Origin of the sequence: Nostoc sp. DedQUE07 (genome assembly GCF_034530975.2) — a bacterium.
In the GTDB taxonomy this organism is placed as follows: domain Bacteria; phylum Cyanobacteriota; class Cyanobacteriia; order Cyanobacteriales; family Nostocaceae; genus Nostoc.
Genome location: NZ_JAVRCC020000031.1, coordinates 1 through 57,671 on the forward strand (window position 1 = coordinate 1; position 57,671 = coordinate 57,671).

At 40.9% G+C, this 57,671-nt stretch carries 25 protein-coding genes and 1 pseudogene (1 of these 26 running past the window's edge); 7 read left to right on the forward strand and 19 right to left on the reverse strand.

From position 1 onward, the window contains the following. The 7 genes and pseudogenes from RMZ95_RS21880 to RMZ95_RS21910 form a co-directional block, all read right to left on the reverse strand. Positions 1 to 4,082, reverse strand: a 4,082-nt coding sequence (locus tag RMZ95_RS21880; RefSeq protein ID WP_409883418.1) for an ATP-binding protein, incomplete at its 3' end; no start/stop codon positions are given. Between the two features lie 76 nt (positions 4,083 to 4,158). Continuing rightward, positions 4,159 to 10,098: an AAA family ATPase gene (locus RMZ95_RS21885; protein WP_322685197.1), complete on the reverse strand. Its 5,940-nt coding sequence runs from the start codon at positions 10,096 to 10,098 to the stop codon at positions 4,159 to 4,161. A gap of 158 nt (positions 10,099 to 10,256) precedes the next feature. Next, positions 10,257 to 16,223, reverse strand: a complete 5,967-nt coding sequence (locus RMZ95_RS21890; RefSeq protein ID WP_322685196.1) for an AAA family ATPase — start codon at positions 16,221 to 16,223, stop codon at positions 10,257 to 10,259. A 73-nt stretch (positions 16,224 to 16,296) separates the two neighbouring features. Next, positions 16,297 to 22,128 carry an AAA family ATPase gene (locus RMZ95_RS21895; protein ID WP_322685195.1) on the reverse strand — a complete coding sequence of 1,944 codons (5,832 nt, stop codon included), beginning with the start codon at positions 22,126 to 22,128 and terminating at the stop codon, positions 16,297 to 16,299. A 75-nt stretch (positions 22,129 to 22,203) separates the two neighbouring features. Then, positions 22,204 to 27,984 carry an AAA family ATPase gene (locus RMZ95_RS21900; protein WP_322685194.1) on the reverse strand — a complete coding sequence of 1,927 codons (5,781 nt, stop codon included), beginning with the start codon at positions 27,982 to 27,984 and terminating at the stop codon, positions 22,204 to 22,206. A gap of 341 nt (positions 27,985 to 28,325) precedes the next feature. Beyond that, complete coding sequence (locus RMZ95_RS21905; protein ID WP_409883421.1) at positions 28,326 to 28,655, reverse strand: PAS domain S-box protein; 330 nt, start codon at positions 28,653 to 28,655, stop codon at positions 28,326 to 28,328. Positions 28,656 to 28,854: 199 nt separating this feature from the next. Then, a pseudogene (locus RMZ95_RS21910) lies at positions 28,855 to 29,148 on the reverse strand (extracellular solute-binding protein); the annotation flags it as partial. A gap of 355 nt (positions 29,149 to 29,503) precedes the next feature. On the opposite strand from RMZ95_RS21910, the gene RMZ95_RS21915 reads away from it, so the two are divergent. From RMZ95_RS21915 to RMZ95_RS21925, 3 genes are read left to right on the forward strand one after another with little or no spacing between them, the layout of a single operon-like run. Next, the gene (locus RMZ95_RS21915; protein WP_322685193.1) at positions 29,504 to 30,589 is read left to right on the forward strand and encodes a spermidine/putrescine ABC transporter substrate-binding protein; all 1,086 of its coding nucleotides are present in this window, start codon (positions 29,504 to 29,506) and stop codon (positions 30,587 to 30,589) included. Between the two features lie 60 nt (positions 30,590 to 30,649). Continuing rightward, positions 30,650 to 31,543 carry an ABC transporter permease gene (locus RMZ95_RS21920; protein WP_322685255.1) on the forward strand — a complete coding sequence of 298 codons (894 nt, stop codon included), beginning with the start codon at positions 30,650 to 30,652 and terminating at the stop codon, positions 31,541 to 31,543. A 54-nt stretch (positions 31,544 to 31,597) separates the two neighbouring features. Then, positions 31,598 to 32,326, forward strand: a complete 729-nt coding sequence (locus tag RMZ95_RS21925) for a Uma2 family endonuclease (RefSeq protein ID WP_322672610.1) — start codon at positions 31,598 to 31,600, stop codon at positions 32,324 to 32,326. Positions 32,327 to 32,343: 17 nt separating this feature from the next. Here RMZ95_RS21925 and RMZ95_RS21930 read toward each other — a convergent pair whose 3' ends face one another. The 8 genes from RMZ95_RS21930 to RMZ95_RS21965 form a co-directional block, all read right to left on the reverse strand. Continuing rightward, positions 32,344 to 35,964, reverse strand: a complete 3,621-nt coding sequence (locus RMZ95_RS21930; RefSeq protein ID WP_322685192.1) for a response regulator — start codon at positions 35,962 to 35,964, stop codon at positions 32,344 to 32,346. A 3-nt stretch (positions 35,965 to 35,967) separates the two neighbouring features. Beyond that, positions 35,968 to 36,348: a four helix bundle protein gene (locus RMZ95_RS21935; RefSeq protein ID WP_322685191.1), complete on the reverse strand. Its 381-nt coding sequence runs from the start codon at positions 36,346 to 36,348 to the stop codon at positions 35,968 to 35,970. 31 nt (positions 36,349 to 36,379) lie between these two features. After that, positions 36,380 to 39,688: a GAF domain-containing protein gene (locus tag RMZ95_RS21940; RefSeq protein WP_322685190.1), complete on the reverse strand. Its 3,309-nt coding sequence runs from the start codon at positions 39,686 to 39,688 to the stop codon at positions 36,380 to 36,382. Positions 39,689 to 39,803: 115 nt separating this feature from the next. Next, positions 39,804 to 40,277 carry a chemotaxis protein CheW gene (locus tag RMZ95_RS21945; protein WP_322685189.1) on the reverse strand — a complete coding sequence of 158 codons (474 nt, stop codon included), beginning with the start codon at positions 40,275 to 40,277 and terminating at the stop codon, positions 39,804 to 39,806. A 124-nt stretch (positions 40,278 to 40,401) separates the two neighbouring features. After that, on the reverse strand, positions 40,402 to 40,764 hold the full coding sequence (locus tag RMZ95_RS21950) for a response regulator transcription factor (RefSeq protein WP_322664528.1): 363 nt from the start codon (positions 40,762 to 40,764) through the stop codon (positions 40,402 to 40,404). A 494-nt stretch (positions 40,765 to 41,258) separates the two neighbouring features. Then, entirely contained in the window at positions 41,259 to 42,458 is a 1,200-nt protein-coding gene (locus RMZ95_RS21955; protein WP_322672605.1) for a response regulator, read from the reverse strand. Between the two features lie 615 nt (positions 42,459 to 43,073). Beyond that, positions 43,074 to 44,000 (reverse strand): N-acetylmuramic acid 6-phosphate etherase, encoded by a 927-nt coding sequence (murQ, locus tag RMZ95_RS21960; RefSeq protein WP_322685188.1) that lies wholly within the window; start codon positions 43,998 to 44,000, stop codon positions 43,074 to 43,076. 156 nt (positions 44,001 to 44,156) lie between these two features. Continuing rightward, positions 44,157 to 44,603, reverse strand: a complete 447-nt coding sequence (locus RMZ95_RS21965; RefSeq protein WP_322672603.1) for a DUF3110 domain-containing protein — start codon at positions 44,601 to 44,603, stop codon at positions 44,157 to 44,159. Between the two features lie 260 nt (positions 44,604 to 44,863). Here RMZ95_RS21965 and RMZ95_RS21970 point away from each other — a divergent pair, with 260 nt between their 5' ends. Then, a complete protein-coding gene (locus tag RMZ95_RS21970) occupies positions 44,864 to 50,914 on the forward strand; it encodes a translocation/assembly module TamB domain-containing protein (protein WP_322685187.1) in 6,051 nt (2,016 codons plus the stop codon). 14 nt (positions 50,915 to 50,928) lie between these two features. Here RMZ95_RS21970 and RMZ95_RS21975 read toward each other — a convergent pair whose 3' ends face one another. Both RMZ95_RS21975 and RMZ95_RS21980 read right to left on the reverse strand, forming a co-directional pair. Then, a complete protein-coding gene (locus tag RMZ95_RS21975) occupies positions 50,929 to 51,756 on the reverse strand; it encodes an Rpn family recombination-promoting nuclease/putative transposase (protein WP_322685186.1) in 828 nt (275 codons plus the stop codon). Positions 51,757 to 51,821: 65 nt separating this feature from the next. Beyond that, positions 51,822 to 52,748 carry a sugar ABC transporter permease gene (locus RMZ95_RS21980; RefSeq protein WP_322685185.1) on the reverse strand — a complete coding sequence of 309 codons (927 nt, stop codon included), beginning with the start codon at positions 52,746 to 52,748 and terminating at the stop codon, positions 51,822 to 51,824. Positions 52,749 to 52,919: 171 nt separating this feature from the next. Between RMZ95_RS21980 and RMZ95_RS21985 the strand changes: the two genes are divergently transcribed. The 3 genes from RMZ95_RS21985 (at position 52,920) to rtcA (ending at position 56,317) form a co-directional block, all read left to right on the forward strand. Beyond that, positions 52,920 to 53,582, forward strand: coding sequence for a GIY-YIG nuclease family protein (locus RMZ95_RS21985; protein ID WP_322685184.1), 663 nt, complete (start codon positions 52,920 to 52,922; stop codon positions 53,580 to 53,582). A gap of 187 nt (positions 53,583 to 53,769) precedes the next feature. Beyond that, on the forward strand, positions 53,770 to 55,116 hold the full coding sequence (locus RMZ95_RS21990; protein ID WP_322685183.1) for an FAD-binding oxidoreductase: 1,347 nt from the start codon (positions 53,770 to 53,772) through the stop codon (positions 55,114 to 55,116). A gap of 145 nt (positions 55,117 to 55,261) precedes the next feature. Further along, a complete protein-coding gene (gene rtcA, locus RMZ95_RS21995) occupies positions 55,262 to 56,317 on the forward strand; it encodes an RNA 3'-terminal phosphate cyclase (RefSeq protein WP_322672597.1) in 1,056 nt (351 codons plus the stop codon). Here the strand turns inward: rtcA and RMZ95_RS22000 are convergent. Together RMZ95_RS22000 and RMZ95_RS22005 are read right to left on the reverse strand one after the other, a co-directional pair. Then, on the reverse strand, positions 56,314 to 57,111 hold the full coding sequence (locus tag RMZ95_RS22000) for a Rho termination factor (protein WP_322672596.1): 798 nt from the start codon (positions 57,109 to 57,111) through the stop codon (positions 56,314 to 56,316). The two genes, rtcA and RMZ95_RS22000, sit on opposite strands and share 4 nt — an antisense overlap. After that, positions 57,108 to 57,671, reverse strand: the 3' portion of a protein-coding gene (locus RMZ95_RS22005; RefSeq protein ID WP_322685182.1) for an AAA family ATPase. It continues 795 nt past the right edge of the window; 564 of the gene's 1,359 nt are visible here — the last part of the coding sequence; its start codon lies beyond the right edge, outside the window; it ends in the stop codon at positions 57,108 to 57,110. The genes RMZ95_RS22000 and RMZ95_RS22005 overlap by 4 nt, the downstream gene beginning before the upstream one ends.

Consider the following 57,671-nt stretch of genomic DNA (forward strand, 5'->3'; position numbering starts at 1 on the left):
GAGGCTTTGAGAATCGCTTTTAAATCTAGGATATCTGAGACACTACTGCTAGAACTCGTAGAAGTGGAGGTGACAGTCCCCAAAGCGAAGATAGTTTCGTTAGTTGAGAGCGCCGAACGGGTTTGCTGTAATATGGGGCTAAGTAATTGCCGATAGCGTTTTTCCAAGTCGGCGACTTTGGCTTTCGCTCCCCAGCGAGCATAGGCGTAGTAAGCGTTTGTGATGTATTCTTGGGCAATGCGCTGTTTGCCCCAGTCGAGGTAAAATTTGGCGGCTAGTTCGTTGGCAAGTGCTTCTTCTTGGATATAACCGTGTTCTTTAGCAACAGCAATGGCGCGATCGTACTGCTCGATCGCCTCAGCTTTTTCAGCTAACACTCGATGCTTTTCTGCTTCGACCAAATGCCACTTGTGCAAGTAGTTCATCGGTGCATGGTGCGATCGCTTCTGCAACTTTGCCTGATTCTCTGCTACCCGTTGCAAGCAATCGGCCAAATCAGAATCCTCACTACAATCTCCGGTTAAAGCAGCAAGAGAGTCATAGAAGTAAAAGATTGGCACCGTAACAAGACCTGCCCCTGCTGTTAAATACTGTCTGCCCTCAGTCGCAATCTCTAACAGGGATTGTGCCGTTTCACCAAACAAGTAGCCAAGAATCAGTTTGTGCAGATAGAAGAAATGAAGCCCCATTAGATCGTTCGCTGCCAACAACTGGGGTAGCAACTGCGCCTCGTCGCACAGATCGCCCACAGAAAGCTGGGGATTCTGAGCGTTGCCCAACAGGTTAAAAACCGCCTGTCCGAGCATTTGAAAGTAGTTAAACGTCTGAACCTGTTTGAGATTCTTTGGCATCTGACTGTAGGCGTTGATGTCTTGCTCCAGCGTTCCGAGTTCCTGACTGCTGAAGTAGGCATTTTTGCAGCTATGAAGTGCGGCATAACCTGCAAATTCCAAATCTCCGGTGTCTAATCCAATTTGGTAGCCTTCCCGTAGAACTTGCACTGACGTTTGCAGATGAGTAGTTCCATGCAGAACCAGCGCCCCTGCTATAACGCGGGTTCTACATTCAACTTCCTTAGCATTGAGTTTTTCGATGACCGCTAACCCTAGCTTGCCAGCTCGATCTGCCGCTTCTATGTCTTCTAAAATGCCATTCAAGAGCAGACCATAGTGGGCATAAAAGAAGGCAGAGAATGGCGCATTGCCGTATTGAATCGAGGCATTCACCTGCGACAGAATTAGTAATGGATATAAGGATGGATTTGTAATATAAATAACTGATGCAGCGCTGGCGGCAATTTTTATCGCTGCTAGAGGTTCACCTGCCGTCATGGGAGGCAGGTATAATAACTCCTCGATCGCTCTATCGGCCAACAAGTTGACTGTATTCTGAAATCCCTGCTGGATATCCTCTTGCGTGGGGAAATCGGGCAATTGAATACCTAATTGACTTAACACTTGTTTCGCCAGGTCGCTCGCTTCTAACAGTTGATGCTGCAATGTATGATTTTGAATTTGAATTTCGTAGATTTTCACCCGATCGAGCAGCGTCTTCGCTTGCTGCAACACGATGTAAGACCAACGTTCCATTTGCTCAAAATCTCTCGAAAGAAAGGCATTTTCCGCCGCTAATTCGTGCAGCATTAGTGCCAATTCATACTGACTTTGCCAGCAATCAGGGGTTAACAGCGTGATTCCCGTAGTTGCATAGGTTATAGCAGATTCATAGGCGGTTGCAGACCGGGCTTTTTTTGCGGCGAGTCCGTTTAACTGGGCAATTTTCTCTCGTTCTGCGGGTTCAACGACCAATTTCAATCCCCTGTTCAGGTGATTGACGATATCAAATAATTTGTTGTTCTGTTCTATGTCCGATGTATAGTCGAGCAGCAGTTGACCTATTTTCAGATGGATCGAAGCTTTCCGATCGTCAGGAATCAGGGAATAGGCGGCTTGCTGGACGCGATCGTGTAAAAATTTGTAAGCAACTGTCAATTGTTCTCGCTCATCGAGCGCTGGTTGTACTTCGTCTACGAATGACAAATGACTAATGACTAATGACTCTTGTTGGTAAAACTTATAAACTTCACTAATTGGTAAAATTAACCCTTCTTGCAAGCCTTTCCATAACGCTGCCGCTACGTCTGTTTGGGTTTGTTCTGCAACAATTGCTAGAGTATTCAAATCAAACTGCGCCCCGATGCAAGCTGCCAATTTGAGAATTGTTTGGGTTTTTAGTGGCATTTTCTTTAGTTGCACTGCCACAAACTCTACGACATTATCAGTGAGCGAGAGCGATCGCACCTGAGTAATGTCGCACTGCCAATAGTTACCGTCAAAGTTAAAGGTAATTAATCCATCTTCATACAATGCTTTGAGAAATTGTGTGGTGAAGAAGGGATTACCTTTTGTTTTGCTCATCACCAGTTCGGTCAACGGTAACGCCAAATTTAGAGAACAACTAAGCGTATCTGCAACTAACTGGTTTATCGATGCCCGATTCAGGGGAGCTAGAGTAATAGTATTGATGGTTGCCTTTGCTTTTTCCAGCTCTTGCAGCGTCAACATCAATGGATGAGCTTGTGAAACTTCGTTATCCCGGTATGCGCCGATCGTCAAGAGATACTGATTATCAGCTTTACTCATCAACAGGTGCATCAACTTCAGCGATGCCGAATCTGCCCACTGCAAGTCATCAATAAATATGACTAGAGGATGTTCTTTTGTGGCGAACACTTGAATAAATTTTTCAAACAGTAAGTTGAAGCGATTTTGAGCAGCACTGCCAGAAAGGTCGGGTACAGAAGGTTGTTTGCCAATAATGCGCTCTAGTTCGGGAATCACCTCAATAATTATTTGTCCATTTTCTCCAAGTGCTGCTAATATTTGCTTTCTCCATCGCTCTAGCTGGAGATCGCTTTCGGTTAATAATTGCCCCATTAAATCTCGAAATGCTTGGACAAAAGCAAAGAAGGGAATATTCCGTTGAAATTGGTCGAATTTTCCTTTGATGAAATAACCGCGTTGCTTGACAATAGGTTTGTGAACTTCGTTGACGACCGCTGTTTTTCCAATGCCGGAAAACCCAGCGACTAGCATCATTTCTGTTGCACCAAGGCTAACTCTTTCAAAGGCTTGTAATAGAGTTTCAACTTCGGTTTCTCGTCCATAGAGTTTATCGGGGATGAGAAAGCGATCGCACACATCCTGCTGCGCTATTTCAAAGCCTTCAACCCTACCAGAAATTTGTAGTTGATGTAAACATTTTTCTAAATCAAATTTCAACCCCAATGCACTTTGATATCTATCTTCGGCGTTTTTCGCCATCAACTTCATGACGATATCTGAAAGCACCTGTGGAATTTCTTTTTTTGTTTTGCTCGTCAATTTCTCTGGAAGTTTTGCAATATGAGAATGTACCAACTCCATAGGTTCGTTGGAGGCAAAAGGTAACTCTCCTGTGAGGAATTCATAAAAAGTTACACCGAGTGAGTAGAAGTCTGTGCGATAGTCAATCCCTCGATTCATTCTGCCTGTTTGTTCGGGAGAAATATAAGCAAGTGTTCCTTCTAACACGTTGGGATTGACGAGGGTTTGGGTTTCTCTTGGTAAAAGTGATGCAATACTAAAGTCAATTAATTTAATTTGTTTGGTTTCGGGATTAATTAATATATTGCTGGGTTTAATATCTTTATGGATGATGCGCTCTTTGTAAAGTAAATTTAAGGTGTCGCACAGAGCGATCGCAATTTCTAAAAACTCCTGTAGAGATTGTAGATTCCCTGTGAATTTCCATTCTTTGAGAGAAATCCCGCCAAAATCTTCCATCACCAGTGCATAGCCATTTTGATAAGGTTCTAGGCTATAAGTTTGAACTATTAAAGGTGAATTAAGATTTTTGGCAATGGTATACTGATTGCGAAACGATAAGAGTTCGCTGAAATTGGGATAGGGATTTTTCAGTAGTTTAATGACTATCGCTAAGGAATCAGTTTCTCGATATCCTCGATAAACGAGTGTTCTCGAACCATTGTAAAGTTCTTCAATTAAGCGGTATCCAGGAATTCTCACAAAAGTGCTGACCATAACTGCTGAAAAAGTGATGATTTACAGAGATAGTATTCCCAGATATCTCAAGCTATTTAGGAACCAGAATAAAAATTTACACCGGAATTTCAATGAGAAATTCTGTACCTTCACCGATAACAGAGTTGCAATACAATTTGCCGCCGTGGGTTGATTCCACAATTTGACGGGCGATCGCTAATCCTAAACCCGTTCCTTTTCCCACAGATTTGGTTGTAAACAAATGGTCAAATATCTTTTGTTTGACTGTTTCATTCATGCCATTAGCATTATCAGCAATCGTTATTGTAACTCGATCGTCTTGCAATGAGGTTTTAATTGTAATCTTGTTAGGTTTTTTTTGGATTTCTGCAAAACTTTGCCCATTATTCGACTCATCTAAGGCATCAATGGCATTAGCTAGGATATTCATAAACACCTGGTTTAATTGTCCAGGAAAACATTCAACTTCAGGCAAATTGCCATAATCGGTTATTACTTCAATTGCTGGACGTTGATCGTTGGCTTTGAGACGATGTTTGAGAATTAAAATTGTACTTTCAATCCCTTGATGAATTTTAAATGCCACTTTGTAATCTTTATCAGCGCGGGAGAAAGTTCTTAAACTAGTACTGATATTTTTCAGGCGATCGCACGCCATCACCATTGAATCTATTACTTTTGGTAAATCTTCTAAACTATAATCTAAGTCAATTTCTTCTGCATGGTCAATAATTTCAGCACCCGGATTAGGTAAACTTTCTTGATAAAGTTTCAAGTGTTGCACAACATCGGCAATAGTGGGTTTAGTTTGTTTGAGACTTGCAGCAATAAAGCCCAAAGGATTATTCATTTCATGGGCTACACCAGCAACTAAATTACCCAGTGCAGACATTTTCTCATTTTGAACAATTTGTAATTGCGCTTGTTGTAAATCTTCTAAGGCTGTTCCCAGTGCTTGAGATTTTTCTGTAACTGCTGATTCAGCTTGTTTGCGATCGCTAATATTAATCGTTGTCCCAACTACGCGATAAACTTTGCCCGTCTCATCTTTTAAAGGGCTGAGTGTGGTTAAAAACCAAATTTTCTGGTCATTAAATGTTAAACATTCTTCATAGGTGATCGGTGTTCCAATTTGGAAACAATGCAGATATTTTTGCTCGATTGCTGCAACTTCATTAGGAGCCATTAATTCTTGCGGAGTTTTACCCAGCACTTGGGAAGCAGGTATACCAACCGCTAATTCGCACGATTTACTCCATCCTGTATACTCAAACCTACCATTATCACGGATATCAGTCACAAAAATAAGACAGCCAACACCTTCATAAATACTATTGAGGAACTTTTCTCGCTCTTGGAGATGATTATATAACTGGGCATTCTCCAAAGAAATTGCAGCTTGAGTGCAGAGGAAATTTACAATGGAAAGGCGATCGCTAGTAAATACGCCTTGAGTCAGTTGATTTTCTAGGTAAAGAATCCCTACTAAACGCCCTTGATTAAGAATCGGGGTACATAATACACTCTGGGGTTGGGTTCGCTGCATATATTCCCCAATCAACCCAATGGTATCTGTTTTGCAATTGTCTATAACAACTGTTTGTTGAGTATTTTTGACGTAATTGATAATTTTTGCAGGAATCTCTTGACAATTAGCGAGTGATTGTGGTTCCAGAATGGTTTGTATTTGGTCATGATTGATAAAGGTAATTGCCCTAACTTGCCAATTATCACCAGATACTTTCTTCAATAAGGGTTCTCCCCGCACGGCAGTGTCCTCATCTTGGGGAAGAATTAGTACAACTTTCTTCGCGCCAGAGTTTTCTAGGATAATCTGGGTCAAGCTGGCAATGAGTCGATCTAATTCCAGAGAACCGGAGATAGCTTGAGCGGCTTTAAGAACAGAGGTAAAATCTAATGTCTGGGAAATACCAGTACTGCCAGTGGTAGAAGTGCGAGTAGATGAGGAAGTGCCGCGAAAGCTAATAGTTTCTAAGGTATTGAAGTTGATTCGTTGCTGTTGCAGAATCGATTGGAGTAGTTGGGGATAGCGTTTTTCTAAGTCTTCTATTTTGGCTTTTGCACCCCAACGAGCGTAGCAGTAGTATGCTTCTTGCATATATGCTTGGGCAACTCTTTCTTTACCCCAATCGAGATAAAATTTTGCTGCTAGTTCGTTGCCAAGTGCTTCTTCGTTAATGTATTCGTTTTCTTTGGCGAGGGAGATGGCGCGATCGTAATGTTCAAGTGCTTCTGCTTTATTGCCCAACACTCGTTGTTTTTCAGCCTCAACTAAATGCCATTTATGTAGATGATTCATGGGAGCATTTTGCGCCCATTGCTGCAAAGTGGTTTGATGGGTTTCTACCAAAGCGAGAAATTCGGCTTGCTTTGGCTCTGGCTGTGCCAGCAAGAGCGCTAAATGCGTCAGGGCTGCATAGAAATGAAAAATGGGAATAAAAATCATGCCTGATACTGCCATCAAATACTGTTTGGCTTGGGCGTTATAGTCTAGGGCAGCCGTGTAGTTACCAAAAAAGTAGGCAAGTATCAGTTTGTAAATATAAGCAATAGCGATCGCCGAGAGATCCTTGTCTTGATGGTGCTTAGGAAGCATTGCTGTTTCATTGTAGGCAGTGCCAATTAAGCAATCCGACAGAATACGGGCTTCCCTCAAGTTCTCCACAGTCTGCTGCATCATATCCAAATAAGTCAGGGCAGAATGTTGTTTTACCTGCACTAAGACAGCCCTGTAACCTGCTATTTCGGGTTCCCAAATGTCCAGTTCTACCCCAGCAAAAAGTTTGGCAATGAAGTAATTGAGCGAGTTATAGCCAGCGTTGAGAAAATCACCAGTTTCCATACCAGTCGCATAGCCATCTTTCATCGTCAGCATCGTTGCCCTGAGAGATTCCTGATGATGTTGAATCCAGGCCGCAAACAGAAGTAGAATCTTACACTTGAATTCCCCGACATTAAATCGGTCAAGCAAATTCATTGCTAATCGCCCAAAGCTATAGCCTGTTTTCACTTCTGACAAAAAGGCACACAACACCATACCGTGAATCATATACCCCACCGTTGATGCAGGTGCATTCCCAAACTGGAGTGATAAACTCACCATCGTTGCGCTCAGTATGGGCAGTAATCCGGGCATTGCCTGTAGAATCGGTGAAAATAATATTCCTAAGAGTTGCATAGCTGCCTGAGTTTGGCGGTCGCTCATGATAGGTAGATCGACTAATTCTTCAATCCCTCTGCCGCTTTGAAGGCTGGCTACAGTCTGTAGTACTTTGCCAATTTTGGCTTCGTCAGGTGCAGTGGGGAGTTCAATCCCCAATTGAAAGAGTGCATCTCTGCCAACTGCGATCGCTTCTAATATTCTGGTCTGGGCAGTCTGGGCAGCAATTTGAATTTCGTAAATTTTAACTTTGTCTAAAATCGTCTGGGCTGATTTCAACACCTGTACTGCGATCTGTTCCATGCCATCAAAGTCAGCATTCAAGTAGGCGGCTTCGGTGGCGGCAACGTAGAGACTCAGGGTCAATTCATATTGTTCTTGCCAGCAATTCGCTGTAAGTAGCTCAATTCCAGTTTGTAAATAGGCTCTAGCAGCAGCGTAAGCGGTAGAATTTTTGGCTTTATCTCCTGCTGCGAAGTTAAGCCGAGCCAAGGCTTCTCGTTCGCTTAATTGAGTGATTAACTCTTGCCCTAAATTCAAATGTCCAACAATATCAAACAGTTTTTCTTCTTGTTCTATTTGAGAGGAATTTTGGAGAAGTAATTGACCAATTTTGAGATGAGTTGCTTGTTTTTGACGATCGGGAATTAGAGAATAGGCAGCTTGTTGTACTCTGTCATGTAAAAATCTATAATAAGCTGTCCTTTGTCCTTTATCCTTTGTCATTCGTTCGCTCTTTTCTAATGACGACTGACCACTCGCCCTGAGCAAAGCCGTACCCCTACGGGGAAGCAAGCTACGCGTAGCGTCTCGTAGAGAAGGGACGACCAATGACGAATCTTGATAAAACTTATAAACATCACTAATCGGTAAAATCAACCCTTCTTGTAAAGCTTTCCATAAACTAGCAGCCGTTTCAATTTCTGATTCTTGCGAAACAATTGCCAAAGTTGCTAAATCAAATTGGTTGCCAATACAAGCAGCTAACTGCAACACTTTTTGAGTTGATTTAGGCAGTCTTTGTAATTGAAATATCATGAAATTCACAACATCATCTGTAACTGCTTGCTGATTGATTTGGGTAATATCACATTGCCAATATCCTGATTCAAAGTTAAATTCAATTAACCCATCTTGGTGTAGTGCCTTGAGAAACTGGATGGCAAAAAACGGATTACCTTGAGTTTTCTGAAATACCAATTGAGAAACAAGTAATGCCGAATCTTTTGTACATTTCAGTGTATCAACAACTAATTGATTTACTTGCGATTGACTCAGAGGCGCTAAAGTAATCGTATTAATTGTGGCTGCTGTTTTTTGGATATCATTCAAAGTCAACATTAATGGATGTGCTGAATTGATTTCGTTATCACGATAAGCACCAATTAAGAAAAGATGTTTGGTATCAGCCATTAATAACTGTATTAACATCAACGATGCTGAATCTGCCCATTGTAAATCATCTAAAAACATCACCAATGGATGTTTTTCACTGGTAAAGACTTGGGTAAATTTCTGAAATAATAAATTAAACCGATTCTGGGCGGCAGTTCCTGATAATTCTGTAGCAGGTGGTTGCTGACCAATAATTCTTTCTAATTCCGGGATAACTTCAATAATTACCTGTCCATTATCACCCACAGCCGCTAAAATATTGGTTTTAAATTGCTGAATTTGAGCATCGCTTTCGGTTAATAATTGCCCGATTAAATCGCGGAAGGCTTGCACAAAAGCACTAAAGGGAATATTTCGTTGAAATTGGTCATATTTCCCTTTGATAAAATAACCGCGTTTTTTGACAATTGGTTTATGAACTTCGTTAACTACAACGGTTTTCCCAATACCCGAAAAACCAGCCACCAGCATCATTTCTGTCGCACCTGTACTAACGCGCTCAAATGCTTGCAGGAGAGTTTCTACTTCTGTTTCTCGTCCATAAAGTTTATCAGGGATAATAAAGCGATCGCACAGATCCCGTTGAGCAATTGGAAAACTTTTAATTTCACCAGTTTCTTGGAGTTGAGATAAACAAGTTTCTAAATCAAATTTCAGTCCTAATGCACTCTGATAGCGATCTTCAGCATTTTTTGCCATTAATTTCATGACAATATCTGACAACACTTGCGGAATCTCTTCATTTTTAACTTCCTGAAAAGATGGTGGAAGTTTTGCTAGATGACAATGTACCAACTCCATCGGATCGTTTGAATGGAACGGTAACTCACCCGTAAGTAGTTCATAAAAAGTGACACCTAAAGAATAGAAATCAGTCCGATAGTCAATCCCCCGATTCATTCTTCCTGTTTGTTCGGGAGAAATATAACCAAGTGTCCCTTCCAAGACATTGGGATTCATCAGTGTTTGAGTTTCCCGTGGTAGTAGGGATGCAATACTAAAGTCAATTAATTTAACTTGTTTGGTGTCTGGATTAATTAAAACATTGGCGGGTTTGATATCTTTATGAATAATCCGGCCGCGATACAATATATCTAAGGTGTTGCACAGTGCGATCGCTATTTCTAAAAACTCCATCAAAGATTCTAAGTTTCTCCCCACTCCCCAATCCTTGAGAGAAATCCCCCCAAAATCTTCCATTACCAACGCATAACCATTTTGATACGGTTCTAGGCTATAAGTTTGAACGATCAGAGGTGAGTTGAGATTTTTTGCTATGGTGTACTGATTGCGAAACGACAAAAGTTCGCCGAAACTCGGATAAGGATTTTTCAGCAGTTTGATCGTTACGGGTAATGAGTCAGTCTCTCGATACCCTCGATAAACGATGGTTCTAGAACCATTGTAGAGTTCTTCGCTAACCTTATAGCCGGGAATATTGACTCTCGTACTAACCATACTGCTAAATCTTTAAGACTCCAGATATAGTGTTCCCAGATATCAAGCGAACCCGTCGCTCCCCGACTTGAAATTTTCAGGATTTAGACTCAAAGAAAATCGGCGCTAATCCCATCCATTCTTTACGAAACGCGGCGCGAACAAGGAGTATCCGAGATTCATACCGGAATTTCAATCGTAAATTCTGTACCCTGACTCAGAACCGAATTAAAACTTAATTTGCCACCGTGGGTTTCTTCAACGATTTGACGAGCGATCGCAAGTCCCAATCCTGTACCTTTACCAACAGCTTTCGTCGTAAATAAATGGTCAAATATTTTTTGTTTAACTGATTCGTTCATCCCTTTGCCATTATCAGTAATGGAAACTTTAATTAGATTATTTTCGACTGAGGTTGTAATTGTAATGCAGTTAGGATTGGCTTTAATTTCTTCAAAGCTGAGTCCATGATTAGATTCATCTAATGCATCAATAGCATTAGCGAAAATATTCATAAATACCTGATTTAATTGACCGGGGAAACATTCTACTTGAGGTAAATTACCGTAGTTTGCAACAACTTGAATCGCCGGACGTTGTTCATTGGCCTTGAGACGATGTTTGAGAATTAAAATTGTGCTATCAATGCCTTCGTGGATATTGAAAGGTACTTTGTAATCTTGATCGGCACGAGAGAAAGTTCTCAAACTGGTGCTGATGTTCTTTAGCCTGTCACACGCCATAGACATAGAATCAATCATCTTGGGTAAGTCTTCTAAGCTATAATCCAAATCGATTTCTTCGGCGTGGTCTTCGATTTCATCGCTTTTGTTGGGTAAACTTTCTTGATATAGTCTGAGATGTTCAACAATATCAGCGATAGTAGGTTTCGCTTGTTTGAGACTAGCAGCAATAAAACCAAGGGGATTATTCATTTCATGAGCTACACCAGCAACTAAGTTTCCGAGTGCAGACATTTTCTCAGTTTGCACCATTTGTAATTGTGCTTGTTGCAGGTTTTGTAAAGCAGTTTCTAGCTCTTGTGCTTTTTGTTGAAGTTGGACTTCAGCAACTTTGCGATCGCGTAGCGCAACTTGTTGTTCTGTAATATCATCTGCTAGGGAAGCAACTCCGATTGACTCGCCATCTGCATTTACAAGCGGATTATTATACCAAGCACAAATGATAATTTTACCATCTTTTGTCACATTTTCATTGATACTGTAATTGCCGCCCTCCTGCGATATAATTTCGACGCTTACTTGCTCCATTTCTGCTTGAATTATTTCAGGAATGATGAATTTGAAGTCACAACCCAAAGCTTCTTGTTTGCTGTAGCCAAAGATTCTTTCTGCGCCTGGGTTCCAGTCAGTAACCTGAAAATTGGTATCCCACTCGATGACTGCTAATGGAGTTTGCTGAACCAATAGCTGGAGTTTTTGCTGGGATGCTTGCAAGACAGACTGGGCGGCGCTTAACTCCTCAAGCGATCGCTCTAGCTGTTGGGAATACTCTAGCGATCGCTCATAAAGTCGGGCATTTTCCAAAGAAATTGCCGCCTGAGTACACAGCAAGTTGAGCAGTTCGACGCGATCTTTTGTGAACGCCCCTGTTGCTAAATTATTTTCTAGATATAAAATGCCCATCAATTTACCTTGATGCAAAATCGGGCTACACAAGATACTTTTCGGCTGCTGACGTATGATATAGGGGTCGTTGGCTAAGGTTGGATCGGCGATCGCATCAACTATCACAGCAGTCTGTCTATCGTGCTTCACTTTGTAAATCAGCTTCAGGGGAATGTCTTGACTGTCCTCAACGGGAAGGCGTTGTAACACTACTGGCTGCATCCCCACGGTAATTGACCCTTTAATTAGCAGACGTTCGCCTTTGGTATCGCCTAGCGAATCGTTTCGCAACAGCATAAACACGCATTTATCAGCCCCAGCATTTTCAATGACGATTTCAAGCAACGATGAAAGCAGTTTTTCAAATTCGATTTCGCCGGAAAGAGTGTGAGAGGCTTTGAGAATAGCAGCTAAATCTAAAGCAACAGAAACACTACTACTGTGGGAAGTGCCGGAATTCGTGGGTGTAACACTTGCTAACGAGAAGATTGTTTCGCTAGTGGAGAAGGGAGTATGGGTGTGCTGGAAGATAGGGGCTAGCAGTTGCGGATAGCGTCTTTCCAGATCGGCAACCTTGGCTTTTGCCCCCCAACGTGCGTAAGAGTAATATGCTTCTTGCATATATGCTTGGGCGAGTTTTTCTTTCCCCCAGTTGAGGTAAAATTTGCCAGCAAGTTCATTCGCTAGTGCTTCTTCTTGGATATATGTGTTTTCTTTGGCAGAGGCGATCGCGCGATCGTAGTAATCCATTGCTTCATACATCCGCCCCAATACCCGATACTGCTCTGCTTCAACCAAATAAAATTTGTGTAAATGGTTTGTGGGTGCATGGTTTGCCCATTGTTTGAGCTTCTTCTGGTTGTCAACAACTTGCTGGGGGAGGCATTCTTTACCTTGAGTGTTGGGTAACATCGCCAGATGAGTCAATGAATCATAAAAGTCAAACACCGGCACCATAAAACAGCCGGATACTCCACTTAAATATTGTTTGGCATCAGCCGCCACTTTGATAGCTTGTTCCCATTCATTAAACAAGTAACAAAGAATTAATTTATTGATATACAGTGTTCCCATTGCGTAAAGATCGTTTGCCTTTTGATGCAAGGGCAACATGATTTGTTCGTCATAGATTACACCTTGAATTTCCCAAGGACACTTGCTCTCGGCGAGTAAATTTAAGACGGATTGGTAAAAGACTCTCAGATAATTATGAGCAACTTCCTGTTTGAGTTGAGCCAATGCCTGATTGTAAACCTTCATCTCTGGTTCTAGGATTGATAAATCTTTTCCGAGAAAAAAGGAAAGCGAACAGTAATTGTAGGCACAGTAGGCAGCATATTCTAAAGTACCCATCTCCAGACCGCTATGGTATCCGTCGAGCAAAGGAGCAAGTGAATTTTGAATATGATGTTTCCAAGGTTTCACGAAGGGATAAACCATGTTAATCGTGCTGGCTTTAAATTCTTTGCTTTGGAAGCGTGATAGTAGTCCCATTGCCAGTTCGCCAATGCGATCGCCTAAGTCTATTTCTCCAATAACACACAAAATTACTCCATACCAAGCATAAGCCTGTGCTGATACCGCAGCATTACCGTATTCTACTGATAACCTAATCTGCTTACACACGATTAATGGCAGTAATTCTGGAACCGCTTGATAGACTGCTGCTGTCACCGCCGCTAAAATTCGGATCGCTGCCAGGGCTTGGAAGTCTGTCATTTCTGGCAGTTCCAAGAAATCTTCTAAATGTTTTCCTTTTAATACATCTTGAGTCTGTTGCAAACTTTCAGTAATATCTGCGTCAGTCGGCTGTGGAAACAATACTCCAAATAATTCCAAAATCGAAAGAGCGGTTTTAATAGCTTTGGGCTGTTGACTCTGGGCTACCTCGGCCAAAATTCTCACTTCATAGACCTTCACTTTGTCTAGTAATTGACGGGCATTTTGCACTACTTCGTCAACTATCTGCTCCATTTGCCTAAAATCACCGCTCAGACAGGCTACTTCTGCGGCTAAATCATGCAAAGCTAACGTTAGTTCATAGCATTGCTGCCAACAACTTGTTGGGAGAAGTTGTATCCCTTTAGTGGCGTATTCAATTGCTGCGACGTAAGCGGTTGCAGATTTAGCTCTTTGGGCAGCAACTAGATTTAGCTTTGCTAATTCCTCACGTTCAGTTTCTACAACAATTAAATCGGCTCCTTTATTTAATTGATTGACAATTTCAAAGATTTTTTCCTCTTTTTCTGTCTCGCTCATTACACTTAAAAGCAATTGTCCAATTTTTAAGTGTGTCAGTTGTTTTTGGTCATCGGGAATCAGAGAATAAGCGGCTTGTTGGACGCGATCGTGTAAAAATCTATAATAAGCTGTCCTTTGTCCTATGTCCTTTGTCATTCGTTCGCTGTTTTCTAATGACCACTGACCACTCGCCCTGAGCGGAGCCGTACCCCTACGGGGAAGCAAGCTACGCGTAGCGTCTCGTAGAGAAGGGATGACCAATGACGAATCTTGATAAAATTTATAAACATCACCATTAGGTAAAATCAACCCTTCTTGTAATGCTTTCCACAAAGCCGCAGCCGTTTCGATTTGAGATTGTTTAGAAACAATTGCCAAACTTGCTAAATCAAACTGATTCCCAATACAAGCAGCTAGCTGTAACATCTGTTGAGTTGATAGCGCTAGTTTTCGTAATTGAAAACCCATAAAGGCAACAACATCATCTGTAACGGCTTGAGTCATCACTTGGGTAATGTCACATTGCCAACAGCCTAATTCAATATCAAATTGAATCAGATTTTCTTGATGCAATGCTTTGAGAAACTGGATTGCAAAAAACGGATTTCCTTGAGTTTTCTGATAGATTAATTGAGAAAGAGTCCATGCTGAAGTTTCTGCACATTTAAGTGTGTCACCAACTAACTGATTCACTTTGAGTTGACTCAGTGGTGCTAAAGTAATTGTATTAATCGTCGCTTTGTTTTTTTTGATTTCACTCAAAGCCAACATTAATGAATGTCCTAGATTGACTTCATTATCGCGGTATGCACCAATTAACAAAAGATGTTTTGTATCAGCCATTAATAGCTGCATTAACTTCAATGATGCCGAATCTGCCCATTGCAAGTCATCTAAAAACATCACTAATGGATGTTCGACACTGGTAAAAACTTGGGTAAATTGTTGAAATAATAAATTAAATCTATTTTGTGCCGCCGTTCCTGATAATTCTATGGCGGGTGGTTGTTCGCCAATAATTCTTGATAATTCGGGAATGACTTCAATAATTACCTGTCCATTTTCCCCAACAGCATCTAAAATCTTGCTTTTCCATTCCTGAATCTGCGCATCACTTTCGGTTAACAATTGCCCCATTAAATCCCGGAATGCTTGTACAAATGCACTGAAGGGAATATTCCGTTGAAATTGGTCATATTTGCCTTTGATAAAATAACCGCGTTGGCGAACAATCGGTTTATGAACTTCGTTGACAACCGCAGTTTTTCCAATTCCCGAAAAACCTGCTACCAGCATCATTTCTGTTGTACCAAGACTGACTCTCTCAAAGGCTTGTAATAAGGTTGATATTTCGGTTTCTCGTCCATAAAGTTTATCAGGAATGATGAAGCGATCGCACACATCACGCTGTGCAATTTCAAAACCTTCAATTTTACCATAAACTTGTAGCTGAGACAAACATTTTTCTAAATCAAACTTCAGTCCCAAGGCACTTTGATATCGATCTTCGGCATTTTTTGCCATCAATTTCATTACAATATCGCAAATAACTTGGGGAATATCTTCTCTATTTTTTAAAATTTGTGGAAGTTTAGCAATATGACAATGCACCAATTCCATTGGCTCGTTTGATGCAAAAGGTAAATTTCCTGTAAGTAACTCGTAAAATGTCACACCCAAAGAATAAAAATCAGTTCGGTAGTCAATCCCCCGATTCATTCTTCCTGTTTGTTCTGGGGAAATATAAGCGAGTGTTCCTTCTAAGATATTGGGATTGACTAGCGTTTGGGTTTCTCGTGGTAGTAAAGATGCAATACTAAAGTCGATTAATTTAACTTGTTTGGTTTCGGGATTAATCAGAATATTGCTAGGTTTAATGTCTTTGTGAATAATCCGTTCGTGGTAGAGTATATCTAAGGTATTGCATAGTGCGATCGCAATTTCTAAAAACTCCTGTAGAGATTTTCCCCTTCCCTTGATTCCCCATTCCTTGAGGGAAATCCCCCCAAAGTCTTCCATCACTAGCGCATAGCCATTTTGATAGGGTTCTAGGCTATAAGTTTGGACTATTAGCGGTGAGTTGAGATTTTTAGCTATGGTGTACTGATTCCGAAACGACAAGAGTTCGCCAAAACTCGGATGAGGATTTTTCAGTAGTTTAATAACTACAGGTAATGAGTCAGTCTCTCGATATCCTCGATAAACAATGGTTCTAGAACCATTGTAGAGTTCTTCGCTAACCTTGTATCCAGGAATATTGACAAGAGTGCTAACCATACTGCTAAATCTTTAAGACTTCCAGATTTAGTATTCCCAGATGTTTGAAGTTGTTTACTAAACGAGCCAAAAATTACACTGGAAATTCAATCACAAATTCTGTACCTTCACCAAGAACAGAGTTGCAACTCAATTTACCGCCGTGGGTTGATTCAACGATTTGTCGAGCGATCGCCAACCCCAACCCCGTACCTTTTCCCACAGCTTTTGTAGTAAATAAATGCTCAAAAATCTTTTGTTTAACTGATTCGCTTATTCCTTTGCCATTATCAGCAATGGTAATTTTTACAACACTATTTGCCAGTGAAGTATTAATTGTAATGCAATTAATATTTGTTTGAATTTCCTGAAAACTGCGTCCAATATTCGACTCATCTATTGCATCAATAGCATTAGCAAGAATATTCATAAATACCTGATTTAATTGTCCAGGAAAACATTCAATTGGCGGTAAATTACCGTAGTTAGTTATCACCTCAATAGCTGGACGTTGTTGGTTAGCTTTGAGGCGATGTTTGAGAATCAGAAGGGTGCTATCAATACCTTCGTGAATATTAAATAGCACTTTATAATCTTGATCGGCACGAGAAAAAGTACAGAGTGAAGTGCTGATTTTTTTCAGCCTGTTGCACGCCATCGTCATAGATTCAATTACCTTAGATACGTCTTCTAAGCTATATTCCAAATCAATTTGCTCGGCATGGTCAATAATTTCCTCACTGCTATTTGGGAAAGTTGTTTGATAGAGTTTCAGGTGTTCGGTAAGATCGGCAATGATGGGTTGAGTTTGTTGCAGACTAGCAGCAATAAAGCCCAAAGGATTATTCATTTCGTGAGCAACACCAGCAACTAAATTACCCAAAGCAGACATTTTCTCACTTTGGATCGTTTGTAATTGGGCGTTTTGCAAATCGGTTAGCGCCTGTTGTAATAAGAGCGATTTTTCCTCTAAAGCAAGTTCTGCTTTTCGGCGTTCGCTAATATCCAACAAGAACCCATCCCAAACTATAGTACCATCGGCTTTTTGTTCTATTCGGGCTTGGGAGTGAATCCATTTAATCATCCCAGATAGTGTAATAATTCGCCCTGACCAGTCAAAAGCAGTTAAGGTCTGCATTGAGTCAATAACAGACTGCTGGTAACTTGCGACATCATCTGGATGCATTCTCTCCAAGAGCAACTGCACATTAGCGATCGCTTGTTCGGCTGTAATTTCGTATAGTTCATAACATTCTCTACTCATATAGGTGAGAGACATTGCACCATCAGCAAATATCTGATACTGATAAACAACGCCAGGAACATTATCTACAAGTTTCTCAAAGCGAGAGTTACTCGCACTCAATTCGGCAAGCGATCGCTCTAACTGTTGGGCATATTCTAAGGAACGTTGGTAGAGTCGAGCATTTTCTAAGGAAATGGCAGCTTGAGCGCAGATTAAATTCAGCAGTTCGACGCGATCGCTGGTGAACGCTCCCATTGCTAAATTATTTTCTAGATATAAAATGCCCATCAACTTGCCTTGACGCAAAATCGGACTGCACAAGATACTCTTGGGCTGTTGACGAACAATATACGGATCGTTGGCTAAGGTGGGATCTGCTGTCGCATCCACCAGGACAACAGTCTGCCTGTTGTGCTTGACTTTGTAAATCAGCTTCAGGGGAATATCTTGGCTCTCTTCAATGGGAATGCGCTGCAATACAATTGGTTGTGACCCCTCAACAATTAACCCTTTGACCAACAAGCGATCGTCTCGCAACAACATCAACACGCATTTATCCGCCCCTGCATCTTCGATGACGATTCTAAGCAACGATGAAAGCAGTTTTTCAAGTTCGATTTGCTCTGAGAGAGTTTGGGAAGCTTTGAGAACAGCTGCTAAATCTAGGGAATCTGAACTGCTGCTAGAAGTGGCCGAACTGGTGTATGTAACGCTCCCCAAAGCGAAGATGGTTTCGTTAATGGAAAGGGGAGAACGGGTTTGCTGTAATATCGCAGCAAGTAGTTGAGGATAGCGTTTTTCTAAATCAGCAACCTTGGCTTTGGCTCCCCAACGAACATAGCCATAGTAGGCTTGAATCATATACTCCTGAGCAATCCGCTCCTTATCCCATTCCAGGTAAAACTTTGCTGCTAGTTCGTTGGCGAGTGCTTCAATTTGGCTAAAGTGATTTTCTTTGGCTGCGGTAATGGCGCGATCGTAACAGGCGATCGCATCTGCGTAGTTACCAGAAACTCTCGCCATTTCAGCCCCAAGCAACAGCGATTGATGCAAAAAGTTCTCTGGACAAGTCTCGGCCCAGGTTTCTAGCAGCTGCCGATGCTGCTGCATCACATTCCAGTAGTGCTGTTGATTCTCTGGTGTTGCTTGGAGATAAAGTGCAGCTAAACTAAGTGGGTAATAGAAGTGGAATAAAACGATCGGAAACAGACCAAGATTAGAAGCCAGGGTTTTTTCAGCAATTGCAGCAACTTCCAGGGCATCGGCATAGCGACCGTACAAGTACAATAGCTGGAGTTTCAAGAAGCAATACCAATTGATCCCAGCTTCAAAATTATTCTTTTGCCAAGCATCAAGACAGACAATCTGGCGATCGCCGCGATCGACTAGCAGATCGGGTTCTTCTAATAAACCTTGCAGGTGCAAAAGAAATTGCTGTTGGAGATTAAATGTCAGCGTCATGTTCGCATTATTTACTTGTTGCACATAGCTCAAGTATTTCTCGGTTTCGGCATACACCTCTGATAAGCAATCGCCCTTCAGCAGCATTGTCCAAATCAGACATATTACTGCCCAAATGCCAAACCCAATGTCACCTGTTTCATAACTAATCTGAACAGATTGTTGGTAAACTGCGATGTTTTCCACCAGTGGTCTGTTGTAGGGATTGATTGTATGACCAAAAACGTTATTGGTTTTAGGAATGAACTTGGTGCTATTGAATTGGCGATCGAGCTTTTGCCCTAAAGTAGCGAACTCATAAGCACTTCGATAGTCTCCCTGAATTGTGAGCATCATCCCATACAAACAATAAGCGCAACCCGAACTTTCGGCATTGCCATAGGTGAATGAAGTCTGAACCATTAACAGGATGCTGAGAATTGTCAGCGCTTGATTGCCACCAACATAAGCAGCTCCCCATAAATCGGGGAGGATTGACATACATACTTTCTTCGCCGGATCGGTCATCGCAGGCAGATCGAATAAATCTGCGGGTTGCACAGTTGCCAGTTTGGAATGAATTTCCTGGAGTGTAGTTGCAATTAGCGCTTGCTGACCTGCATCGGTTGCCGGAATGCTCATACCCATAACACTCAAGCCACTCAGTGCAGCTTCATAAGCGGCGAGTAAATTCTCTCCCTGATTGGATCTCAGAGCTAGTTGCAGCCCATAAATGTCTGCTAGCTCGAATTTATTCTCGACGTACTGTAATGCCTGATGGAAGAGTCGTTCTGCCTCGTCAAAGCGTCCTGTGATGTATTCGCATTCTGCACATTCCCGATAAAGCTTAAACGTGAGGTCGTAGGCAGTTTGCCAACTATCTTCGGGAAGCATTTCCATACCGATCGCACAGTATTTAATGGCTGCTTTATAAGCTGTGGAAACTTTTGCTTTTTTGCCAGCAATCAGATTCAACTGCGCTAACTCATAGCGATCGGCGATCCGATTTATCAGAGCAATTCCATTGTTCAACTGATTAACAATATCAAAAACATTCAGTTCTATGGCTTCAGGTGCAGTATTTTGCAACAGCAATTGCCCAATTTTGAGATGAGTCGCTTGCTTTTGGTCGTCAGGAATCAGAGAATAAGCAGCTTGTTGGACGCGATCGTGCAGGAACCGATAGGTCGGATTAACTGTCTCCCCTTGGGACTTTTGGGCATCCTGAAAAAACTTGTAAATCTGACTTGTGGGTAAAATCAAGCCTTCCTGCAAAGCTTTCCACAATGCTGTGGCTGCATCGGTTGGCGATCGTTCTGAAACGATCGCCAATGTTTCCAGATCGAACTGTGCCCCCACACAAGCAGCCAGCTTCAGTATCTCTTGAGTGGTTTGTGGCAACTTTTGTAATTGCTGCGCCATGAATTCAACCACATCATCAGTAAGCGAGAGCAATTTCACCGACACCATATCGCATTGCCAGTGTCCAACTTGCAGGTTATATGTAATGTAGTTCTCCTGATGTAAAGCTCTGAGAAATTGGGTAGCAAAGAAGGGATTGCCTTTGGTTTTTTGATAAACTAACTCTGCTAGGGGTTGTGCTAGAACTGTGGAACAACTGAGGGTGTCGGCAACCAAACAATCGATCTGAGATTGACTTAACGGGGTGAGGGTAAGGGTACTGATAGTTGCCTCAGCTTTCTTCATCTCCTCCAGTGTCAGCATTAGCGGATGGCTGGGAAAGACTTCGTTATCTCGGTATGCCCCGATTGTTAGCAGGGAATCCACTTCGCTTTGACTCATTAACACTTGCATTAAACTCAGTGAAGCTGAATCTGCCCACTGCAAATCATCGAGGAACATCACTAACGGATGTTCTAGTGTAGCGAACGCAGCAATGAATTTTACAAATACCAAGTTGAAGCGGTTCTGGGCGGCACTACCATTGAGTTCTGGGGCTGCTGGTTGTTTGCCGATAATCTGCTCTAGTTCGGGAATGACTTCAATTAGGACTTGCCCATTTTCACCTAAAGCACAGAGTATTTTCTCTTTCCACTGCGCTAGTTGCTCATCAGTTTCGCTTAACAATTGTTCCATTAAATATCGGAATGCCTGTACAAAGGCACTCAACGGGATATTACGGTTAAACTGGTCAAATTTGCCTTTGATAAAGTAGCCGCGTTGTCTGACAATTGGTTTATGCACTTCGTTGACGATAGCAGTTTTGCCAATCCCCGAAAACCCAGCAACCAGCATCATTTCTGTTGTGCCAAGGCTGACTTGCTCAAATGCTTGCAGGAGAGTTTGAACCTCCATGTCTCTGCCGTAGAGTTTATCGGGAATGATGAAGCGATCGCACACATCCCTACTCGCTATTTCAAAGCTCTCAATCTTACCCGAAACTTGTAACTGAGTTAAACAATTTTCTAAATCAAACTTTAATCCCAACGCACTCTGATATCGATTTTCGGCGTTTTTCGCCATTAATTTATTGACAATCTCCGAGAGTACAAATGGGATTTGTCGGTTAATGTCATATACTAGCAGTGGAAGTTTTGCAATATGACAATGCACCAACTCCATCGGATCGTTTGATGCAAAAGGTAATTCTCCTGTAAGTAATTCGTAGAAAGTTACGCCGAGTGAATAGAAGTCTGTGCGATAGTCAATCCCCCGATTCATTCTGCCTGTTTGTTCGGGGGAAATATAAGCAAGTGTCCCTTCTAATACATTAGGATTGATTACTGTCTGCGTTTCTTGTGGTAGTAAAGATGCAATACTAAAGTCAATTAATTTAACTTGTTTGGTTGCGGGATTAATTAATATATTGCTGGGTTTAATGTCTTTGTGGATGATGCGCTCGCGGTAGAGTAAATCTAAGGTGTCGCAGAGTGCGATCGCAATTTCTAGAAACTCCTGTAGAGATTGTAGATTCCCTGTGAGTTCCCATTCTTTGAGAGAAATCCCGCCAAAATCTTCCATTACCAGCGCATAGCCATTCTCATAGGCTTGAAGGCTATAGCTTTGGACGATTAGCGGTGAGTTGAGATTTTTAGCAATGGTGTATTGATTGCGAAACGACAAGAGTTCGCCAAAACTCGGATAGGGATTTTTCAGCAGTTTGATCGTTACTGGTAAAGAGTCACTCTCTCGATACCCTCGATAAACCAGCGTTCTCGAACCATTGTAGAGTTCTTCAGTTATGTGATATCCGGGAATCCTAACAAGAGTGCTGACCATAACTGCTCAAAGAGTGAGATTTACAGATATAGTGTTCCCAGATAGATTAAGTGTTTGATAAACAACAGCAAAGATTTACATTGCAATTTCAATGAGAAATTCTGTACCATGACCCAGAACAGAATTGCAACTCAATTTGCCACCGTGGGTTGATTCGACGATTTGTCGGGCGATCGCCAACCCTAACCCCGTACCTTTCCCCACAGATTTCGTAGTAAATAAATGGTCAAAAATCTTTTGTTTGATTTCTTCACTCATCCCCTTACCGTTATCTGCAATGGCAATTTTCACGAGCTTCTCTACTATTGAAGTGGTAATTGTAATTCGGTTGGAATTGGCTTTGATTTCCTCAAAATTACGTTCGTGATTCGATTCTTCTAATGCATCAATAGCATTCGCTAAGATATTCATAAATACCTGATTCAATTGCCCAGGAAAGCATTCAACTTGAGGTAAATTACCGTAGTTAGTGACAACTTCAATCGTCGGACGTTCAGGGTTGGCTTTCAGACGATGTTTGAGAATGAGAATGGTACTATCAATACCTTCGTGAATATTAAACGGTACTTTGTAGTCTTTGTCAGCACGAGAGAAAGTGCGGAGTGAAGTGCTGATGTTTTTCAGCCTGTCACATGCCATAGTCATGGAATCAAGCATTTTGGGCAAGTCTGATAAGCTATATTCCAAATCAATTTCTGACTCATGGTCGAGAATTTCTTCGCTCTTGTTTGGTAAAGTTTCTTGATAGAGTTTTAAGTGTTCGATAATATCAGTAAACGTTGGTTTAGCTTGTTTGAGACTGGCAGCAATAAAACCGAGAGGATTATTCATTTCATGGGCGACACCAGCAACTAAGTTACCCAACGCAGACATTTTCTCACTTTGAACAATTTGTAATTGAGCTTGTTGCAATGCCAGTTCTGCTTGCTTGCGATCGCTAATATCCAAAAACAATCCATCCCAAACTAGCGTTCCATCCACACGCCGTTCAATTCTAGATTCGCCGTGAATCCACTTGACGATTCCTGATGGAGTGACGATTCGTCCCTCCCAGCGCCAGTGAGATACAGTTTGAACGGTGTCAGTACTTGATTCCTGGTAAGAAGCCACATCATCAGGATGTACCATTTTGTCAAAAAACTTCGCATCGGCAGCAGCTTGCTCTGGCGTAATTTCGTACAAATTGTAACAGTCAGCACTGATGTAGTTTAACGATAGGATTCCATCAGCACTCATCTGGTATTGAAAAACCACCCCAGGCACGTTGTCTACTAAGTTGTGGAAGCGAGACTGGGCGGCACTCAATTCGGCAAATGACTGTTTTAGCTGTTGGGCATATTCTAAGGAACGTTCGTAAAGTTGGGCATTTTCCAAGGAAATTGCAGCTTGAGCGCATAGTAAATTGAGTAGTTCGATGCGTTCGCTGGTGAATGCCCCCGTTGCTAAGTTATTTTCTAGATATAAAATGCCTCTCAACTTGCCTTGATGCAAAATCGGGCTACACAAAATACTCTTGGGCTGCTGACGGATGATATAGGGGTCGTTGGCTAAGGTGGAATCTGCTGTCGCATCCAGCAGGACAATAGTCTGACTGTTGTGCAAGACTTTGTAAATTAGCTTGTGGGGAATATCCTGACTCTCCTCCACAGGAATTTTCTGCAACACTACTGGTTCTGTTCCCAAAGTCATTGACCCTTTAATCAACAGGCGACTGTCTCGCAACAGCATTAACACGCATTTATCAGCCCCGGCATTTTCGATGACGATTCTCAGTAACGATGCAAGCAGTTTCTCCAGTTCGATTTCACTAGAGATAGTGTGAGAGGCTTTGAGAATCGCTTTTAAATCTAGGATATCTGAGACACTACTGCTAGAACTCGTAGAAGTGGAGGTGACAGTTCCCAAAGCGAAGATGGTTTCGTTAATTGAAAAGGCCGAACGAGTTTGCTGTAATATGGGGGCAAGTAGTTGCGGATAGCGTTTTTCTAAATCGGCAACTTTGGCTTTTGCACCCCATTTGGCGTAACAATAGTAAGCTTCTTGCATATAGCCGACGGCAACTTTTGCTTTACCCCAACCCAGGTAAAATTTAGCTGCCAGTTCGTTAGCTAAGGCTTCTTCTTGGAGGTAGCCGTTGGCTTTAGCAAAAGAAATAGCGCGATCGTAATAATCCCCTGCTTCATAATTCTTGCCTAATACCCGATATTTTTCTGCCTCTACCAAATCCACCTTATGCTGGTAATTCATGGGTGCATGATGCGCCCATTGCTGTAAGTGGGTTTGGTTTTCTGTTACACTCTGCAATGCTGCTGATGTTGCATCTAACTGTGGATTCAATTGTGCCAAAGTCAGCAGCGAATCGTAAAGATAAAATACTGGTTCGCTGACTAATCCCGCACCAGCCATAAAATAGCGCCTGACTTCAATAGCATGATTTTTCGCTGGCTCAATTTCTCCAAACAAGAAACAAAGCATTAGTTTATACAAATGGAAAATATACAATCCATATCCATCATTGGTAGACTGTAGCTGCTGGAGAAATTCTGTTTCTTCAAGGGCTTTTCCAGACAAAAAGGTGGTATGTTCTGCAACTCCTAGCAGATTTAAAATCGGTTGCCAATAAATCCGACAATAATTTGCGGTTGTCAATTGATTTATTTGCATCAAACTATGGCAGTAGGCGCAAATATCCTGCTCTAAGGTAGCCAGAGGTTGACTGCACCAAAAAGAATTGAGACAAAAAGTGTGCCCATTATATCCAGCAAGTACCAGGTTTCCAAATTCTAAGGCACTGGTATAACCCTCTTGCAAGAGGGGTAGTGTTTCTTTAATGTGAGATTTGCGGTGTACAACAAATATCCCCAAGATCATCAAAACATCTGTTTTACTTGCTTTGGCATCGAGTTTTGAAATAATCTGGAGTCCTAGGGAACCAAATTGCGATCCTGTATCTACGGCTTGTAAGAAATTGCAGAGAATACTGCCATAGGTCGCATAGCCTAAAGCAGAAGTCGATGTGTTACCGTACTGAATTGAGAGTTTAACGGACAAACTATTCAGCAATGGGTACAGCGCAGAGCCAGAGAGGTAAGCTGCTGGGATTATGATATTGACAATCTTCAGAGTAGCGAGTTTTTCTGCATCCCTCATCTGTGGCAAGTTAACCAAATCGGCAATTTGCCTATCTCCAATCAGTTCCTCAATCTCTTGGATTTCCTGTTGAAGATTTGATGGTGTCGGTGTTTCAGGAAAGGTTACACCAAGCTGTTGTAAGACTGGTTGGGCGATCGCGATCGCACAAGTCAATTTACTTTGGGAAATATGAGATTGAATTCTAATGCAGTAGACATTAACCTTTTCTAGTAAGGAATCTGCCTGTTGAATGACAGTATCAATGAACTGTTCCATCGCCTCAAAGTTACCATTTAGCATTGCCACTTCCGCCGCTAATTCATGCAAGGCAAGGGTCATTTCATACTGCTGCTGCCAAGTATTTCCTCCCAACAAAGACAATCCCACTGTGACATATTCACGCGCTGCTTGATAGGCGGTTGAATTTTTGGCTTTGCGAGATGCAATCAAATTAAGTTGTGCTAGTTCCGAGCGTTGAGTTTGTTCGCTAATTAAAGCCGTGCCGTAATTTAATTGATTGACGATTTCAAAAATGCGGTCAACTCTAGCTTGTGCGGAAATCTGTTGCAGCAGCAGTTGTCCGATTTGGTAATGAGTCGTCTGTTTTTGGTCATCAGGAATCAGGGAATAGGCTGCTTGCTGTACTCGGTCATGTAAGAATTTGTATGTAACAATCAGTTGATTTTCTGATGTATCAGCAAGGGTTTTTTGCCCGACATAAAATTTATAAACATCACCAATTGGTAAAATCAACCCTTCTTGCAAAGCTTTCCACAAAGCCGCAGCCGTGTCAATTTCCGATTGCTGCGAAACAATTGCCAAAGTTGCTAAATCAAAAGAGTTACCAATACAAGCTGCTAACTGTAAGACATCTTGAGTCGAGTGTGGGAATTTTTGCAGTTGCAAACTCATAAAAGTTACAACGTCATCTGTAACGGCTTGAGCCGTCACTTCTGATATATTGCATTGCCAACAGCTTAACTCAAAGTCAAATTGGATTAATCCATCTTGATACAATGCTTTGAGAAACTGTGTAGCAAAAAATGGATTTCCTTTAGTTTTTTGATAAATCAATACAGAAAGATGCCATGCTAGATTTTCTGAACATTTGAGTGTATCAGCAACTAACTGATTGACTGTGGCTTGATTTAATGGTGTTAAAATAATTGTATTAATTGTTGCTTGTAATTTAGCAATTTCATTCAAACTCAATACTAATGGATGTGCTGGATTGACTTCGTTATCGCGGTACGCACCAATAATGAAAAGATGACCTGTATCAGCCATTAATAACTGCATTAAATTCAGCGATGCTGAATCTGCCCATTGCAAATCATCTAAAAATATTACTAAGGGATGTGATGCACTGGTAAAGACTTGAGTAAATTTTTGAAAGAGTAAGTTAAAACGATTTTGGGCTGCTGTTCCTGATAGTTCTGCTGCTGGTGGTTGTTCGCCAATAATTCTTGATAGTTCGGGAATTACTTCAATAATGACTTGCCCATTTTCGCCAACCGCCTCTAAAATCTTATTTTTCCATTGCCCTAGTTGGACATCACTTTCGGTTAATAATTGCTCTATTAAATCGCGGAATGCTTGCACAAAGGCACTGAAGGGTATATTGCGGTTGAACTGGTCGTATTTGCCTTTGATAAAGTAGCCGCGTTGGCGCACAATTGGTTTATGCACTTCGTTGACAACTGCGGTTTTGCCAATGCCGGAAAATCCAGCAACTAGCATCATTTCTGTTGCACCAAGGCTGACTCGCTCAAATGCTTGCAGTAGGTTTTCTACTTCGGTTTCTCGTCCGTAGAGTTTATCGGGGATAATGAAGCGATCGCACACATCATGCTGTGCAATTTCAAAACTTTCAATCTTACCCAAAACTTGTAACTGAGTTAAACAATTTTCTAAATCAAATTTCAGTCCCAATACATTCTGATATCTATCTTCGGCATTCTTCGCCATCAATTTACTGACAATTTTTGATAGTACAGATGAAATTTCGGAATTAACTTCGTGTACTAATGGTGCGATTTTTGCAATATGAGAATGTACCAACTCCATCGGATCGTTGGAGGCAAAAGGTAACTCCCCAGTCAGTAGTTCGTAGAAAGTTACGCCAAGTGAATAAAAATCTGTGCGATAGTCAATCCCTCGATTCATTCTACCTGTTTGTTCGGGGGAAATATAAGCAAGTGTCCCTTCTAACACATTGGGATTAACTAGAGTTTGGGTTTCTCTTGGTAAAAGTGATGCAATACTAAAGTCAATTAATTTAACTTGTTTGGTTTCGGGATTAATTAAGATATTGCTGGGTTTAATATCTTTATGAATAATGCGCTCGTGGTAGAGTAAATTTAAGGTGTCGCAGAGTGCGATCGCAATTTCTAGAAACTCCTGTAGAGATTGTAGATTCCCTGTGAATTTCCATTCTTTGAGAGAAATCCCGCCAAAATCTTCCATCACCAATGCATAGCCATTTTGGTACGGTTCTAGGCTATAAGTTTGAACTATTAGAGGTGAATTCAGATTTTTAGCAATGGTGTACTGAGTGCGAAACGACAAGAGTTCGCCAAAACTCGGATAGGGATTTTTCAGTAGTTTAATGACTATCGCTAAGGAGTCAGTTTCTCGATACCCTCGATAAACTAGGGTTCTGGAACCATTGTAGAGTTCTTCTGTTAAGCGGTATCCAGGAATCTTTACAAAAGTGCTGACCATAACTGCTCAAGGAGTGACGATTTACAGATACAGTGTTCCCAGATATCTCAAGTTATTTAAGAACCAGAATAAAAATTTACACCGGAATTTCAATGACAAATTCTGTTCCTTCACCGAGAACAGAGTTGCAACTCAATTTGCCACCGTGGGTTGATTCAACGATTTGTCGGGCGATCGCTATCAGCACGAGAGAAGGTTCGTAAAGAGGTACTAATATCCCGAATTCGCTTCACACCTTCTCGCATAGAACCTACTAACTTAGGTAAGTCTTCGCGGATGTAATCGAGGTCAATTGCTTCGATTTCGTCTTGAATTATTCCACTGGGATTAGAATATTCCTGTTAATACAAATTAATTAAGCTAAATATGTCTTTAATATAATCTAAGGCAGGTTGAATATTGCCGCCCAAGAAGCCAACAGGGTTATTGATTTCATGTGCCACCCCCGCTACAAGGTTTCCCAGCGCCGACATTTTTTCACTTTGCACCAATTGCACTTGGGCGCCTTGAAGTTCTGCTAGTGCTTCTTCTAGATTTTGTTTTTGTTGTTTGAGTTCTTCTTGTGCTTGGTGACGTTCGGTAATGTCTTCTGTCACTGATAAAATGCCGAAGATATTTCCCTTGGCATCGCGTAAAGGCATCTTGCTCGTATCCATCCAAGTTTGCTTCATTAGGCAAGCCAAAGTCCATCGTTTTTTTATAGATATCCAGCGCCTTAGCAAACGCTGGATTGCGAACCAAAGGTTTCATGGTTTCCAGGTCAAAAAATCCTCCTTGGGTTGTTCCCTGAGATTGCAGCCAGGAACTAGTAATTGAGGTAAACAGCAAGTAACCGGCAAAGCGAGGGCCTTTTGCCATACAAGAGCCGTAGTCTGGTGTACCATCATTATTTAAGTCTTTGCCATGAAACTGTTTGGCGATCGCCAGATAATCGTCCCAAGTTGTCGGAGGCTCTAATCCAGCGGTTTTAAGGAGATCGCTGCGATAGTAAACCATGTGAAAATCACCATCCAACGGTATCGCGTAAATCCGCTGTTTATACCTTGCACTCACATCTCGAAAAATAGGAGCAATATCCTGCCATTGCAAGGCTGAGTCAGACTGAACACGATTAGTTAAATCTTCTAGATCGTAGACATTTGGATGATTCCTCCTTACAGTTATGAATCCAAAACTCCTGTCACAGTTTTAACTGGTAAGGTAAGGACAAACCCTGCTATTTTTGCTAGTACAGAAGTGTAGTTCAGCTTGCCACACCGAGTTTCCTTGATAATTTGGCGTTAGCGAAGCTCACCGTTCGCGTAGCGTCTCGTAGAGAAGGTATCGCTCGCTTTGTTAATTTTTATAACTCAAGCTTGATTAAAAACCATACCTAAAACTAGCTAATAGCAGTAACTTATTAACAGTTGCACAGGTAGATACACTTAAGTTAATCTTTAAACTACCTATGGGCACTCCAATTAAAGCCATATTTAGAATCAATCGACAACAATACAAAAGATGATTAATTATTAACTTAATGACTAACAGACGTCAATTTTTGAAAGGGGTGGCAGCACTTTCTAGCTTATCTTTAGGTGGTTGTGGCTGGAGGCTGGCTGAAGTACGTGCTAATTCTAATACCAATAGTCAGCCCGACCAACTTTATATCTTTACCTGGACGCAATATACTGACAATCAATTACTAAAAACTTTTAGCGCCCAAACTGGCATAAAAGTGCTGGCAGATGTCTATGATTCCAATGATGTCATGCTGGCTAAATTGCAAGCTGGAGGCGGTGGCACTTACAGCATCATCAATCCATCTGATTATATGGTGCAGAAGATGGTAGACAAAGGTTTGCTAACAGAAATAAATCACGATCGCTTAATCGGTCTAGAGAATTTATTTCCTCGCTTTCAAAATCCTAGTTACGATCCCAATAACCGCTACAGTATCCCTTTTAACTGGGGGACAACAGGTTTACTTTACAATTCCGAAAAAATAAAAGATGCACCACAAGACTGGGATTACCTTTGGCAAAATCAAGAGCAACTTAATCAGCGGATGACCTTGCTCAATGATGTTCGAGAAGTGATGGGTGCAACGTTACGAATGCTCGGTTATTCTTATAACTCAAAAAATGAACAAGAAATCAAACAAGCTTATGAAAAATTGAAAGTTCTAAAACCTGCGATCGCCCGTTTTGACACCGACGCTTGGCAAAATCAAATTCTGGCCGGAGATTTGCTATTGGCAATGTGTTATTCGGCAGATGCAGTGAAAATCTCTCAAGAAAACCCTAAACTCAAATATGTGATTCCTCGTAGTGGTTCTTCATTATGGACAGACACTATTGTAATTCCCAAAACAGCCCCCAACCAAGCTGGAGCCTATGCTTGGATTAACATGATTTTGCAACCAGAAATCGCAGCCCAAATCACTCAACGCCTGAATATTTCTACGCCGAATAGCGCCGGATTTGAGCAATTACCAAAAACAATCCAAAACAACACTAATTTGTTTCCGCCAGAGTCACTGTTAAAAAATTGTGAACGTGTTACACCTGTAGGAGAATTTGAAGAGGTTTACGATCGTTATTGGACTCAATTAACTAGCAGTTAAAAGAGTTAGGAGTTAAGAGTACAGACGCGATTAATCGCGTCTGTACAGGAGTTAGGAGTGATTAATTTGGAAAAAAATGATATTTCTCAAATAGAAAAATTGCAGCATCCCGTTAGAAATTGGTTGCAACCCTTGGTATTGCTTGCACCATCTGGGATTTGGTTATTACTTTTGTTGGTGCTGCCAGCTTTGATCATTTTCGAGTTAAGTTTAGTTGCAGATATCCGACCGGGAGATTTGGTTAATCCCAACGGATTCAAAAACTACATCCGAATATTTGACTCCCTTTACGTGCAAGTAATTTGGCGATCGCTATTTTTTGCGTTTGGCACTACGATAATTTGTTTACTTTTGGGTTTCCCCGTCGCCTATTGGATTGCTCAGATAGCACCGCAGCGTTGGCGAAATTTACTGCTATTAGGCTTTGTTCTACCTTTGTGGACTTCTTCCTTACTTCGTTCTTATGCTTGGATTACAATTCTTCGTCCTTCTGGTTTATTAAACAGTTTACTTAGCAATTTAGGCTTGCCTACTTTGCAATTACTTAATCAGAGTCAAGCTGTATTTATTGGTATGAGTTACAGCTTATTACCTTATATGGTTTTAATTTTATATGCTTCTCTCGAAAAGCTAGACAAGCGGTTGCTAGAAGCTGCGGCTGATTTAGGTGCAAATCCGGTGGAAACTTTTTTCCAAGTAACCGTACCGCAAATTTTTTCGGGAATTGCGGCTGCTTCCATGCTTGTATTTATCACAGGATTGGGGGATTTTGTCGATCCAGAATTACTTGGTGGTGCTTCTAGTATGACGGCGGCGCGATTAGTTTATAATCAGTTTCTTGGAGCAACCCAAAATTGGGGATTTGGTTCAGCCTTGAGTATGACGTTAATTTTGCTTGTTAGTATTGCGATCGCACTTTTAATTAAGTTTGGGGAAGCTACACCCAAACGTTAAAATTTTGGTCGCTCATTTATAATAAAGGCATCAAACGCCAGCGAGACAACGGTTATGCTCTCACCCGATCTCAAAAATGCGTTACCAACTACTGATGAACTTCCCTGTTCAGACGATACCCCAGTGGATAACGAAGATCAAAACTTTTTGCCCAATATTTTACTCTTCTTACTTAACTCCATTTGGGCAAATCGCATGGATTGGTACTTCGGAGTAGATATGGGAGTGTATCACACCACAGGAGTAAATCCCAGAGTACCTGTAGTCCCAGATGCTTTTTTAAGTCTGGGAGTAGAACGGAAAAAGGGTGGTAAATCACGCAAAAGTTACGCAGTTTGGGAAGAAAATGGGATAGTTCCAATATTCACATTAGAAATGGTATCCCATACTCCAGGAGGTGAATACGACGAAAAGCTAGACATATATAGAAAACTCGGTGTATTGTACTACGTAATTTATAACCCTGAGTTTTGGCGACGCGACCAACATCAACCCTTGGAAGTGTATAAGTTGCTCAATGGAAACTACCAATTACAAATAGGTGAACCTTATTTGATGCCAGAGGTGGGTTTAGGTATTGGGCGACACCAAACTGTAATTGGCGGCATACAACAGGAGTTTTTATGTTGGTATGACGAGCAAGGAAAGCGCTATTTGACAGATGCAGAACAGGCACAACAAGAGCGATCGCGGGCTGAACAAGAACGGCAAAGGGCTGAACAATTAGCGCAATATTTACGTTCTCTGGGTGTAGATCCAAATAATTTACCTGATAATTCGTAATTCGTAATTAAAAATTGTTAATTATTTTTCACTATAAGTAAATGATCTAAAGCATCTATATTATTGTTAATTAACTCCTTAATTTTAGAGATAAACTCATGCTCTAAAAAAGGTTTAGTTAAGTAAGCTTTTGCACCTAATTCTTTAGCAAGCTGGCGATGTTTTTCAGCGCTGCGAGATGTGAGAATAACTACAGGTATTTTTGCTAAATTCGGGTATTGGCGGAAATTGCTCAATAACTCAAAACCGTTCATTCGTGGCATCTCTAAATCGGAGACGACAACTTGAATTTCAGGATGTAACTGCAATTTTTCTAGAGCTTCTACACCATTTTGAGCTTGTATTACTTGATAGCCAGATTTTTGGAGAGTTAGAGAGAGAGTTTGCCGGAGACTAATTGCATCATCTACTACTAAAACAACTTTTGGTGATTTATAATCTGGCTCTTGGGAATAACTGAGTTGGGTTTCTATAGTTGTTGTAGAAGTCGATGCCGCAAGTAATGGTGTAGATGAAAAAGTATGCCCTGATATTGGTAAAGCTTTTATATTTGACGGAGAAGCTACTGGTAGCGCCCTGATATCAAGTGTTGTTTGTTGGATTTCGCTAGATTTGATCAACAACAAAGCATCAATTACTAAGATGAGATTACCATTAGCTAAACTACTACAACCATAAATGTATTTTGGCGGTGCGATCGCATTTCCTAAAGGTCTGATTACCAGTTCTTGTTCGCCGATTATTTGGTCAACTTCTAAAGCAACCTTTCCCTGATTTCGCTGTAGCAAAAGCACCGGATTCTTTGCTATGTTTTGGTTTTGATTATTTGAAATATTGTATGGAGTCTCATTATTAGTGAATGAACTATTATAATTAATCAACTTTGAAAGGTGACGAAGACTGACCATAGTCTCATCATTATCTATATTCAAATGTAAGACTTTTTTACCTTCAATTTCTTTAATCTGTTGTTCAGAGGGAATCAAGATTTTTTCGATGCTGTCCAACATCAGACCATAAACAACACCTTTGGCTTGAACTAGCATTAACTTCTCTGTAGTCATAGAAAAAGGAATTTTGAGGATGAATATTGTTCCTTGGTTGGGTAAGGATTGAACTGAAATCGAGCCGTTGAGCGCGTGCATTTGAGTACGCACAATATCTAAACCCATACCGCGCCCAGAAATTTCACTTACTTTCTTTGCAGTAGTAAATCCAGGCGAAAATATCAAATCTAAAAGTTCAGGTTCAGCCAGACTAGAAGCATAGTTTCTAGTTTTTTCTTCAGTTTGTATGGGATAAAGTTCGGCAGCTTTTCTGCGAATTCTATCTAAATTCAATCCCTGACCATCATCTCGAACTTCGATAATAGTTTGGCTACCCTGATGATAAGCGCAGATTTCGATTAAACCTTCTTCTGGTTTACCAAGCTCTCGGCGAACTTGCGGAGCTTCAATACCGTGGTCAAAAGCATTACGCACTAAGTGTAACAAAGGATCGTAGAGCTTTTGGGCGATCGCTTTATCTACCAGTACTTCACTACCAGTAAGTTTCAATTCAACAAGTTTGGCATGAACATTCCCCAATTTATTTACCATGTGGGGGAAACGATTCAGAATATTGCCCAAAGGCGACATTCGTGCTTCGACTAAGCTATCTATAATATTAAGAGTTAAATTCTCTTTTTGATCGCTAATTTGAGTAGCTTGTGTCAGAAGCAAGTCAAGAGATTCTGTGGTTTCTTGTAGTTGCAATGTCTCTTCTATTGCTTCATGCAATGTCATGTGAAATTCTGTATATACATCCATTTCTAAAGAGTCAAAATCCACTGCAAAACTTTGCGTTTGTCCTGATGTAATATTTTGTATTTGTAAAGGTAAATCGCGTAACTCATTTAAAGTTGTTTGGTGTCTAGTAAGTTGCTGTACTAATTGCTCAATTATTTCTTTGACTTGTTCATCTTGTAAACTACGCCGTTTTTGGGAAATCAGCAATTCTCCTGCTAGATAATTGAGGTGTTGCAGTCTCTCTGTATCTACCCGAATAAATGAAGGTTGGCGAAAGTTTTTAGTTTGATCGTACTGTGATTTCTCTTCTATTTCTTTGTTGATTTGTGTAGCTATCTCAGGCATGACTTCAATAGCTGTTTCCGAAACGTCTATAATTATCTGCTCGCTGACAGTTAATGAATCAAGCTTTACTGAATAATTATCAGTCTGGGTTGTTACGATTTCAAAAGCAAGATTTTGTCTAGTTTCTTCTCCCCATATTGCTTCTAACAAATTATCAGTTGATTGAGAAGATACAATCTCTTTAATCACTAACAGGTTTTGTAACTTTGGACTATCAAGCCAATTTTTCTCTTCGCTAGTAACAGGAGGATAATTTTTATATTCTTTTGCTAATTTATGAATTTGGTTTTGTAATAATTTAATTGCTGAAAGGTGGCTATCAGATGCTTTCAGAGAATATTGAAACTTTGCAACTGCAAATAGGATAATTAAGATTATGCCACGTCGATAAATACAAAGACTTTGACTATATTCTTCATCCTGAACAAAATCAAGAAAGTCTTTCAGCCAGTTTTCGATATAATTAAGCAGATTTTTTGTTTCTAAGTTGGGAACTAGTAAAGTCAAACTGAGTTCCGCTTCTGGTATTTGCATCTGGTGATTAAACCAGCCATAAATGTAGCGAATTACTTTTAAATAAAACTTGGCAGTTTTTGGTTTTACAGATTCGCTCTTATTGTTATCAAATGTAGTGAGAAACTGATAAAATTGTTCTTCATCAATGATAAATTTATCAGTGAATGAATTATTTACTAATTTTTCAGATAACTCATTATTTTCCACTACTGCGAGTTTTCGTAAACCTGATGAAGGTTCTCCACCAGATGTGCGATCGCCTTCTAATACTAATTTTTTTGCTTGTTGTAAATCTGCAAGGGCAATTTCTGCAATTTGCTGTACCTGACTGGGATTTGCTTGCAATGCTGAGAGAATAGTTTGGGAAATTTCTCCCAATCCAGGTAAATTTAGAGATTCTGCCAAGCCCAGAAATACTTCAGCTTGAGAGTGTAAAAACTCGATAAATTCATCATTATTTGGTGGATTATTAATAACGTCAGCAATACTGTTTAGACGTTGTTCTACTCCTACTTCAAAAACAGATTGCACAATATCAAACCCCAATTCTTCAGAAGTGGGAATATGAGATTCAGCACCAAATGCATCACCCAGCTTTTCTTGCAACTGCGCGAATACTGAAGTTGCTCGATGAAGCAGTTCTTCATCATTAACAGTACTCCCTATTAATTCAGTATTTAATGCTATACTCAAACACTCATAAGCTTGTAATAAAAGTGTTTGTAATTCTGCATCAACTACCACTTTTGGGTTGTATAAAGCCTTAAATACATCTTCTAAAAAATGGGCGATCGTCTTAATTAATTCTAGCCCAACGTTAGCTGCACCACCTTTCAGTGTATGAGTAGCTCGCATTAGATTGTGAATTTTAGCAATACTATAATCTTCCGACAAGCTAAATAGTTCTTGTTCAATAATTGTGACTAATTCTGGGGCTTCAGCTAGAAAGTAGATGTAACCTTGTTGGCGAATTTCCTTATCTGTAATCATATTTTAGATTTTTGATTTTAAATTTTGGATTTTAGATTTGTTGCGTAAAGTTTTAATTGATGCAACTGTCATTGCCAGAATTCCGGTATTTTCTAACATCAAGCTTTTCACTTTTTCCAGTGGTAATAAACCAACCTCAACAACAAGTTCCATCCAATAAAGACTTTCATCGGCTTCTTCCTCTACCAAACTGAGTTTAGCAATGACATCGGCGGTTGACTTACCACGACAAGCTGACCGATAGTTAGCTCCCACAGATGTTGCTGAACGGATTAGCTGCTTGCCAATTACATCTGCCGTTCTGCTCTGTGGGAGAGCTTCTACTAAGCGGATTGCTCGCAATGCTAGCTGCTTTGTTCTCCGCTTAAAATCCTCCTCATTCATAATCCAAAATCCAAAATCTAAAATCTAAAATTCATTTGACTTTAAACTTACTAGCAGTTGTTAATAACTCTTGCGCCATTCCTGATAGCTCTTGGAACACGGTAGCAATTTCTTGAGATTCAGCAAAAGTTTTATCGGCAATTTCTGCGACATCTTGCATTGATTTAGTGACTGTTACAGATTGCGCCATTTGTTTTTGAGTCGCTGCGGTAATTCGCTCGATTAGCTGACTAATTTCGGCAGTCGCAGAAACGATCGCATTTAAGTTTTGGCGAGTGTCACTAACAAGATTTGTACCTTCTACTACCTGCTGAATACCAGTTTCCATCGCTACTGCAACTTCTCCGGTTTCTGCTTGAATCTCCTGAACTAATTTTTCAATTTCGATGGTTGCTGCTGCTGATTGGCGAGATAAAGAACGGACTTCATCAGCCACAACTGCAAAGCCTTTGCCATATTCACCAGCACGAGTAGCTTCAATGGCTGCATTCAAAGCGAGTACGTTTGTCTGTGTGGCAAAATTACCAATCAAATTCACGACTTTGGAGATTTTTTGCGAAGATTCGCTGAGGCGTTTAATCTTTTTGCTGGTTTGAGCAACGGTTTCACGAATTCCTTGGATTGCTTTTACAGTTAGGTTCATGGCAGTATCGCCAGACTCTACAGTTTGATTGGCTTTTTGCACTGCTAGTTGTACTAACTCAGCATTCGCTACTACAGCTTGAGTAGAGTCCACCATTTGTTGAATGTCACCTAAAGCTGCGGTAATGTCCTCAGACTGTTGTTGTGCTAGATTGGTTAGTCCCGCTAATGAAGACTCGCTATTGCTAGAAGTTTGGGCAACTTGTTGAGCAGCCCCTTGTACTTGAACAACAATTTGCCGCAGTGCTTGCAGAGTATTATTGTAAGCATCAGCGATCGTGCCTAGTTCGTCTTCTGTAATCGGTGCGCGTACTGTTAAGTCGCCGTTGAGAGCGGGTCTAAGGGCTTTTAAGAGTTGAATAGATCGTTGTTGTAGTAACTCCTTGGCTGCCTTTTCTCGTGTTGCTGCTTCTGCTAATTTTGCTGACTGCGCTTGTACTTGTTGCAAATATTCGGTATGTTGTAATGCCAATCCTAATTGGCTGCCAATACGTGCTAACAAAGTAACTTCTGATTCTTCCCAATCACGAGTTCCCGAATTCTGATAAGCTGCCAGCAATCCCCACAATTGTTCGCCAGCAAATACAGGAACAATTACATAAGCTTTGGCTTCAAATTGCTCTAAAACTTCAATGTGGCAAGGAGAATGACCTACCTGATAGATATCATTTACAACAAAGTTTTCCCCTTGAGCATATCGACCTCCTTGAGTTTCTTGTAAGTGGGTATCTTCCCAGACAGTTTTGATATCGGGGCCTACCAGTTTTACCCAAAGATGACCTGCTGACTCGGCGACAAATTCACCACTCCAGTTAGGATTGAAGCGATACACTGCGACGCGATCGCATCGCAGTAATTGTCTGACTTCTTGAGTAGTTGTTTTGAAGATTTCTTCTACATCTAAAGATTGGCGGATGCGGTTACTGATCTTGGTAACAGCTTTCTCTTGTTCTGCTATTTGAGCTAGTTTCTCAGATTTAACTCGCACTAATTCCAAATAGTCTATCTGTGATTTAGCTAAACTAAATTGCAAGCTAGTCTGAACCAAAAAGTTCACTTCCCAGCTTTGCCATTCACGGGAGCTAGAGTTTTGATAAGCTGCCAGCAATCCCCACAATTTATCCCCAAAAAATATCGGAACAATGATATAAGCTTTGGCTTCAAACTGCTCTAAAATCTCAATATGGCAGGGAGCTAGGCCTACTTCATAAATGTCATTAACGACAAAGTTTTCACCTCTGACATACCGACCTCCCTTAGTTTCTTGCAAGTAGGTATCATCCAAAACGGTTTTAATATCAGGGCCTACCAGTTTTGTCCAACCAGTACTCACAGACTCAGCCACAAATTCACCACCCCAGTCAGGGTTAAAACGATAGACAGCAACGCGATCGCATTGTAGTGATTGACGCACTTCTTGAGTGGTTGTTTTGAAGACGCTTTCTACGTCTAAAGATTGTCTGATGCGGTTGACTATCTTAGTGAAAACTTTCTCTTGTTCAACTATTTGAGCTAGTTGGTTAGATTTTTTCTGCACTTGTTCGAGATATTCCGCTTGTGAGATAGCTACACCAAATTGCAACCCAATTTGAGTTACAAAGGTTTCTTCCCAAGGTTGCCAATCACGAGGCCCAGAATTTTGATAAGCTGCTAACAAACCCCATAATTTTTCTCCAGCAAATATGGGTGCAATAATGTAAGCCTTCATTTCATACTGCTCTAAAATGTCAATGTGACATTGAGAATGGCCCATTTGATAAATGTCATTAACTACAAAGCTTTCACCCTTGGCATAACGTCCTCCTTGAGTGTCTTGTAAGTGAGTATCTTCCCAGACCATGTAAAAATCAGGGCCGACCATTTTTATCCAGCCATTACCCACTGACTCAGCAACAAACTCACCACTCCAGTCAGGTTTGAAGCGATAGACACCGACGCGATCGCATTTTAGTAATTGGCGTACTTCTTGAGTAGTTGTTTGAAAAAGCTTATCAACATTTGATACCCGCAGAATTTTGTCGATGACTTTAGCTACCGATTTTTTTGCTAGTAGCCGCTGTTGCTGTTCTTTTTGGAATTCAAAGCTTTGTAATTTGTAAATCAGTTCTGTTGTCAGTTGAGATAGTAGGCTAATTTCTACTTCTTGCCACTGCCGCTTTGAGTAGCAATTATTGACTGCTAGTAAGCCCCACACTTTACCTTCTACTACAATCGGTAAACTCAAACTAGCTTTAATTTGAAATTTATCTAGCAGTTGCTTTTGATAAGGGGTAAGTTGAATCTGATTGATATCGTCAATAACTACAGCTTCTACATAGTCTTGATTGGTATATAGACCAAAAATAATTCCGGGAATATTTTCGCCTAAAGTTGGAGTCCAACCTAATGTTCTTGATTCGGCTAAAACATTACCTGATTCTCGCGAAGTAAACTGATAAATTAAGGCGCGATCGCAGCCAATCTTTTCTCTAATTTGTGCTACAGTAATTTTAAGTAATGTATCAATGTTTGGGGCTTGGCGCATGTGAGTTGCGATATCTTTCATCTGTCGCCGCCAAGTTTTAAATTCTTGAGCGATCGCACTTAACAAAGACATTTCACTACTAGCAATATTTGCTATATTAGCGTTACCATTCTGATTTTCTAATTCAGAAATTAAATGATCGTTATCATGGCTGTTGTTATACAAAAATGTCATTTGATTAAACCTCAAAATTGTGATGGGTAATAAATGAATATGTGGCAAGCGATATTTATCTGGTATTTGCTGATTAAAAATTAGGAGTTTTCAAAAATTATATCTTACTAAATATTCAATTATGAATCCCCCATGCTGGAGCTTGAAGAATAGTTTTCGCATCCAAATTAAAAATTATATTCTCTGAATCATTAATAAAGTATCCCTGTAAAAAAGGTGATAGTTTAGGATAAAATAATTCAGCAGTTACAGGTTTCATTTCTTTAGTATCTAGCCATTCAATATCTATTAGCTGTCGTACCAAAAGTCCCAAATACTTACCCTTATTTTCCAGAACAATTGCCATCATTTTTGAAAGTAAATTTGGCCCTTGCGAAATAGGAGGATAACCTAACATTGCCTCTAAATCAACTAACCAAAGCATCTCACCACGCCAGTTATAAATACCTAAAATGCTGCTTGGCATCTGAGGAACACCACATACTTCTGGTAATGATACTTGCAAAACTTCTGTGATGTGTTGTAGAGAAATGACGGCTGTATCACTTACTCCCAAATTAAAACTTAAAAACTTTTGCTGGGTTTCCAAAGCTATCGATCCTTTGTCCTTGATGATTTATCTCTAGCCACTATTTGCATTTATTGTTGATTTTTGGAGATATTCTATCTAAAAAATAGTAACTTCTATGATTTGTTGACTTATGAGATTTTTACTAATTAAGTAATCGCTTTAAAATTACCACTAGTTCGTCGCGATCGATCGGTTTTGATAGATAACCATCAGCGCCCAACATATTACCCCAAATTTTATCTACATCACTATTCTTTGTAGAGCAAAAAACCACAGGTATCTTGCTAGTATCGGGATTATTTTTTAGTTCTCGGCAAATTTCAAAGCCACTTTTCCCTGGTAAAATTACATCGAGAAATATTAAATCTGGCTTATTTTTATCTATTTTGTCTTGAGCCTCTTCACTACTAGTGGCACTAATCACAGAATAACCTGCCTGTTGCAAGTAACGGCTGATTATTTCCATATCTGTTAAGCCATCTTCAACAACTAAAACAGTATTCATGGCAATTACTCGTTAACTTTTTCTCAAAGTGTAAACAAAATATACAAATCCTCAATGATTCCTCAAAAAGACATGGAAGGGACTAGAGACTAGCCCTAACCCCTTTGCCCTAACCAATATTTCACAAATCAAATAGGACTGCTATAAATACAAAAAATTGTATTTGTTTAATTTTGATTCAATCTTTATTTATCAACCTCAGAAAAAGTACGTAAGAAACATTATTTTAGATAAAATTTTTAATATAAAATAGTTTGATAAACTAATTTAAACTTTCAAGCTTGGATTGAATTTTCAAACTTGAAACATGATTGATAACGAAAAAATTAAAGGTGATTTTATATATAAAATTCCAACCTAGTTGACAAATAAATAATTTGAACAATAGACTTCATCTAAAGTTTTTTAACCTCAATAACTTAATTCTTACTGAGGTATAAAAGTCTCTAAATTTTGAGGAATAATTCAAAACCAAAAATTACTTCTAAGTCTCTCTAATTACAAACCTCTAAACTAGACTTTCTCTTATCGCTGGATACGCTTTGTGTAGGTAAATATTTACGTATTATACTCATTACCTTATCAGCCACTACAGGTTTAGTGAGAAAATCTGTAGAACCAACTACTTTGGCACGAACTCTATCTAAAAGGCCATCACTGCCTGTTAATATAATTATTGGTGTGTTAGAAAAGGTAGATATTCGTCGTAGCTGAGTACAAATTTCGTAACCACTAGCAACTGGCATAATTAAATCCAAGAAAATCAGGTCTGGTTTATCCTGAATCAGGGTTGGTAGAGCTTGTACAGCATCTTGAATTTTGATAAATCTCAATCCATTGGAAGTGACAATATCCTCTACCATTTTGCATACTTGAGGGCTATCATCGACGCAAGCTACTAGTGGAGCAATTCGCTTTTTTGCTTGGGTGGTAGTAGAGTTATTATTAACTTCAGTAATTCTTAAAGGCAAATCAGGTACTTCTATCAATTCGATGATTCCTTTAAGGATATAAGGAAGCAATGAACGGGTCAGTGGCAATACACTTTGCTTCATTTTCATGGCTAAATCTCGTAGAGTGAATTTGCCATTGATTAAATTCACAAAGTTTTTGTAGACAGATGGACTTACCATCTGCTCAAGTTGTTCTGGTCGTCGTAGAATTGGTGCTAAGTCAGGAGAAAAATTTGCTAAACCTGCCTCTGACCAAATTTTCCATGAGTCTTGCATGTGCTTTACAGACATTTCTGAACTCGTGAAGCTCATTGGGGTTTCTAAGATAACTTCTTGGTTGCGATTGCAACTTAGAGAAGCAAAGTTTCCTTGCAAAGCTAGGTCAAATAATAGTTCTGCTATTGTATTTTCCGCAATAGATTGAATCTGTTCTCTCTGAATTTTCTGTTTTTTATAAAATACTTCTATCAGTTTATAGTCCCAGTAATCAATTGATAGGTCTTGCATCGGTAACTGCAACTTATCAACATCAATCTGGGGACAATTCTGGGCTATATGTCTACGCCAACGTCGGAAGGGATGAGTTCCTCCTGTTGCCCAAACTATCCGTCCCAGTCGATAGTAAAAAGTCCATTGGCTGCCCTTGGAACTCTTAATATTTAATTTGCCATTGTATTGCAACTGAGTACAAGTTTTAAATTCATTTACTAGGTTATTTGAAATAAGTTCTTGATGGGGCATAGTTTGTTCCTTTTATTAAAAAGCTAGCTATTAAAAACCAATACTAGTAGAGCACAGCGTAAATCTACCTACCATCTCAATTAACCAGACAAGTTTCTTAAGTCACTTGTTAAAGGTAGGCAACACTTATGTCATAGTGTTCTAGCTATATAGCGATTGGCAGATAATGTGAATCAGTGCAAATGGATTTGGTATATAGCAGTCTAAATCAAGATTATTAAAAGCAAAGCAGATGTAAAAATGGCAAAACTATTGCTAGTAAAGAATTTATCTAGTATAAAGTCTTTATTGGCAGAGTTTACTTTTCTGCTAATATTTATGACTAAAGTAGGTTGCCATTATTGACATCATAGTGTATTAAGATATCATTTTAATAATTTTCATATAGAATCATATCCGTATAAGTTCTGAATTTTTGTTTAAAAAAGTAGAGAGTTGTGCTTTAGATTATTGAGATTGACAATAGAGGTTAAAAATATTTATTTAAATTTACTATTCTTAATTATTAGAATGAATGTCAACTTTTCTAGGGAATATTGTTCTTAAAAAAAGGCGTGCTACAAAAACAAGTAGCAGCCATATTACAAAGTATTTGTATTTATTTAGAAAATTTATTCAAGGTTGCTTGTGGTTTTGATAGCTGACAACAGCTGCCCTGAGATTACTTTGGTGTTCTGAAAGAAGGCGATCGCCCTCGTCTTTTTCCAAACCAGTCCAGTGCATCAATAACGCCAGCTTAACCCATTTACCACTACGTTCTAGTAAAAAACCAGCAGCTTCCCGACTTAAACCTGTGAGGTCTTGCAAAATTCGCAAAGCGCGATCGCGTAATTTTTGATTTGTTACTGCTACATCCACCATGCGATTGCCATAAACTTTGCCTAGTTTAACCATTACGCCGCTAGAAAGAATATTTAAAGCTAATTTAGTAGCTGTACCCGCTTTCAGGCGAGTTGAACCGGCGATTATTTCTGGCCCTGTTAATAAGCGAATGTCAATATCGGCATCAAAGCTAACTTGTTCAGCAGGAACACAGGCGATAAAAATAGTTATGGCTCCTCGCTGACGAGCAGCATGAAGCGCACCGTGGACATAAGGCGTTGTCCCACCAGCGGTAATGCCAACTACGACATCTAATTGGGTAACGTGCCGCCCAGCGATCGCCGCTTCACCATCTTCAATACTGTCTTCTAAATCTTCAGAACTGCGTACTAGTGCGCCAGCACCACCAGCAATAATCCCCTGTACCAACTCTGGGGGTGTACAAAAAGTAGGTGGACACTCAGCAGCATCTAAAACCCCTAACCTACCACTTGTACCTGCACCGATATAAAATAGGCGTCCTCCGTGACGCAAACGCTCTGCGGTGCGCTCAATTGCCTCTGCTAACTGAATTCTCGCTGCTGCAACTGCTGCGACAGCCTTTTGGTCTTCGTCATTAAACAACTCCACCAATTCTAGGGAACTAAGCTGGTCTAAGTTCAGACTATTAGGATTGACCAGCTCAGTTAAAAGATGCCCGCGTTCTTGCAAATTTGTCATTTGTCATTTGTCCTTTGTCATTTGTCATTTGTCTTTTGTTCTAGCCTACGCCGCCCTTTCTTTGGGCATCTATCTATGTCCGTTGTCATTAGTCAGTTAGCGACCAATGGCTAATCACCAATGACTAATGACTAATGACTAATGACTAATGACTACTTACAACAATCCTTCCAATTTGCGACGCATCTTTTCTAATTCAGAATCAGACAATTCTGGTTCTTCTAGCGGCTGTTGATTGAGAGGGAAAGTGTCTTCAACAGTATCCTCCTTCTGGGCATCTTCTTGCCAGTCAGTTTTTTCGACGTTAAGTTCTGGGGGAGTTACAACTAAATTGCTGTTTTCTGGGATGATTTCCCATTCATATCCAGCACTTTCGCAAAATTCCTTGATTTCTTCAGCATCCATCGGCTCCGGTGTCGGCGCGGGGAAATCCTGAGCTTCTAGCATCAGGGCAAAGCGCGTCGCATCGTCTTCTGACTCGAACATCAGAATTTTATTGCGTAGCTTGCCGCCTTCGGCATCGCCTTCCCGAATCGTGTGAATCCCCTCATTTTCCGTTCGAGCATTAAAAATTAACACAAAAACACGCATTGGTGTAATCATCTGTCCTTTTTAAGGTTTATTCATATTAAAGTTCGAGATTGTGCCTCAAGGAAAGTCACAGGAATAATTTTCACTCTATTCAGATTTTCCTGAAAACGCCAATATTATTAAGCATAAGTATTGGATCGATAAAATACCGTAACTCAACCAATGGGGTCTTGGGTTTAGTTGGCGTATCCTGGAAATGGCATACTGAACCAATGTGCCAGTTAATGCTTGTGTGTGCCAGCGAGATCCGGCGATTAATACAGTGAAAGCAAATGACTAAATCTACCAATCAAGATATTCATTCCCCCTCCCCTATCCGCAAACGTTTGTGGTTGCTGGTGTTGAGCCGGGGTAGCATTGCCTTGAGTGGACTTTTGCTGTTAGGAGTTCTCGTTGGTATTTGGCGGTTGTGGACTTTTGTCCAAACAGAGTTAACGCCGTTGGCACAACAAAGTTTGACTACTACACTCAACCGTCCGGTAAAACTGGGAAGAGTCACACAATTTTCGTTGACAGGAGTACAGTTTGGGGCTTCAGCTATCCCAGCCACACCCACAGATGCAGATCGGGCCACAGTCGAATCTGTAGAGGTGGGTTTCGATCTGTTACAACTAATTTTTAATCGCCATCTAAAGCTAGATGTAACCTTAGTCAACCCAGATATTTACATTGACCAGGATGACCAAGGGCGTTGGGTTTCCACTACCATTACGTCGTCAGGTGGAAGCAGTGCAATTAAAACCGATTTGGACTACCTGCGGTTTCGTAATGCCAAGCTGGCCTTGATGCCGGATGAGAGAGTAGAGGGAGATGAGGGGGTAGAGGAGCAGGGGGGCAGCACTTCTCTACGAGAGGCTGCGCCAACGGCTACGCTCAGTGACCGGGGAGCAGCACTTCGGCTACGCTCAGTGACCGGGGGGCAGGGGGGCAAGGGAGAATACCCAAATTCTAATTCAGTACTGGATAAACGCCCTGCTACCGCTAACAACACTCAGCAATTGCCGGTGCTATTTTCTCAACTCAATGGTTCTGCTCAACTTTTAGCAAATAATCAGTTGATCCGGTTTGAAGTCGGGGGTCAAGCAGACAGTGGTGGTAATATTTCCATTCAGGGAGAGACACGTTCTAAGGTGCTAGCAGGGACTTTCCAGGTGCAAGCACAAGATTTTTTGGCTGAGAATATTACTCGGTTGATTAAGTTACCAATTAACTTACAGGCGGGTCGAGCCAATGGCGATTTGTTAGTTCGGTTGACACCAGGACAGCAAACTCTATTGTTTGGCAACGCTACTGTGCAAGGGGTAACGCTGCAAATACCCAAAGTCCCGCAACTGTTGAGCAATAGTCAAGGAAACCTCCACTTCCAAGGAACAGAGTTGCAGTTAAATAATGTGACTAGCAACTACGGCAAAATTCCTTTAGTGGCTACGGGAATCGTCGACACGAAATCAGGCTTGAAGTTGGCAGCGCGTGTAAATGCGGTGAGTTTGGCGAATGCCCAAGAGACTCTCAAGGTAAAATTACCTGTAGCGATCGCTGGACAAGTACAAGCTTCTTTGCAAATTACCGGATCGACAAAAGAGCCAATACTCTCCGGCTCAGTTGCCACAATCCGAACTGCCAGAATTGACAAAGTTGATTTTAATAGCATCAGTAGTAAGTTTGAGCTTGCTACTAGTTCCTCTTTAATTACCTTAAAAGATATTCAAGGTAAAGCCAAAGTTGGTGGTGATATCACGGGCGCTGGTACAATTAGACTTGGTAAAAGCCCACGACTGGATTTAAATTTCGCTGCCAAGAATGTTCCAGGGGATGCGATCGCCAAAGTCTACGAAACAACACCTACCTTTCAAATCGGCAATGTCTCTGCTACAGCTCAACTAACTGGCGCTCCTACCAATGTCCAAACCGTGGTACAGTTCCAAGCTCCTAATGGAACTTACCCCGGAACTGGTGAAGTTGCGATCGCTCCAAATCGCACCGTCTCTTTCCGTAATGTGGCTCTGAATATAAGTGGTGGTACAGTTCGGGCAACTGGTAGTTATGCCAATGAGCGTTGGCAAGCTCTGGCTGTTGCCTCTGGGGTAAAATTAGAACCCTTTGTAGACAAAAGTCAACTGCAAAATGTCTCTTTGGCTGGGGCACAATTCAATGGTCGTCTCATCCTCTCAGGCAGCACAGCACCATTTGAAATTGCCACAATTCGCAGTGATGGTGCAGGAGTTCAAATTGGTGGCGGCACAGTTGCAGTTTCTAATATCCAACTGCAAAACCAAAGTTTCTCGGCTCAACTGGTAGCTAATGGCGTGCGGTTGGGACAAATATTGAAACAGTCTCCCCCAGCTTTAGATAATCCTTTAACGGGAACGTTTCAAATCGCAGGTAGCAGAGATGATTTCAGCCTGAAAACCTTCCGTGGCAGTGGTGAGGGTCGCCTTGCTATTGGCAAGGGTACGGTTACAGCCTCTAATATCCAAGTGGCAAATGGTGTATATCACGCACAAGTTCAGGCTAAGAATGTGCCTGTGCAGCAGTTGGCAAAAGTACCAAAGCAATTTCAAGGGGCGTTAACTGGTAAGTTCGATGTAGCGGGTTCTGTTGATTCTTTTAAACCACAAACGATCCAAGCCAACGGTCAGGCGCGGATAAATGTTGCAGGTGGAACTATTACAGCCTCTAATATCCAAGTGGGTAATGGTGTATACCAGGCGCAAGTTCAGGCAACCAATGTACCTGTGCGGCAGTTGGCAGCAGTACCACCGCAGTTTGGAGGGAAGTTAACTGGTCAAGTAAACGTGGCGGGTTCTGTTGAATCCTTCCAACCGCAAACGATCCAAGCCAACGGTCAGGGGCGGATAAATGTTGCGGGTGGAACTATTACAGCCTCTAATATCCAAGTGGGTAATGGTCTATACCAGGCGCAAGTTGAGGCAACTAATGTACCGTTACAGCAGTTAGCAGCAGTACCACCACAGTTTCGAGGGACGTTAACTGGTCAAGCAAACGTGGCGGGTTCTGTTGATTCTTTCCAACCACAAACTATCCAAGCTAACGGTCAGGGACGGCTGGATGTTGCGGGGGGAACGATCGCAGCCTCTAATATCCAAGTAGCTAATGGTCGCTATCAAGCTGTCGTCGATGCTGCCGGTGTGGAATTAAATCGGCTCAATCAGCAATTACGAGGTCAGTTTGGCGGTCAATTGCAATTAGCCGGTACGCTTGGATCGTCCAAATTAGCTGATGTGCGTGCAGCTGGACAGGTGCAATTATCTCAAGGTATTCCTGGTCTAGAGCGACCTCTGACGGCTGCGATCGCTTGGAGTGGTGAAAGGCTGACCATTGAGCGAGCAACTGCTCCCGGTTTAAGTGTGACTGGTAACATATTAGCCAATGCAAAATCAGCAGGGATACCGGAAATTACTGCCCTAAATCTCAACGTCCAAGCGCAGAATTACAACTTAAAACAGTTACCGATCAATCTTCCTAATCAGGTTGCTGTGGCGGGAAATGTAGATTTTAATGGTCAAATCACAGGTAAACTGCCCTTACCAAATGTCGTAGGGCAAATCAACTTACGAGACTTGGTTGTTCAAGATATTGCTTTTGAGCCGTTGTTAACTGGAAACATCGATTCAGCGCAGGGACGTGGGTTGAGTTTAAACTTGGCAGGTAATAGCGATCGCTTGAACTTCAATTTAGATGCCAATAATCGCCCGAAATCTTTCTTAGTTAAGTGGCAGCAAGCATCAGCCACAGGTAATGTTCAAGGAAATGATTGGGCGCTGAAACTTGCCAATTTCCCCTTACAAATATTGAATTTGACGCCGCCACCGATTACTCGCCTGGGTGCTGGTAAGATAGCTGGGTTGTTAACTGGGGATTTGCTGTTTAATCAGCAGACATTGGCAACAACGGGGAATTTAGCGATCGCAAATCCACAAATTGGCCGGGTTAAAGGCGATCGAATAGCTGCTCAATTCCGCTACAGTGACGGTAAAGCTACACTCACTAGTAGCGAATTTGTCAAAGGAAAAAGTAGCTACGCCCTTGTCGGTACTGTGGCTCAAAGCCCTAAAGGGCCTAAATTACAAGGTAAATTGAACGTCAAACAGGGTGAGATCCAAGATGTTCTAGCTGTAGCAAAGGTATTTGATTTACAAAATTTGCCAGGTGGTTCGGCAGAAATTTACGGCACCGCAGCGGATCTGACTACCAACCCCCAAGGAACGCCAAATGAACCCTTATTAACCCAAATCCAACGGTTTTCTGAAATTGAAGCTTTGCTGGCAGAACAGGAAGAACAGCGACTTAATTCCACTCCAATACCAGATTTGGCAGACTTAAAGGGGACTTTCAATGGGGAAGTGGCTGTAAATACAGCTACAGCCAATGGATTATCAGTGGATTTTAATTTGAACGGACAAGATTTTGCCTGGGGTAAAAAGGAAGAACGAAATCGTTTTTATACTGCCGATCGAGTGATTGCCGAAGGTAACTTTGAAAATGGTGTTTTGAGTTTGCGACCATTACGAATCCAGTCTAAAAACAGACTGATTGCCTTTACAGGTAACGTTGGTGGTGATGAACAATCTGGTCAGTTGCGGGTGAATAATTTTCCGGTACAACTATTGAATAATGTTGTCAAACTACCAGTTGGAATCACAGGTAATCTTAACGGTACAGCAGCTTTAGCAGGCAGCATTGCTAATCCCCAAGCTAGAGGGGAATTGCAAATCACCGAAGGAATATTAAATCAGAGCAAAATAGAGTCAGCAAGAGCAAGTTTCAGCTATGCCAACGGACGCTTAAACTTTGGTAGTACTGTAGCAATTGCTGGCCCAAAACCTGTTGATATTACTGGCAGCATCCCTTATAAATTACCTTTTGCTTCCGTCGCACCAGACAGCGATCAAATCAGTTTGGATATGAAGTTAGAAAACGAGGGATTGGGGCTGTTAAACGCATTGAATAATCAAGTGTTATTTGAGAAAGGTGAAGGAGAAGTAGACTTGAAAGTGCGGGGAACATTGCAAAAACCCCAAGTACAGGGAATTGCTACTGTCAATGATGCTACTTTTTCAGCCCAGGCTTTGCCACGTAAGCTGAGAGGTGTCACAGGTAGAGTTCTGTTTAATTTTGACAGCATCTTAGTAGAAAATCTTCAAGGTAGATTTAGCCGTGGGACGGTAAAAGCCGCTGGTGAAATTCCCATTTTCAACAATGAGAACGTAACTATCAAAAATCCCCTGACTGTTAATCTCGATCAGTTAGCGTTGAATCTCAAGGGACTTTACCAAGGAGGCGCTAGTGGCAATTTGCAGATTACTGGTTCTGCCCTTAACCCCATAATTGGCGGTAGAGTAGATTTATTTGATGGTAAAGTATTGCTGGCAGAATCTACCAACGCTACGACATCTGAAAATGGTAGTATTGGCGTATCACCTACAAAAGATAATAAGCAGAGCAAATCTGAAATTGGAAATAGCACGGGAAATACTAACGCCAGATTTAATAATTTAGATTTGGAACTAGGTAAAAACGTCCAAATTACCCGTGACCCTATTCTCAACTTTCGTGCCAGCGGTAATCTCATCGTTAACGGCTTAATTAATCAGCCAATACCCGATGGTACCATCCAGTTAGAAAAAGGAGGGGTAAATTTATTTACTACCCAATTTAACCTTGCTCGTGGCTATAAACACACCGCAACTTTTAGTCCTTCTCAACCCCGCGACCCCAACTTAGATATTCGGCTATTTGCCAAAGTACTAGATGTAACTCAAAGTAATGACTTCAGCCGAGTAAATTCTACAGGTTTATCAGCGTTAGAGAGTGTTCGAGTCGAAGCTACTATCAACGGTTTAGCTAGCAAACTAAATGAAAATTTAGAATTAACAAGTAGTCCATCACGTAGTCAAACCGAAATTGTTGCTCTTTTAGGAGGCGGATTTGTAGACACCCAAGGACGTGCAGACAGTACTTTAGGCCTGATTAACATCGCAGGTTCGGCTGTGTTTAACAATTTTCAGTCAGCTTTTAACCAAATTGGGAGTACCTTTGGCTTAAGCGAACTGCGGATATTCCCTACCGTTATTTCTGAGAATCCCGAAGCTGGAAGAAGCAATTCAACTTTAGAATTAGCAGCGGAGGCTGGGGTTGACATTTCTTCCAAAATATCCGTTTCCAGTATTAAAATTTTGACAACAAACGATCCCTTCCAATGGGGTATTAATTACCGGATAAACAATGAATTTCGCGTGCGTGCCTCCACTAACTTAACCGATGACAGTCGTGCTGTAGTGGAATATCAAAAGCGATTTTAAATAAATCTCTTCAATTACGAATTACTTCCTGTTCCCTCTTCTCCTTGCTTCTCAACAGCTTGTCGTACCTGTTTAACATCCAATTCTAATGCTTCAGCAATTTGCTCTATACTTAAACCCAACTTAAGTAGACGGGGTATAGTATTGAGTTTTGTTTCTTTGCGAACCTCTTCTTTTACTTCCTGCTTTGTTTCTTCTTTTACTTCCTGGTAAAATTTAGTTTGTCTCCAGTCGGTTAATCCAAACATTGCTTCTAACTCCTGTTGACTTTTGTTTACAAATTTGTAGATAAGCATTCTCTCTACTAATTCTAAAAGATTGCTACGGTTAGCTTCATCCGTTTGTTGTACTTGTTTTATCAAGTTTTTCGCTTGCTGTACGGCTCGATCTTCGGCTGCAACTACTAACTTAATTATGCCTAGCCCAATCGAAGATGATGGTACATTATCTAATTCGTCTAAATAAATTATACGAATTTGCTGTGGAGCTAATGATGTTTGATAAATGAATGGTATACCTGGATCGAGATTACGTTGAGCAAAAAGTAATACTGCTTGCCAGCGACGTTGAGGTTTATATTGATTGATATAGAGGAAAGCTTCTGTGATTATTCGCCAGTAAATATCATCATCGCGCTGAAACTGTACCTCAACAAAATAGATTGTGTCTTCTGGGTAGTCAGGTTTGGGTAAGAATAAGCCATCGATACGACGTGCTAGTTCTTTGATTTCTACTGAGGTAAATTGGTAGTGTAATGCTAAAGCTTGCGATTGTTCCAAAAGTTCAAATAACACACCTGGAAGAGTTTGGAATAAGGTGTAAAAAATCGTGTCTGTTTTCATGCACTCTCGATATTTGAATATTTTCAGATTATCGGGGCTGAGAGAAGATGATTTTTCTAAATTTATTAAATTGTGATATCATCACCTTGCCGATTAATAGCTAATCGCAAAATTGATAATCCTAAAATTATCAAAAATAGCACTAAACCAATCGTGCAAGCATAGCTAATTTCCAAGTTATTGAAAGCTTGCTCATATAAATAGTAAACAATCGTTTTTGAGCTACTGAGTGGGCCTCCTTGAGTCATAATGTAGACTTCTTCAAACACTTTGGTCGCAGAAATAGCCGAAATTACTGCCACTAAGGCTAAATATGGCTTCATTAAAGGTATGGTAATATCCCAATGTTTGCTGATACCATCAGAGCCATCAATGGCTGCGGCTTCGTACACATCAGCGGGAATTGATTGCAACCCCGCTAAATAAATCACCATGTAGTAGCCTAATCCTTTCCACACGGTGACAGCCATGACGCTGGCAAGAGAAATTGGTACAATGCCAAAAATTTTTGCTGGGCTAGTTAGCCAAGGAATACCTTCTGGAAAAATACCTAAAGCTTTAAATAACTGATTCAGTAATCCGTTTTCTGCATACAGCCATTTCCAAGCTATTCCCGCAACCACCATTGAAATTACTACTGGAGTGTAGTACGCTGCTCTAAACCAATTCATTCCCCGCAGTTTCTGATTTACCAAAATTGCCAGTACTAAGGGAGCGATTACTAAAATTGGTACTACACCTACAAGATATAAAAAAGTGTTTTCCAAAGTTTTCCAAAAAACTGCATCCTTCCAAAGCTTGAGAAAGTTGGCGAAACCTATCCATTGTGGCGGCTGGGCAATGTCTTCATAACTGGTAAAGCTGAGGTAAAAGGCTTGCAATGCAGGCCAAAAGACAGTTAAGCCTAAAAGAACTAAGGCGGGTAGTAAGAACAAATAAGGGGTAAGCCGCTGTTTAATGAACATCCAATTTTTAGGTATCAATTGATTCATAAGAAGTTTAATAGTTGTTTTTGCTTTGTCAAAACAAGAATTTGGAGATGTGAGTAGATTTAAGCTTCAATATTTTAAGGGCATATATTTGCTTGCGTAAGCATTGGCGTAGCCTCTCGTAGAGAAGTTTGTCGTAAACATCACTAATTAATAACTTGGAGATCGACTGCAATGGAAATTCAGCACAATCCGCCAATTGAACATCAAAATGTCCCCATAAACCACCGTGGGCTGCATGATTTTTTGTATAGTTCTGACAACGAACACGCCGCCATTGAGGTGAGTATAACTCCTGAACTGGCAAACAATGGTACTGAAATCATTGGCTTTGAGGCTTGGAGTGTGGCTGCTCAGAACGCTAAAATTGCCGGAGTTTACGCAGTATTAGATGCAGAACGTCACACGCAGTACATTGGCTATTCTCGGAATGTGTTGCTTTCCCTAAACGGCCATCTTCGCCAAAATGGCAAGCAAAAGTGTGCTTTTGTACGCGTGCAAGCATTCAAGTTTCCCAAGCGTCAAGAAATGGAAGATTTGCGAGATGCGTGGATAGCAGAACTTGAAAGTACGCCACCTGGTAATGCAACTGATTGCAGAATGTGGGCTAGTACGGTAGGTGAAGCGACTAAGGCGGTAATGTCAGAAGCCCAACTTCAAGCCTACGAGGAGAAAAAGCTAAAACTGCGGAAAGCAATGGCTGATACAACCCTTTCTAAAGAGTTAGAAACAATAGATGCGAGTGAAGCCGAACGTCAACGTCAACTTGAAGCTGCTGTGAAAAACGATGACTGGAGTGTAATTATTGACGCACAGACACAGGAAACTAAGTATTGATTTTTGTCTGTTTGAGTGCGCTATCTGACTTTTTGAGTTAGTGGCATGAAAGTTTTGTCAAAGATGAGAGTTAAGATTTTAAAACGCAAAGGGGCGCTGAGGGAAGCGCAAAGGTTCGCAGAGGAGTGAATTCTTTGCGTTCCTTTGTGTAAACCTTTGCGTTCCTCTGCGTTAAAAAAGGATATATATGACGACAAAATTAGATGCTCTGATTAATTTTCTAGAAGGTATAGAAACTATTACTGACTCTACTCAAGTCGCAAAATTATCCCAGGATTATCATACTTTTAGCCCTGTGTTAGTGTCGAAATTAGAGGGAAAAGTTGGGGATATCGTAGTGCGTCCCGCTAATGAAGCAGAGGTTTTAAAAGTTGCAGCCGCCTGTGCAAAACATCGTATACCTGTAACTGTGCGAGGCGCGGGAACTGGGAATTATGGGCAATGTGTACCGTTGCACGGTGGCGTAATTTTGGATATGACGCGGTTGCAAGAGATTCTTTGGGTAAAACCGGGAGTGGCGCGGGTGGAAGCTGGGGTGAAGTTGGCAGCTTTGGATAAAAAAACACGAGAAATTGGCTGGGAAATTCGTATGGCTCCCTCTACGTACCGCACTGCCACAATTGGCGGATTTATTGCTGGAGGAAGTGGCGGTATTGGCTCGATCCAATATGGTATGTTAGCCGATCGCGGTAATATCTTAGCATTGCGAGTGATAACTGTAGAAGATGAACCCCGTGCGATCGCATTACGCGGCGATGATGTCCAAAAGGTAAATCATGCTTGGGGAATTAATGGCATCATCACTGAAGTCGAAATTCCTTTAGGGCCAGCTTATCCTTGGGCAGAAGTCATTGTCACCTTTGATGACTTTATGACAGCAGCAAAGTTTGGTCAGGCAATTGGTAATGCTGATGGCATGATTAAGAAGTTAATTTCTGTCTTTGCATCTTCAATTTCTCAATATTTTCACGCACTACAAGAGTATATTCCTGAAGGAACTCACTCAGTATTCTTGATAATTTCTGAACCGAGTTTGGAATTCTTACCAGCTTTGGTGCAGCAATACGGGGGACAAATTACATATAAAAAACCAGCCGAGGAAGCAGCTAAAGGTACACATTTAGCGGAATTTTCTTGGAACCACACTACCTTGCTTGCCCGGAGTGTAGATACTGGGATTACATACTTACAAAGTCTCTTTCCTAATGATGGCAATTTGCAACTAGTAGAGCAGATGTATAATTACTTCGGCGATGAGGTAATGATGCATTTAGAATTTTTTCGGGTGAATGGTGTCGTAGTTCCTGGTGCATTGCAACTTGTGCGCTACACCACAGAAGAACGCCTCAATGAAATTATCCGCTATCACGAAGAACAGGGTGTGAGTATTGCCAATCCTCATACGTATATTATTGAAGACGGCGGCAGAAAATTTATCGATCCTGAGCAGTTAAAATTTAAAGAAATAGTCGATCCTTATGGGTTGATGAACCCCGGTAAAAGCAAGGTTATTCAATTCCATACTCAAAATTAGCAAACTACAGAAACACATATCAGAAATTTCTCTGTATATTTGTGTAACCTCTCTCTAAAAAGCTAGCTGTTGGGCGTTTATAATTTGTGGTTTGATTTTAACAGCCGTGGGGATAACCCAAAATCCAACATTCCAATAATCGCCCATGATTGAAATTGACGGTTCCTACGGAGAGGGAGGCGGACAAGTTCTTCGCACTTCCTTAAGTCTAGCCGCCATTACCGGCGAACCCATACGAATTACAGGCATTCGCGCTGGACGCAAAAAGCCAGGATTAGCAGCACAACACTTAACAGCAGTTCGGGCGGCGGCGAGAATTTGTAATGCCCAACTACGAGGTGATGCTTTGGGTTCAATGCTGCTAGAATTCATCCCAGGTAGTGCTGTGCAAGCTGGAATTTATACCTTTGATGTTAGTAAAGCACAACAAGGTGGTTCTGCGGGTGCGATCGCTCTAGTTCTTCAAACAATTCTCTTACCTTTGGCACTAGCATCTGGCAATTCCCTGGTGACACTAAAGGGTGGAACTCATGTGAATTTTAGCCCGACAGCGACGTATATTGAGCAAGTTTATCTGCCCATACTGCAACGCATGGGTGTAGAAGCCCAAGTCAAGTTAGGCGCTTGGGGGTGGTATCCCCAAGGTGGGGGCGAGGTAGAGTTACAGGTAGATGGCGGTGGTAAACTCGGTGGGATCGACTTGTTGGAACGGGGCGATTTACAACAGGTGCGAGGACTAGCAGTGGTGACGGAATTGCCTTCCCATATTCCGCAACGGATGGCTAATCGTGCGGAGAATTTGTTACGGGAAGCTCATTTAAAGGTTACTGTACAGACTTTACGAGAAAGAGGTGTGGCACCTGGGGCGGGTATTTTTTTAACTGCTGAGTATCAGAATAGCTTAACTGGCTTTGGTGGATTTGGGCGTTTGCGGTTGTCGGCGGAAACAGTTGCAGAGATTGCTTGTCAGCAACTGCTTGAGTTTCATTACACCGGCGCACCAGTGGATGAACATTTAGCAGATCAGTTATTATTGCCGGCCGCTTTAGCTTCACAAGAAAGTCACTATCGAGTGGCTGAAGTGAGTAGGCATTTGACAACAAATGCAGCAGTTATTGAACAGTTTGGGCTGGCGGAGATTAGAGTAAATGAAGCTGAGAAAATCGTGTCAGTTATTCCTGTAATTAGTGGATCAGATTAAAGACTAAACACTTTCTTAAGAGCCTTTATTTTTGTAGTGTCAATGCCACATTCAAGTTTAGAGATAGTATTTAAGCTTTTCCATTTGCCTTTACTAGCACTGAATATAACATCAGATGATTTTTCTATATCAATTGCTTCAAAACCATCTATTTGGAATTTTGATAAATAATTCAAACGAGTAAACACTTCATCTCTTGATGCAGATTTAATACTCACAATTTTTGGTGGTGGTAAAGGCTCTGGCTCTGGTGATGGTGAGAAAAAGAATACTTTGGCAAGAGTATCCAACTTTTTACCTTTAGTAATTCCACATTTCAAGGTAAGAATAGGGTTAAAGTTAGACCAAGTTTTGCGATTAGATTCTGTAATTCGGTTTGTGGCAACAATAGGATCTACGCCTTTTAATGCACTACTTGGTTCTGATATTAAGTATCTGAGTGCAGCTAGAATAGTATCTCGTGATGCTGTATTCAAATTTACTTTAGGTAAAACTTCTCTGGCTAAAATTTTGGCTTGCTCAATACTTTGAGATTCTGGTGAGATGACTATGCACCATACCCGCTCTAATTCAGCTTGTTGAGCAACTGCATATACAAAATGATTACTAACAACTTGATATTGATAGTCAGCAATTTCTTTAACAATAACAGGAATCCAATTTCGACCATCAGCTTGTAAAATAGACTCTGCTGCTGCTTTGATGATAAATTCCGATTCAGAAAACTGCTCTCCAGATTCAATATCAGTCAACTTCAGATGCATTAGTTTGCCAATATTATCAAAATCACTCATAAAATAAAGTACTCCTTAGCTAGACCACGATAATATTCAGCAGCTGTAGAATTTTTGAAAGCTGCTGGGATTCGAGAAAATGCAGCATTTGCTACAATCGCATAGCTTGGCAGACTATATATGGTTTTGTCAATGTTAGCTCTTGTAGTCTTTGGCCAAAAGTAAGGAAGTAAATTAAACTTAGATACTTGCATTTCTCTTGTAATAATGGCTTCAATTTCCTGAGTTGCTGTTTTAAGTTGAGGAGGAGTGATACTTTCACCATTAAAAAATATAGGTAAGGCGATTGGCCCACCATCTCGTCTAGCTGCCTTAACTTTTGGTACTAACTCTTTAATTACTTTAGCTGCATTATCTAGAGATGCTAAATTATTGTGTTTGGTAGGTATTAAAACCACATCACAGGCGTAGAGACTACTTTGACTAAAAAACATCCAATTTGTTGGACAGTCAATAAATATATAATCATATTCATACACAAAAGCTTTTAGAGCATCTTTTAACCTAGCAGACCCCTTTTCAATTCTTGTAGCTAAGTCTTGCTCTGTCAAATTTTCCAG

Excerpts from the sequence above, each read along its gene's own strand:
- RMZ95_RS21965 (WP_322672603.1), bottom strand. The coding sequence starts at position 44,603 with ATGATTACACCAATGCGTGTTTTTGTGTTAATTTTTAATGCTCGAACG.
- RMZ95_RS22000 (WP_322672596.1), bottom strand. The coding sequence starts at position 57,111 with ATGAGTGATTTTGATAATATTGGCAAACTAATGCATCTGAAGTTGACT.
- RMZ95_RS21955 (WP_322672605.1), bottom strand. The coding sequence starts at position 42,458 with ATGCCCCATCAAGAACTTATTTCAAATAACCTAGTAAATGAATTTAAA.
- RMZ95_RS21930 (WP_322685192.1), bottom strand. The coding sequence starts at position 35,964 with ATGATTACAGATAAGGAAATTCGCCAACAAGGTTACATCTACTTTCTA.
- RMZ95_RS21940 (WP_322685190.1), bottom strand. The coding sequence starts at position 39,688 with ATGACATTTTTGTATAACAACAGCCATGATAACGATCATTTAATTTCT.
- RMZ95_RS21990 (WP_322685183.1), top strand. The coding sequence starts at position 53,770 with ATGACGACAAAATTAGATGCTCTGATTAATTTTCTAGAAGGTATAGAA.
- RMZ95_RS21970 (WP_322685187.1), top strand. The coding sequence starts at position 44,864 with ATGACTAAATCTACCAATCAAGATATTCATTCCCCCTCCCCTATCCGC.
- RMZ95_RS21935 (WP_322685191.1), bottom strand. The coding sequence starts at position 36,348 with ATGAATGAGGAGGATTTTAAGCGGAGAACAAAGCAGCTAGCATTGCGA.
- RMZ95_RS21900 (WP_322685194.1), bottom strand. The coding sequence starts at position 27,984 with ATGGTCAGCACTTTTGTAAAGATTCCTGGATACCGCTTAACAGAAGAA.
- RMZ95_RS21915 (WP_322685193.1), top strand. The coding sequence starts at position 29,504 with ATGACTAACAGACGTCAATTTTTGAAAGGGGTGGCAGCACTTTCTAGC.
- RMZ95_RS21885 (WP_322685197.1), bottom strand. The coding sequence starts at position 10,098 with ATGGTTAGTACGAGAGTCAATATTCCCGGCTATAAGGTTAGCGAAGAA.
- RMZ95_RS21895 (WP_322685195.1), bottom strand. The coding sequence starts at position 22,128 with ATGGTCAGCACTCTTGTTAGGATTCCCGGATATCACATAACTGAAGAA.
- RMZ95_RS21905 (WP_409883421.1), bottom strand. The coding sequence starts at position 28,655 with ATGAAGCAAACTTGGATGGATACGAGCAAGATGCCTTTACGCGATGCC.
- RMZ95_RS21975 (WP_322685186.1), bottom strand. The coding sequence starts at position 51,756 with ATGAAAACAGACACGATTTTTTACACCTTATTCCAAACTCTTCCAGGT.
- rtcA (WP_322672597.1), top strand. The coding sequence starts at position 55,262 with ATGATTGAAATTGACGGTTCCTACGGAGAGGGAGGCGGACAAGTTCTT.
- RMZ95_RS21950 (WP_322664528.1), bottom strand. The coding sequence starts at position 40,764 with ATGAATACTGTTTTAGTTGTTGAAGATGGCTTAACAGATATGGAAATA.
- RMZ95_RS21890 (WP_322685196.1), bottom strand. The coding sequence starts at position 16,223 with ATGGTTAGCACTCTTGTCAATATTCCTGGATACAAGGTTAGCGAAGAA.
- murQ (WP_322685188.1), bottom strand. The coding sequence starts at position 44,000 with ATGACAAATTTGCAAGAACGCGGGCATCTTTTAACTGAGCTGGTCAAT.
- RMZ95_RS21925 (WP_322672610.1), top strand. The coding sequence starts at position 31,598 with ATGCTCTCACCCGATCTCAAAAATGCGTTACCAACTACTGATGAACTT.
- RMZ95_RS21985 (WP_322685184.1), top strand. The coding sequence starts at position 52,920 with ATGGAAATTCAGCACAATCCGCCAATTGAACATCAAAATGTCCCCATA.
- RMZ95_RS21980 (WP_322685185.1), bottom strand. The coding sequence starts at position 52,748 with ATGAATCAATTGATACCTAAAAATTGGATGTTCATTAAACAGCGGCTT.